Raw genomic sequence first — 47,641 nt, forward strand, 5'->3', positions numbered from 1 at the left:
GCAATATCAGGGCAGGGCGAACAGTACAGGGCGGCAGTACCTTAACGCAGCAACTCGCAAAGAACTTTTATCTTACTAGAGAACGTTCTTTGATAAGAAAAATAAACGAAGCTTTTATTGCGCTAATACTCGACTATCGCTACAGCAAAGATGAGATTCTTGAAGCCTATCTTAATGAAGTGTACTTGGGACAAGCCTACAACCAAGGTGTACACGGTATGGGGTTGGCCTCCGAATTCTACTTTGCCAAACCGGTTGATGAATTGGAGTTTGATCAAGTGGCGTTGCTGGTGGCTATGGTGAAAGGCCCATCGTTTTATAACCCAAGACGATATCCAGAACGTACGATGGAGCGCCGAGATTTGGTTTTAAGGCTCATGGCTGAAAATGGCATTATCACCACGACTGAATATCGCAGCGCATTAGATCGCCAAATTGAGATCCAGCCTCTGAAAGAGAGCATGCTGCAGTCATATCCTGGCTATTTAGAGCTTGTCAACAGAGAGCTCAAAAACTTAGTGCCAAATGAAGATGTTGTGCATGCTGGTGTTAGAATCTTCACTTATTTCGAACTGCAAAAACAAAGTGCGATGGAAGAAGCCATTACGTCAGGTTTGCCGTATTTGGAGAGGCGCTTTGGCACGTCAGGGCTTGAGGTGGCGATGTTGTCGGTTAATACTGCGAAATCGGGCGTATCAGCTCTGGTGTCGGGTAGGCAAATGCGCTTTTCTGGATTCAATCGAGTATTAGATACCAAGCGTAGTGTGGGATCGTTAGTAAAGCCTGCGATTTATCTGACCGCGCTTCAGCAGGGTTATAATTTAGGAACTCTTGTGGATGATTCGCCGCTTCAAGTGACGAATGCAGCGGGTAAAACATGGGCTCCTGAAAACTTTGATCATAAATTTAGGGGACCAGTCCCTTTGTATCGCGCATTTAGTGAAAGTTTGAACATCCCCGCGGTTAATTTGGGGTTGGACGTTGGTGTTCATAAAGTGGCCAGTACGATAACTGAGTTAGGTGTTGATGAAGATATTCCGACTTACCCTTCGATGTTATTGGGGGCCGTCGAACTCTCTAGCTTCGATGTTGCACAGATGTATACCACAATGGCTGCAAATGGTCGCTATAGTGCATTGACCAGTATTTCCGCCATCACAGATGCCACGGGCAGAATGCTATATAAACATCAACCAGAACGCGCTCAACGATTTGATCCCGCATCTGTGTACATGACCAAGTATGGGTTGAAGCGTGTAACCAAAAGTGGTACGGGTAAACGCCTCAATCAGCACTTTCCGGCCGTACAGTTAGCTGGTAAAACAGGGACAAGTAACGATTTAAGAGACAGTTGGTTTGCGGGGTTTGATCACAATACCGTCACGGTCACGTGGATAGGGCGTGATGACAATAAACCTGCAAAGCTAACTGGGGGGAGAGGCGCATTAGAACTATATATTCGCTATTTGAAACCGTTGAATCCACAAGCAATAGCAGACGACAGACCAGAGGGGATACGGTGGGCATTTGTGAATAAGCAGACCGGTCAGCAAGCCGCGCCGCACTGTGGGCCAACCATTCAGCTCCCACTTAGAGCTGAATTGTTTGACCCAAAACCGAGATGTCATTAATTAAGTTCTGAATTGACTCATGGCTGATTTTAAGTGCGCAGCCATATTACTCAGTTGATGCGCATCTTCTTGGGTTGCTTCCGCTGATCCGAGGGTGTGCTCTGCTAGTGAACTGATTTCACTCGACTCTGACAGTGCCTGCTGAGTTGCTTGTGTTTGTTGTTGGACTAGCTCTCTTATAACATGGCCTTGTTGATCTATGTCAGTCATGCTTTGTTCCGCGGCACTCAAAATGGCATTGGTCTCGGTGGCTGCTGTTACACCGCGCTCCATCTTTTCCACGCTACTCAGCATTTTTTGCTGAGTATCGTTGGACGCATTTTGAAGTGATTTGATAATGGAGTGGATTTCTTCCGTTTGCTGTTGAGTTCGCTTTGCCAATGTCCGGACTTCGTCGGCAACAACTGCAAACCCGCGTCCCTGTTCACCCGCTCGTGCCGCTTCGATGGCTGCGTTGAGTGCGAGTAAGTTGGTCTGTTCAGCGATTTCGCTGATCCCAAGGCTGACCTTGCTGATGTTTTGGCTGTCTTGAGCAAGCTTATCAAGTGCTTGTCTACTTTCTTCAAACTCTTGTTGTAGCACCGTCATGTGTTGCGCAAGTTCCGTCGTATTAATACTTCCCTGTTTTACTTGCTCAGCAGCCGTACTGGCTAATTCGGTGGCATGCTGAGCTGAACTTTCTACGGCATCCGCAGCATTTGCCATGTCTGACAACGCGGCATGAATACCGCTAATTTTAATTTGTTGCTGCTCCACATCATGTCGGGTGTCTTGGCTAATGTGGCTGAGTTTGTCAGTGGCGTTGTGTAGGTCACTAGACGTATTGTGCACATCGCCTAACAGCTCAGTAAATGCATCTAGAACACGGTTATATTGGGCAACAATGTCATTTAACTCGTCATCCCCATGAGATTGTGCTTTCGCCCTCAGATCTCCTTGTGCAGCACGCTGCGCAGACTGTGAAAACTCAGAAATTGTATCAACGACCGCAAAGTAAAAGCCGAGCATCAAATACAATGCGATCAGCAAGCTTAAAATGGACGCTGCGGCCACAATGTTTCTAATCATCTGTTCTTGTTCTAGCTTTTCTTGAAGCAGGTTTTTTAGCGTAGGCAAAGCCGCCTCTACCAATGTTCGGGTTTTTCTTTGTACATCCTGATGGGCGCTTGTGAACGCCGCTGCACTGAGTTCAATATCATCGGGCTCTAGCAGCTTGGTACGTACAGCCAGTTGATAGCTGTCCAGTGCGCGGTTTAGCGTGTCGATGTGCGTCGATAGTTGTGCCTTGACCTTACTATTTTCAAGTGTAGCGACATCAAGCTTATCAAGTAGTTGCCCTTTCACAATAGGCAGCGCTTTATTCAGGTTTGAGAGTGCAATAAAGGAATCGGGTGTAAATCGACCCCGTTCAATAATTGCATTGGCTTGCTCAGCAATATTATTAACCTGATAAACCAACTTGGGAAGAGATTCCACCAGCGAGCGGTTAAGGTAAGAGCGGCTCAGGTCGTTGTCAATGGCGAGTTTAGAGGCAATAGAAACCTGTTCTAAGGGCGTATTTGACGCTTTACTGTTCACCATTAAGCCACTGCGTTTGAGCAATTGCAGATTGTCACCTTGGCGATTATTTATAATATTCTCAAGCAGCTGAGGATATAAATTTAGGCCTTGTTGCTGCTTTTTGCTGACCTCTATTGAGTGGGTCAGAGTGGAGTTTAAAAAAAACAGGCTTAATGCCAGAGGCAAAATAAGAATACCGAAGACTAAGCTGATTTTTGTTTTGTATTTTAACTGCGCCATAAACGCAATGGCGGGGCTACAAACTGATCTGAGTCCTGTCATAATTTAATTCTTTGTTATTGAGTCACGAGATAAAGACCTTGTTAATACAAAGAATAGTTCAAAGAAATCGGATTTTTTTTGAAGTTGAAAAAAAAAGCCCAGAAAGGGCTTTTTATTTTCACTTCTTAGCATCGAAGGAAGACAAGCTGTGTGATTAAGCGGCTAGTTTGGCGAAAGCACGATCTGCAGCTTTGATTGTGTCTTCAATGTCTTGATCACTGTGCATTGTACTCACGAAGCCTGCTTCGAATGCCGAGGGGGCAAGATACACACCTTCTTCAAGCATTAAATGGAAGAAGCGTTTGAATTTCTCTAAATCACATTCAGTCGCTTGTTGGTAGCTATCTACACGTTCAGCAGATGTAAAGAAGAAGCCGAACATACCACCTGCGTAATTCGTCGTCAGTGGAATGTTATGTCTGTCTGCTGCGGCTTGAAAACCAGCGCACAGTGCTTTAGATTTCGCTTCTAACGATTCATGCAGCCCTGGTACGGATAACAGCTCGAGTGCTTTTAGCCCTGCAGCCATTGCAATTGGGTTGCCAGACAAGGTGCCCGCTTGATAAACAGGCCCGACTGGCGCAATAAAGTCCATTATTTCTTGTTTACCACCGAAAGCACCGACTGGCATACCCCCACCGATAACTTTACCCAAACAGGTTAAGTCTGGCTCGATGTTGTAGTATTGCTGAGCCCCACCAAGCGCAACCCTAAAGCCCGTCATCACTTCATCAAAAATGAGCACCGAGTTATTATCTGTACACACTGAACGCAGTCCTTCCAAGAATCCTTCAACAGGAGGGATGCAGTTCATGTTGCCAGCGACAGGCTCAACGATCACGCATGCAATTTGATCTTTGTATTGTTCAAAAATCGCTTTCACTTCATCTAAGTTATTAAAAGACACCGTCAATGTGTGTTTTGCAAAATCAGCAGGAATACCAGGTGAGTTTGGAACACCCATTGTTAATGCACCTGAACCTGCTTTGACAAGTAAAGAGTCTGCATGTCCATGGTAGCAGCCTTCAAACTTAAGAATTTTATCTCTACCCGTAAAGCCACGAGCTAAACGAATTGCACTCATAGTGGCTTCCGTACCTGAGCTCACCATGCGCACTTTTTCAATCGATGGGACCAGTTCCTTGACTTTTTCAGCCATCAGAATTTCAGTTTCGGTCGGCGCTCCATAGCTTAAGCCGTTTTCAACGGCGTCCAATACAGCTTGCTTGATTTGCGGATGATTGTGGCCAAGGATCATTGGTCCCCATGAGCCAACATAATCGATATACCGATTATCATCGGCATCATAGGTGAAGGGACCTTGTGCTTTAGTAATAAACAATGGCGTACCACCTACACCATTAAATGCTCGAACAGGGGAGTTTACACCACCTGGAATAGAGGCTTGGGCACGCTCAAATAAATCTTGGCTAATTGTCATAATGTGTCCTTTTTGATTAACTTTGGCGCTTTCTGCTAAACCAAGGTACGTTAGTCTCGTATTGTTGTACTTTGTTTTCGACACCTAATGTCAATGCGAAAAGTGCCATACGGATCAATACGCCGTTTTGTACTTGTCTAAAGATGGCCAAGTTATCATTACTATTTAAATCGTTGTCTAATTCATTTGCTTCACTGCGGCTATCACGAGGAAGTGGGTGCATCAACACAGACTCAGGTTTACAGTGTGCGTCATAGATAGCCTGGCTGATCCTAAAGCCACCACGGTACTTGTTGGCTTCTTCCTGAGAAGGAAAGCGCTCTTCTTGAATACGTGTTTGGTACACAATATCCGCCGCTAAATTGCCTTCCATTTTCGATACCAGCTCAATTTGGTGACCGGCATTTGTCACAGCATCTAATACATAATCAGGCATTTGCAGCCCATCTGGGGCAACCATGGAAAATTTAATGTTTTTATAGTGGCATAACAGCTTAGAGAGTGAGTGAACGGTACGCCCGTATTTCAAATCTCCGACTAATGCGATGTGCATGCCATCTACGCCACGACCAAATCGACCTAGCTCGCGATCAATAGTAAGTAGATCAAGTAGCGCTTGAGTCGGGTGTTCATTTGGACCGTCACCGCCATTGAGCACCGGCACATCAGAACCAGTCGCAAACTCTGCAACACTGCCCGCATCCGGGTGTCGCATTGCAACGGCATCGGCATACGCTGAGATTACACGCGCTGTGTCATACAATGACTCACCTTTTGCTAAAGCTGAGCTTTGCATACCCGTTGTTTCTCTTACCAGACCACCTAGTAGGTTGAATGCAGTACCGAAGCTGACACGTGTGCGGGTACTTGGTTCGAAAAACAGGTTGGCAAGTACAGCGCCTTCTAGCACTTGGGTACGTTTATGCTTTTTAGCATAAGGTTCCATGCGTTTGGCGACTTCAAAAATAAGTTCTATTGCTTCTCTATCTAGTTGATTGACAGAAAGGATGTTTTCACCTTGGAAACTTAACATGCGGCGATTCCTAATCACAGATTGACAACAGGAGGCAGGCTGCACTCCTAACCGAGATAACCTTGGCAACACTAGGTTACTGGAACGACATAATAGCATAGTTCCTCGCTATCTGGTGAGTATGACGGCATGGTGTCCGTCATATTTACACTAAAAAAAAGGTTTTAACACTGCGAGTAGAATAATTGGGAGTAACAAGAAAACAGGGAACTCGTTGTAGTAGCGGTAGAAACGCGTGCTACGTTTGTTTCTGTCGTGTTTGAAGTCAGCTAAGAGCTTAAAGCAGTATGCATGATAAATATATAAAATGATGACGAACACCAACTTATAATGCAGCCATAAGTTGTATTTAAACCACTCTCTACCGTACTCGACAATTGTGAGTACACCAAATACCGTCGTGAGGATAGCAAACGGCGTTACGAAGTAGAGTAGGCGTCGCTCCATAATTTTAAGCATGGCTTTACATGCTTTTTCTTCTGTCATTGTGTGGTAAATAAACAGTCGTGGTAAGTAAAAAATTCCAGCGAACCAAGCAACCATAAAAAAGATATGCAAGGCTTTGTAAATCAACAACGCACTCATAATGCCCCTTATGCTTATGTTAAAGTAAACTATTTCTCATTGTTAAAATGTGTCTTAATTTATCCCAGCGAACAACGCCCATAATTTGTAAGCTGTCTTTTTGATTGTAGACATAAACCGCACCTGAGCGTTTATCTTTAAGTAATTCAAACGCTTCAGCCAAAGTTGCCTGTGTGCTCAGGCCCTGTAAAGGCACATATTTAATCGTGGCACTGTCATCTGAGACGAGTGTTAAATCGTACTCTGCCAATTGATAACCGGTTTCCTCATCATAAACAATTAATGGGGTCTGGCTATCAACTGCGGACAGCGTTTCTTTGATCTGGGCTTTGTCATTTGAATAAAGCAATTTGAAATCTTCTTCCATTTCTTCGACGATCCCGACTTTTTGCAATGCCTCTTTTGCAGGAGATACTTGATAAGGTAATCCTTGGAAGTCAAGCTGTTGTAAGAAAATTGAGCGATTACCAAACACTTGCAATGCAGTCACATAGGCGGTTGAGATGATCAACATTGCAGGTACGACAATTTGAGGGTTGGAGGTTAATTCCATGACCGCAGTTAAGGCCGCTAATGGGGCATGTAACGTGGCTGCAAGTAATCCAGCCATACCCAATACACCGTAGGTACCAGCTACCGCAATGTCAGGGGAAATGAACTGGGCAAAAAAGGCCATTAAAGTACCCATGATAACCCCCAGACCGATGACTGGCCCTATCAACCCACCAGGTATACCAAGTCCAATAGCAAAAAGTGTTGCCAAAAGCTTTGCAATAAAGATTGTGGTTAAAAGTTGCAGGTTTTCTGGCGTTTCTACTGCAAGTTTTATGGCACTCATGCCTGAGCCCATCGCTTCTGGGACGAGGTAACCAATCAAGCCTGCGATGAGTCCGGCTAACAGTAATCGGGGGAACATACTAATTGGCTTAAATGTTTTGATAATTAACATGAGGTTTTGATTAAAGGCAAAAGCAATAGCACCCAGAGCAAATCCACAAATAATTAAATAGGGGTAATGCCAAAAGCTCAGCATTTCTATTTGAATAAGCGACAGCTCGGATACATTACCAAATACAAACTGTGTCGCTAACGCACCGGTTACGGCGGCGAGCATGATAGGTACAAAAATATGAATTTTATATTCTCTGAGCACGACTTCCATGACAAAAATGACCGCGGCGAGGGGCGTGTTGAATGAGGCTGCGATTCCCGCTGCAACGCCACATCCTGCTAATGTTCGTGCTGCATTGTGGGGCAAATGTAATCGCTCTGTTAGCACGCTGGCACCTGTTGCTCCCATATGTACGGAAGGGCCTTCTCTTCCAACGGAAAACCCACAGATGAGTGCAATCCCGCCACCAAAAAATTGGTTGACAGAATTCCAAATTGGCATGTGACCGTAATGATGTTTAATACGATTAATCACAAATGGAATACCGAGACGATAGTGCTTGAACCCTGTTAGACTGGCAAACAAGGCAATAATTAAAGCGGCGCCTACTGGCAGGAGTAGTCTTTGGTGTTGTGCCAATGTCGTAAAATCATCATGGCTATCTAAAAAAAAGGACTGGACCAGCTCTATCATGAGTCGAAATAAGATGATCAAGACAGCAGCGATTAGACCCGCGCATACGCCAAGCACACAGAGCTGTGCTGAAGTCTTTGGTTTTGCAAGACGGCGCCTTACTTGATCAAGAGTCATAATTTGTCGCTGAGTTAGGAAATATACTTGTATTTTATCAAAAGATAATCGCTAAGTCCCTGACATAAGTCTAGTTGTAGAGTCAAAATATCTCGTATGCGGCATTTCCAGTTGTCCCAATGCGTGTTGAGCCATCCGTTGTCAGATACTTGATTAAAATAGTCGGGTATTAGATAATTCCGCTAATTATTGTACAAGGGTCGAATGCACATGTCAGAAGAGTTACCTATTAAATTTAGCGATGCGGCGGCTGCGCGCGTAAAAGAGCTGATCTCTGAAGAAGAAAATCCAGATCTGAAGCTTCGCGTATATGTAACTGGTGGAGGATGCTCCGGTTTCCAATACGGCTTTACGTTTGATGAAAAAGTAAATCCGGGTGATTTGGAAATTGAGAAAAATGGTGTGGTCATGGTGGTTGACCCAATGAGTATTCAATACTTAGTAGATGGAATTGTTGACTATACAGAGGGTCTCGAAGGCGCACGCTTTTTTGTGAATAACCCAAATGCAACAACAACGTGTGGCTGCGGCGCAAGCTTCAGCGTATAGTTAGACTCAACATAATCTTGAAAAGCCATGCATCAGCATGGCTTTTTTATGCCGGGTTAGTAACGTGGATCATCAGCACGAAAAAGCCTAGGACAAATGCCGAGAAGGCGAGAATATAAACAAATCCGCGTTTCCCCTGCTTAATAGGCACACCATTTACCTTTAAAAAGTAATACCATCCAAAACAAAGAATGAGTGGCAGTAAAAATAAGATTCGAATCATTTTTGCACCCTTATTTTAAAATTAAATTTAAGGTTAGCTCTAAATAACTAATTTTAAAAGAAAAATAAATTATTTCAAATACTGGTACAAGATATAAAATTTTTGTTAAAGTGTACCCTGTACCTTACATGAAAAAAATGAATATAATTTTTCAAAAATTTATTAGGTTTTAGCGCTAAGATAGTCTATACCTAATTGGGTACACAGGAACAAGGCCTGTTGGCAAAACAGGAAATACGCAAGATCCATAGGGTCTGTAGCGAGTACTTTTTCTTATATACGAAGTGCAGCTGAGTGAGACGGGCAAATTTCACGAGGCTGCTTAAGATAAATCATCAAGTAGGAGATGTTTATTTATGATGGGTAAAACGGTTTCTTCAGAAGAAAACGGAAAGTTAACAAAATGGTTGAAATCAAAGCGTCATGAGAAGGGTCATACAATGCGTAGCCTTGCTCAAGTTTTAGGCACGCCGCATTCTTTTATTGGTAAAATTGAAAATCAAGAGCGTCGTTTAGATGTGATCGAGTTCTTGCGCTATTGTGAGGCACTGGAAGTAGACCCATACGAAGGCCTTTCACTAATTAATAAAGAAGAGCTATAAATCCAAGTGGATTGAAAAGCAAGGTGCAAGGAAATGCACCTTAATTTTGCTGATGATAGGATGCTTCTATTTTATAAAGTTTGTGCCTAATACAGTAGAGGAAGAGCAGAGAAGGCAAAACCATTAGCGCAGTGATCACAAAGAAAACAGCCCAATCCCCATCTAACCAATCATCTATCACCACACCACTGTAACTTGATAATAACGTGCGGCTTAAACTACCCAATGAAGCGAGTAAAGCATAGTGTGTTGCACTGAAAGTTCTGTCACACAACATTGAGATAAAAGCAACTAAAGCAACTAGCGACCAAGCTTGAGTGAAGCCATCGATGACAATTGCAAGTGCATACAAATGCTCTTTGGGGCCCGCAATGGCAATCCATGAAAACATCAAATTAGATGCCGCCATAGCAAGTCCACTGATAAACAAGCCTTTGACAATCCCATACTTGTGGTTGAATATACTGCCCAAAAACGCAAAAACAATGGTGATCAGTCCTGTTCCAAGCTTTGAGTACTGCGCAATTTGGGTGTTGCTAAAACCTATTTCTTTGTAAAACACGATAGACATACGTGCTAAGAATGCTTCACCGATTTTGAACAAAAATATGAAAGTGAGCAGTGCAAGAGCCGTACTGACCCCATTTTTTTTGAAAAAACTCATAAAAGGGGCGACGATAGTCACGCCTAGCCAGGCAAGTAGTTTATTGAACTTAGAATGCCCGATAGCAGATAGCTTTTCCTCGTAGTCTTTTTGTATCTGTGCTTGTGCAGTATCCCGATGTGATTCTGGTTCTTTGGCAAAAAGGGTGACAGCAACAAGTAAACACATAATCCCTGAAAGCACCAAGTAAACATCTGGCCATTCAACATGGGGTAAATCGGCGGCGAAAAATGGAATAGCGCCTAATAGTGCATAACCCGTCCACCACCCTGAAGTGGCCATCGCTGCAGCTGCTGTGGATTTCTCACTTTCGGCTTGTGGCAGTATATCAATACGATAGCCATCAATTGCAATGTCGTGGGTGGCAGCAAACAATGCAATCAAAAAACACAATAACGCAGCATGAAATAACTGGTTTTGTAGGTCAACAAATGCCAGTCCAATTGCACTGAGTGTGATAACGATTTGTCCGAGTAGAATCCAACTGCGTCTTTGCCCCAACTTTGAACCTAAAAAAGGCAACGTTAAGCGATCAACCAGTGGCGACCACAAAAAGTTGATAGTATAAGCACTGAATACAATGCCAAATAAGCCGATCAGACTCCGGCTTAATCCTTCATCTTTAAGCCAAGCTGACATGACTGAGCCGATAAGAACCCAAGGGAACCCTTGGCTCATGCCAAAGGCAAATACAGTCACTAAACGCCTATCTTTGTAATAGCTGAGATATCTAGCAATGCTGGTGATGGTCGCCATAACCCTAGTTAAAACTCTTCAGCAGGCAAAATATCGATGCTGTAGATGAGCACCGTTGTTTTTGGAATAAAGCTGTAACCCAACTTCTTATTGTAGCCCGTCTCAACTTGCATGATTTTATCAAGGGTTTCATAACCATCGGTGACATTACCAAAGACTGCAAAACCCCAGCCTCGACCCGGATTCAAGTGGTCGTTGTCATCCATGTTAAAAAAGAACTGCCTTGTGCCCGAATGCGGTTTGTTGTCCTGATAAGCCATGGCGACCGAGTACATATCGTTTTTCATGCCATTTCCACTTTCATTAAAAATAGGCTTTCTTTCAAACATGCCATCATAGTCTTTATCGTAACCCCCCCCTTGGATAACAAAGTCTTTTTCGTTAGCTTCGTCACGTTCTACACGATGAAAAACAGACCCTTTATAGTCATCGTTGACCACATAGGTCAAAAAGTTATTTACTGTGATGGGGGCGCGTGAGCGATCGAGTTCCACAGTAATTTTGCCAAGTGAAGTATTGATCTGGACTTTTGGAAACAGGTTGTCTTTTTGTACAAATCGCCCTTCTTTATTTCCTGCAAAGGCGAGTGTACTGGTCAGTAAGGTGATTATAAGTATCGCACTGCGTATCATCTTGGTCCCTTATTACATTACTGTGAGATGAATTGAGTAAGCTCTTGGTCTTTAACCATATGCGTTACTAACTGTTGCGCCAACACGTTCAATTGGCCTTCTACTTTGGCCTGATCATGCTTCAGTGAGCCGGTTAATTTCCTGGTACCCGTAAAAGATTTTACAAATGTACTTTTGCCTTTGCTGACAGTAACCACAAATTCAGCTTGCGCATTGCTCTCATGTTTCGTGTAAGTTTCTGATACAAGTGCTAAAAACTGCTTTACTTGAACCGTAATTTTTACATCTGCACTAGTTACAATGTCTGCGCCATTTGCCTTAAAAGCACCATTGATTAACTTTGAGATGGTGACGGGTAAGTTTGCATCAGGTAGATACACTGCAGGTTCTTTATCGAGCACTTTAACAGTAAACTTGGAGGTTCTGAGGTCTTCTACTTCGATAGACACGGGTTGATTAATGGTCGTGACTTGTCCTGCTGAGTAACTCGGATTAAGGATCACCGCTTTTGGTGAGCTGGCACATCCTGACAAAAGAGATACGATGCCTACGGCAGCCAGTGATTTAATGAGATTGGCCATAGATTAGCTCCTTTTAATTACACTTAACACGGTAAATTTTTTATTATTGCCAAGTACCTTACAGTTCCCAAACAGACGCTGCAACTTGTCTTGGTAATCTAAATGACGATTGCCGATAATTCTTAACTCCCCACCATTTCGCAAGGTGTATTTAGCTTGTAAAAACATCTGCCATGCAATGTGATCGGTGATTGCTTGAGCCTGATGAAATGGGGGGTTGCAAAGTACTAAATCAGCACTATTGGGTTCAAAATCAGAGAGGCAGTCATTGTGCACAAATTGGCAGTCAGCCAAACGTGTAGGTAAATTGTGGCTCACATTGTGTTTTGCTGTAGCAACTGCCATTGCAGATTCATCGACAAAAGTGACCTTGCTATTTGGCATTCGATTCAAAGTTTGCAGCCCAATCACACCATTTCCGCAGCCTAGATCAATAATATTCATCGATTTTTTACCAGCAGGAAGATAGTTCAAGAAAAACCTAGCGCCAATATCAAGGGAATCTCGTGAAAAAACATTGGCATGGTTAAAGAGCGTGAAGTCTGTATTTTCAAGCGGCCAAGATACAGGGAACTTACTGTCGACTGGCTTAGCTGTGGTTTTGGAGAAAATTAAACGGGACTTTTTCACCGCAAGGCTGGTCTTTGGCTCGGATAAAAAATGATTGAACGATTTTAGTGTTGAGGTGTGTATTTCTTTTGCTTTACCGGCAGCGATAACAGGAATATCTGCAGGTAAATGACTGAGCAAAGAGAGTTGATACTGTAAAAATCCCGCATTTTTTGGAATCTTTATAAGAACCAAGTCAATGTCTGTCGGCAAAGTTTCCAAACTGTCTAAAAAGGTAATGTGTTCAGTTGGTAATTGATTTTCAGATAAGTTGTGCTGACACGCTGCTTTACTTACAAAGGAATCATTCGCAAAAAATAGGGTTGGCAAAGTCTGGTCTTTACCCAAAACAACGCTTGAAGCACAGCACAGCGCACCAAAACTATCATTGAGTATTAGTATTTTGTGTGCAGTTGGGTGCGCAGATACGATATGATCAAGGAGGTATTCGTCTGCGGCGTCCCATGCTTGTAGACTGCGATTTTTTTGTTCAAGAGGAAATCGATGTAATATAAACGGGTGGTTTGCAAGTACCGCTTCGGTTGTCATAGTTTTATATTTTTCACTAAATTGTGGGTGCATAATAACATGTCAAAGCTGAACAAAGAATGTTTGCCCAAAGGCTTTCACTATTTTCCTCAAGGCATTTCATTTGATAAAAGCTTAGCGTTATATACGCATTTATGCGCTCAACTGCCTTGGCAGCAACCTGAAATACGGGTATACGGGAAATTACATCGAATCCCTCGCCTACAATGTTTTGTTGCTGAGCGAAGTGTCAATTACGGTTATTCTGGTAAACGGCTTGAAAGTTGTGATTGGTTGCCAGTATTAAGTGCAATTCGAGCACGCTTACAGCAGCAGTATGGTCAGCCTTTCAATGCGTTGTTACTAAATTGGTATCGGGATGGGCAGGATACCATGGGGTGGCATAGCGATGATGAGCAAGAGTTGGGTGAGGAGCCCATGATTGTATCCGTTTCTTTGGGTGCTTCAAGGGTCTTTAAAATCCGCAATAAAGTGACACGGGAGACCTATTCAATCCTACTAGAAACGGGCAGCTTTTTGGTGATGTCTGGGCGTAGTCAGCATGACTTTGAACACAGTTTGCCTAAGCAAGCCAAAGTATCTCAAGGTCGAATAAACCTGACATTTAGAACGGTTGGTTAATTCGGTCTATCCGCGTATAGTATAAAGCAATTTCCAAGACCAACCTGAAAAGGGCACTATATAGATGTCTATGCAGCAACAAATCCATGCAAAGCTTGCCGATGCGATTGTATGTACGCACCTCGATGTTATTAATGAAAGTCATATGCACAGTCGTGGCAGTGACTCGCATTTCAAAGTAATCGTAGTAAGTGAGGAGTTTTCTGGATTACGATTACTACCACGACACAGACGAATTAACGACGTCTTAAAATCAGAGTTGGCAAATGATATCCATGCATTAGCAATTCATGCATACACCCCCGAGGAGTTTGATGAGTCAGAGCACTCCGTGCCGGCATCCCCTCAGTGCTTGGGCGGTTCAAAATTTGATAAATAGCTGATCAGACCTGTATTTAGACGATCAGACATTACACTATAGGCAATTTCTGGCACCCTCTTTGACAAGTTTCATGACTTAATGTGGTAAAGGTGTGCCTAAATCACTTGAAACATATTCAAAATTTAGTAGGAAACAAAATGGTAATTAAGCCGAAGATCCGTGGTTTTATCTGTACCAATGCTCACCCAGCTGGTTGTGCTGCACATGTTGAAGAGCAAATTTCATACGTGAAGCAGCAAGGTGAGTTACAAAATGGACCGAAAAATGTACTGGTTATCGGTGCGTCAACTGGCTACGGTTTAGCATCACGCATCACTGCTGCATTTGGTTCTGGTGCGAAAACGCTGGGTATTTTCTTTGAGAAAGAAGGTACTGAAAAGAAAACTGCTTCAGCGGGTTGGTACAATACTGCAGCATTCCAAAATGCCGCTGACAGAGCAGGTTTATGGTCTAAGAATATCAATGGCGATGCGTTTTCAAATGAACTAAAAGAAAAAGCCGTTGAGACGATTAAAGCAGAGATGGGTAAAGTTGACCTAGTTATCTATAGCTTGGCTTCTCCACGCCGCACAGATCCAAAGACCGGTGAAACACATAGCTCAGTTCTTAAGCCTATTGGCGAAGCAATCACAACTAAAAACTTGAATACGTCAAAGCGTATTATTGATGAAGTGAGCGTTGAAGCTGCCAATGAAGACGAAATTGCTAACACCGTTAAAGTAATGGGCGGTGAAGATTGGGAGTTGTGGCTAGCAGCATTGAAAGAAGCGGATGTCTTAGCTGACAACTTCAAAACAACAGCATACACCTACATTGGCAAAGAGTTAACATGGCCAATTTACGGTCATGCAACGATTGGCAAGGCAAAAGAAGACTTAGATCGTGCTGCTGACGCGATTAAAGTATCAACGGCGGCATTAAATGGTGAAGCCTATGTGTCTTCTTTGAACGCGGTTGTGACACAAGCGAGTTCTGCAATTCCGATTATGCCGCTATACATCTCTGCTCTATTTAAAGTGACAAAAGAAGATGGCACTTATGAAGGCACGATTGAGCAAATTCATGGCTTGTTTAATGAAAACCTGTATGGTGAAACACCGCGTTTTGATGACGGTGGTCACCTATTCCAAAACTATAAAGAATTGGAAGCGGGCGTTCAGGCACGTATTCAACACATTTGGGACACGGTAGCGACCGATACCATAGATTCGTTAACTGATTACGAAGGTTATCACAACGAGTTCTTAAAATTATTTGGTTTTGGCGTAGATGGCGTTGATTATGATGCCGATGTAAATACTGTTGTTGAAATCAACGGGTTAGTATAATTTTTATACTTTAGGCGGAGCGTGTTTGCTTCGCCTTTCCACATTTCTTTTCTTAATCCAATCACTTCACTTTCTCATTCAATACCACTTTGGTCTATATTGATTTAATTGCAATTAGCTGAACTGAGCTAAAACCATTGTTAAGTCGTATTAATTTGATAATTCTACTCGCATAGTCAGGGCGATTAATGTTAAAATTGCGGGAATATGTGAGGACTATATATCACGGCGCTTATTTTTGGTTGATTTGGCTTTTGTCAAGTCATAAACATGATGGGCGAGTTCTTTGATACCAAAAACTAGATGAGATGGCTGCCGTGGTAAGTAAAGATTTTTCAATTTCTTTCCGTTAATGTAATGCAAGTGCGTATGATCAACATAAAAAAAGGTCTGGACTTACCCATAGAGGGCGCACCACAGCAAGCTATTCATGATGGCGCTGCCATCAAACGTGTAGCTGTGCTTGGTGAAGAGTTTATTGGTATGCGTCCAACCATGCATGTCCGCGTGGATGACCAAGTCAAAAAAGGCCAAGTTCTTTTTGAAGACAAAAAGAACCCAGGTGTCAAGTTTACTGCGCCAGCCTCTGGTGTAGTTAAAGAAATCAACCGTGGTGCTAAGCGTGTGCTTCAATCTGTCGTGATTGAGGTCCAAGGCAATGAGCAAATCACTTTTGACAAGTTCTCGGCTGCTGATTTAAGCAACCTAGACCGCGAAAAAGTGAAAGAAGTGCTTATTGAATCTGGTCAATGGCCAGCGCTACGAGCACGTCCATTTAGCCGAGTAGCAGTGCCTAGTGCAGCTCCGAGCTCAATCTTCGTGACAGCCATCGATACTAACCCATTAGCAGCAGATCCAGCAGTGATCATTGCCGAAAACGTTGAAGCGTTTGAAGCCGGTCTTGCCGTTGTGTCTCGTCTAACTGATGGTAAAGTTTTCGTGTGTAAGCAGTCAGGTAGTAAAGTACCTAGCTCTTCATTGTCGCAAGTTGAAGTTCATGAGTTCGCAGGTGTGCACCCAGCTGGCTTAGTGGGCACTCACATCCACAACTTAGATGCAGTTGGTGCAGACAAGCAAGTTTGGCACTTAGGTTACCAGGACGTTATTGCGTTTGGTAAACTGTTCCTTACTGGCGAAATCTACACTGATCGAGTCGTTTCTTTAGCAGGTCCTCGCGTAAAGAATCCTCGTTTGGTTAAGACTCAAATTGGTGCGTCGCTAACAGATTTAGTATCAGGTGAAGTTGAAGACGGTGATAACCGAGTCATTTCTGGCTCTGTGTTAGCTGGTAAAACAGCAACCGGCGCTCATGCTTTCCTTGGTCGTTATCACGTACAGGTTTCAGTGCTTCTTGAAGGTCGTGAGAAAGAGCTATTTGGTTGGATTGCACCAGGTAGCAATAAATTCTCAGTAACACGTACATTCATTTCACACTTAGCACCTAGCCGTTTGTTCAAGATGACAACGTCTACTGGTGGTTCTAAGCGTGCAATGGTGCCAATCGGCAACTATGAGCGTGTTATGCCTTTGGACATCCTACCAACGCTATTACTTCGTGATCTTATCGCAGGCGATTTAGACAGTGCTATCTCACTAGGTGCACTTGAGCTTGATGAAGAAGATTTAGCATTGTGTACCTTCGTATGTCCGGGCAAGTATGATTATGGTTTAATCCTGCGTGATTGCCTGACTACTATTGAGAAGGAAGGTTAAAAATGGCCTTAAAGAAATTTTTAGAAGACATTGAACCTCACTTTGAACCAGGTGGAAAGCATGAGAAGTGGTATGCGCTTTATGAAGCTATCGCAACCGTTTTCTACACGCCTGGTTATGTAAACAAAGGCGGCACGCACGTGCGTGACAACATCGACCTAAAACGTATCATGATTTTGGTATGGATGGCGACGTTCCCGGCTATGTTCTTTGGTATGTTCAACATCGGTCACCAAGCAGCAATTGCAATTGGTAACGGTTTTGACATCGCAAACACTTGGCAGGCTGGTATTTTCCAAGCGCTAGGTGGCGAGCTGACAGCGACTTCCGGCTGGGCCGCAAAAATGTTTTATGGTGCGTGTTTCTTCCTGCCTATTTACGGAACAGTGTTTATCGTAGGTGGTTTTTGGGAAGTGCTGTTCGCATCAGTGCGTAAGCATGAAGTAAACGAAGGTTTCTTCGTAACTTCAGTTTTATTTGCATTGATCCTGCCTGCAACAATTCCATTATGGCAAGTTGCACTAGGTATCACATTTGGTGTTGTAGTTGCTAAAGAAGTATTCGGTGGTACTGGCCGTAACTTCCTTAACCCTGCACTAGCTGGTCGTGCGTTCCTTTTCTTCGCATACCCAGGTGATATCTCAGGTGACACAGTATGGACAGCAGTAGATTCATTCTCTGGTGCAACATACCTTGGTCAAGCTGCTATTGGTTCATTAGATTACAACAACATGCAGTTGTGGTGGGATGCTTTCTACGGCTTTATCCAAGGTTCAGTAGGTGAAACGTCGACGCTAGCACTTGCAATTGGTGGTTTGTTCTTGATGTATGTTCGGATCGCGTCATGGCGCATCGTACTGGGTACATTCCTAGGTATGGTTGTTATGTCAACGCTATTGAACATGATTGGTTCTGACACGAACGCGACATTTGCTATGCCTTGGCATTGGCACTTAGTACTTGGTGGTTTTGCATTTGGTATGTTCTTTATGGCGACTGACCCAGTTTCTGCGTCTTTCACAGATAAAGGTAAATGGGCATACGGTGCACTAATTGGTGTTATGGTTGTACTTATCCGTGTTGTTAACCCTGCATACCCAGAAGGTATGATGTTAGCAATTCTATTCGCTAACCTATTCGCACCACTATTCGACCACTTTGTAGTGCAGTCTAATGTGAAGAGGAGATTGGCACGTGTCTAGTAACAATGAAACTATCGGCAAAACGTTAGGCGTTGTTGTTGGTTTATGTTTAGTGTGTGCGATCGTCGTATCTTTTGCGGCAGTACAGTTACGCCCTCTACAGCAAGCTAACAAGATTGAAGACGTTCAACGTAACATTCTAGCTGCGGCTGGTTTTAAAGACGTTGAAAACGTTGCACAAAAGTACAGTGAAATTATTGACGCACGCGTTGTTGATATGAAGTCTGGTGAGTTTGTTGACACTGACCCTAACTCTTTTGATTTCACAATGACTAAGTTCGATGCTGAGCGTAGCTTTGCACTTCCTAAAGAAGATGATTTAGCGGGCGTACTACGTATGACGCACGAATCTCCAGTATACCTAGCTAAGAATAGTAATGGACAAGTTGAATCTGTGATTCTACCTGTGCAAGGTTACGGTCTTTGGGGCATCATGTACGGTTTTATCGCACTTGAGCTAGATACGAAAACGGTTAAAGCAATCAATTTCTATCAGCACGGTGAAACAGCTGGTCTTGGTGGTGAAATCCAGAACCCTAAGTGGACAGCTACTTGGGAAGGCAAGCAACTACCTATTGATATCGTAAAAGGCACTGCTGGTGACGATATTCATAAAGTTGACGGCCTATCTGGTGCGACATTAACGTCAAACGGTGTTGATAACACATTCAAGTTCTGGACAAGCGACAAAGCGTTTGGTCCATTCCTAGCGAAAGTACGTGAAGGGGCATTGAACTAATGGCTAATGCAAAAGAAATGAAGGAAGTCTTGTTTGGACCAGTCTTCGCAAACAACCCGATTGCTCTGCAAGTACTGGGTATTTGTTCTGCGCTAGCGGTTACTTCAAGCCTTAAAAATGCACTTATCATGTCACTGGCTTTGACTGTGGTAACTGCGTTCTCAAGTTTATTTATCTCGTTGATCCGTAACCACATTCCGTCAAGTGTACGTATCATCGTTCAGATGACAATTATCGCATCTTTGGTAATTGTTGTTGACCAAACACTTCAAGCATTCGTATATGCAACAGCCAAAGAACTAACGGTTTTCGTTGGTCTGATCATTACGAACTGTATCGTAATGGGCCGTGCAGAAGCATATGCAATGAAGTCGCCACCGCTTATGTCTTTCCTAGACGGCATTGGTAATGGCCTTGGTTACTCAGTGGTTCTACTTACAATCGGTTTTGTTCGTGAACTATTTGGTGCTGGTGCACTATTTGGTGTTGAAATCCTTCCGCTTGTCGCTGACGGTGGTTGGTACCAGCCAATGGGTCTATTAATTATGCCATTCAGTTCATTCTTCTTAGTTGGTTTCTTCATTTGGGTACTTCGTACTTATAAGAAAGACCAAGTAGAAGCGAAGGCATAAGGGGAGAAAGATGGAACATTATCTTAGCTTATTTGTAAAAGCGGTTTTCATTGAAAACTTAGCGCTATCTTTCTTCTTAGGTATGTGTACATTCCTTGCGGTATCTAAGAAAGTAACAACCTCGTTTGGTCTTGGTGTTGCTGTAATTTTTGTATTAGGTGTAGCTGTACCGGTAAACAACATTGTTTATCACGCGGTACTGGCACCGGGTGCACTTGAATGGCTTGGTTTCCCTGAGGCTGACTTAAGCTTCTTGAAATTCTTGACTTTCATTGGTGTCATCGCAGCACTTGTACAGATCCTAGAAATGACTTTGGACAAGTTTTTCCCTGCGCTATATAACGCGCTTGGTATTTTCTTGCCACTAATCACAGTAAACTGTGCGATTTTCGGTGCGGTAGCATTCATGGTTGAGCGTAACTATAACCTAGGCGAATCAGTTGTTTTCGGCATCGGTTCTGGTGTGGGTTGGGCGCTTGCAATCGTATTGCTAGCAGGTCTTCGTGAGAAAATGAAGTACGCTGATATCCCTGATGGTCTTCGTGGTTTAGGTATTACCTTTATCACGGTAGGTCTAATGGGCTTTGGCTTCTTGTCTTTCTCTGGTATTTCACTTTAATTAGCGAGGAAACTATACGATGGAAACTATTGTATTAGGTGTAAGTATGTTCATCGCTATCGTTGTGATCTTGGTGCTAGTCATCATCGCAGCGAAATCGAAGCTTGTACCAAGCGGTGACATCACAATCGGCATCAATGGCGATGCAGACAAAGCAATTACATCAGCACCAGGTGGTAAGCTATTAGGCTCACTAGCTGATGCCGGTATCTTCATTTCATCAGCATGTGGTGGTGGTGGTTCTTGTGGCCAGTGTCGCGTACATGTTCATTCGGGTGGCGGCGATATCCTTCCAACTGAGCTTGACCACATCACGAAAGGTGAAGCACGTGAAGGTTGTCGTTTAGCATGTCAGGTTGCAGTGAAAACTGACATGGAAATCGAAGTAGAAGATTCTATCTTCGGCGTTAAGAAGTGGGAATGTACAGTTATCTCTAACGATAACAAAGCGACATTCATCAAAGAGCTTAAGCTTGGTATCCCTGAAGGTGAGGTTGTACCTTTCCGTGCAGGTGGTTACATCCAGATTGAAGCGCCAGCTCACCACGTTAAATACGCTGACTTTGATATTCCTGACGAATATCGTGGCGATTGGGAGCGTTTTGGCTTCTTCAATCTTGAGTCTAAAGTTGACGACGAGACGATCCGTGCATACTCAATGGCTAACTACCCAGAAGAGTTCGGTATCATCATGTTGAACGTGCGTATTGCGACTCCGCCGCCAAATAACCTAAGCCTACCTTGTGGTAAGATGTCATCGTACATCTGGTCACTAAAAGAAGGTGATAAAGTCACTATCTCTGGTCCATTCGGTGAATTCTTCGCGAAAGAAACAGATGCGGAAATGGTATTCGTTGGTGGTGGTGCGGGTATGGCACCAATGCGTTCACACATCTTCGATCAGCTTAAGCGTCTTAACTCAGACCGTAAGATGTCTTTCTGGTACGGTGCGCGTTCTAAGCGTGAGATGTTCTACGTAGAAGACTTCGATGGCCTAGCTGCTGATAACGATAACTTTGAGTGGCACGTAGCACTTTCTGATCCTCAGCCAGAGGATAACTGGGAAGGCTATACAGGCTTCATCCACAACGTATTACTAGAAAACTATCTTAAGGACCACGAAGCGCCTGAAGATTGTGAGTTCTACATGTGTGGTCCACCGATGATGAACGCGGCTGTTATCAACATGCTGAAAGATCTAGGTGTTGAAGACGAAAACATCCTACTTGATGACTTCGGTGGTTAATTAGGAATTTAGATATGATGATAAATCGTATTTAATAAGACTAAACCCCTAGGGTATGCCCTAGGGGTTTTTTTATATGCTTTAAGGATTAAAAAGTACATGCAAAAGCTCAGCTACTTATTCTCTGTTATTTTTTTGATGTTTTTCTTGTCCGCGTGCGGACAACAGCAAACTCAACAAAAGCCGGTTGAAATAAACGGCAAGACCATGGGCACTACCTATAACATTAAGGTATTTCCTGGCCCCGTTAGCCTCGAAGCACAGCGTTTTAAACAAGAAGTGGATGAGGCACTTATTGCTGTAAATCAATCGATGTCTACGTATATTCCAGATTCAGAAATCAACCGTTTTAATCGCCTTGAAGCGAATACAGTGATGCCTATCAGTACGGACTTTAGAAAAGTAGCGGCGGAATCTATCCGATTAGGTCAATCAACACAAACTTTGGATGTGACCATGGGGCCGCTCATTGATCTATGGGGCTTTGGTCCCGATAAAAGACCGACGAAAAGACCTTCACAATCAGAAATTGAAGCCATGCAGACGAATATTGGTGTAGATAAATTAGCGCTTACAGATGAAGGGCTTGCGAAATCTCTGCCACACCTTGAATTATCCTTTTCAGCGACAGCAAAGGGTTATGGAATTGATAAAGTTGCAGAACTGATTGAGAAAAAAGGCTTATCTAATTATATGGTAGAAATTGGTGGTGAACTGCGTATTTCAGGTAATAAGCCTGATGGTTCTCCGTGGCGAATCGCTATTGAAAAACCGGATGCACCTGCAGGGCAACGTCAAATTCACCGTGTTGTGGCGCCAGGCAATAATGCCATTGCCACCTCCGGAGATTATCGTATTTTTTACGAAATGGACGGTGAAATATTCACGCATTTGATTGACCCAGTTACAGGCAAACCGGTTAAACATGACTTAGTGTCGGTTACTGTACTTCATCCGTCTGCAATGACAGCGGATGGGTTAGCGACTGCACTGACGGTAATGGGAACTGAACGTGCCAAGGTGTATGCAGAGCAGCATAATTTGCCTGTTTATCTCATTAGTAAAACGCCTGAAGGTCTCAAGACCTATTCTAGCCCAGCTTTCGAGCCCTACTTGAATTAAGGCTGCTGACTGAAAATATCATTGCTTTTTGTGTGGTAAATTCATTCAACTTTGGCGGGATTAGATATATAATATTGAGAATATACCGTCAGTTGCTTAGGAGTCGCCTAAGCTGGTTCGTTAATTGAGGGGCTTTGCCTATGTCACTTTTTCTTCTTTCTTTTGGATTACTTGTTTTAATTGCTGCGGCAATGGCTGTTGGTGTGATAGTACAGAAAAAATCAATGGCAAGTAGCTGTGGTGGATTGGGTTCCATGGGAATAGATAAGATATGTGACTGTGACGATCCCTGTGACAAGCGTAAAAAGCGCCTAGCAAAAGAACAGTCTTGGCGAGAAAACCAAATTTTATAATTTAGGTAAAATAAAAACGCAGGCTTGCCTGCGTTTTTTTGTGTGCGAAATTTAATGCTGCAAACAATTTATCTTATTCGTCATACGGAAACAGTCAAAAGTGGTCACCTCATTGGTGCAGCTGACGTGCCGCTTTGTGCTGAAAGTCAGGTCCGGTTACTCGGTCAATTTGCCAAATGTGATAACATTCGACACATTATTTCATCTCCGCGCCAAAGGTGTTGTCACGCAGCAAAGTACTTTAGCGAAACCCGTCAAATCCCTTATACTACAGAGGCAAAGATCCAAGAAATGGACTTTGGTGATTGGGATGGTCAGTCATATGATTGGCTATGGAACAATACCGCCAACCCAAGCATTGGTGACTTTTGGCAAGACCCTTGGACACATACGCCTCCCAATGGTGAATCTATGGTTCACTTCGAAAGTCGAGTTGCTTCCTGGTGGCGTGACTTATTGGCATCGCCGAGTGATGAGGATATCTTAGTGGTTACGCATGGTGGCGTGATCCGAAAGCTACTGGGATTAGTCCTCGCACTGCCCGATAAAAGCGTTTCCCACATGAATGGTTTTGATGTAAATTACGGCGCCATCGTGCGTTTGTCGGTTTTTTATGATGACGAAGGCCGTGCATGGCCCAAAGTTGTGTTTTAGCCATCTAGACTTCATAATACACATAATCATTTCAGTGAAGCTTGGGAATGGGGTGAAAATCCTCAGCTGTCCCCGCAACTGTATTCGGACTGCTTGCATGAAGTACCGAGAGCCAGATACCAAGGCTGAAATAAAAACTTAAGCGGGCGCACTTAAGTGACATCACAATATTGTATTGGTAACCACTGCCTATTTTGTGATCTATGCTGCCCGAAACAAGAGGATGTATGGTCGCGGCACAAGTTTCAATAAATAACCTCAGTTTGGTTATTCACAATAAACGTATTTTATCTGATATCAGTTTCTTCGTCTCACCTGGCCAATTTATTGGGCTGATCGGTCCCAATGGTGCTGGAAAGTCCTCGCTGCTACGATGTTTATACCGCTATCAAGCGCCAGTATCGGGCTCTATACAGATCGATGATATGGAGATTCGTCAATTTACTAGACAAACATATGCAAAAAAAGTCGCCGCGGTACTACAAGAGATCCCCAGCCAATTTAATCTCGCCGTATTTGATGTCGTTGCGATGGGGTTAACACCACATAAAAGCTTGTTTTCAAGCGTGTCTCTAAGAGACCGTCAAGCAATTCAAGAAGCGCTACAAAAAGTCGGGTTGACGCACAAACTACAGCAATCTTATGAATCTTTATCGGGTGGTGAAAAACAGCGTGTCATGATTGCAAGGGCCATCGTGCAACAGCCCAGTTTATTGTTAATGGATGAGCCAACAAGCCATTTGGATGTGAAATATCAAATCGAGATTATGGCTCTGGCTAAATCTCTGGGCATGACCGTGATTGCGTCTTTTCATGATTTGAATCTGGCATCGGCTTTATGTGATGCTATTTTAGTGTTGGATGAGGGTCAGTTGATCGCAAATGGTACGCCCCAAGATGTCATGACCAGCACCATGTTGTTCAACGTTTTCGGTGTACATGCTGAGGTGATCTTACAAGCTTCTGCTGAGGGTGTATTAACGCCACATATTCGTTACCAATACCAGCCCAGTGATGAAGACGTAAGTACCTCAACAATAAGGGGGCGAGCGTGCGAGTAGCTGCCAGTAGCATTTTACTTTTAGCCTGCTTTATTAGCTTCATAAGTGCTTTAAGTATTGGCGCCATTCATGTTGATTTCTATGATGTTTGGTTGGCGTTGTGGTCTTATGACGACGCTCAGCTAAACCAAAAAATTATCATTGAGTTGAGATTACCGCGCACGGCTTTGGCGTTTTTAGCGGGGGCAGGTCTGGCGACCGCAGGTTTGATATTACAAACTGTGACACGTAACCCGCTGGCTGACCCTTACCTTTTTGGCATATCATCTGGCGCGTCTTTCGGCGTCGTATTGCTGCTTACCCTTTTCGGCATTCAAAGTGGGCTGGCTATGTCCGGTGCAGCTTTATTAGGCAGTATATGCGCTATGAGTTTGTTATTGCTAATTGCATACCATAAAGGGACCGCGCAGATAGAAAATATGCTTTTAGCAGGAGTTGCGTTGTCATTTTTATTCAACGCATTTACAAGTTTACTGCTGTACTGGAGCGACCCCCAAGCGATTGCGGCGATTATTTTTTGGAGTTTAGGCAGTTTCAGTCGAGCTGATTGGGCGTGGATGTGGTTACCGTCCATCGTCGTTATTTTAGGTTTGTTAAGTGTCATTTCTTTTCGGCGCCACCTTAACGCGTTGCTGCTTGGAGATGAGAGTGCGGTAACGCTCGGGGTCAATGTGCATAGGCTGAGACTCGGTATGCTTTTGGTAAGTTCCTTGCTCACGGCTGTGTTGGTGGCAGCGTGCGGTGGGGTTGGGTTTGTGGGGCTAATGATCCCGCATATTGTGCGCTTTTTTATCTCCCAAGCCAGTGTACTGGGTATGTTAGTGACAGCATTAAGTGGTGGCTTGTTGATGTTGTGGGTTGACGTCCTTGCACGCAGTTTAATTGACAATCAAGAGCTGCCAATTGGTGTCATTACAGCTGCCATCGGGAGTGTATTTTTCCTGTCTTTGCTGATGTTTAAAAAACGTTCGACAAGCATTTAATAAGGTACTTTGATGATTGAACCTTTGGATTTAACACATAGTTCAAGTATACAGCATAGATTGGACTTTAAGACTAAACCGCTCGGTTCATTGGGTAAGCTTGAAACATTAGCGAAACAGCTTGTTTTAATTTTATCACAGGGGATGCCTGACACGACGTTCAAGGCTGCGAAATTCGTTATCAATAGCCCGACTATCTGTGTTTTTGCAGGTGATCATGGGGTCGCCAGAGAAGGGATCTCGATTGCACCAAGTGCAGTAACAGGCCAAATGGTGGCAAACTTTGCACAAGGCGGAGCGGCTATATGTGTACTGGCTCGGCAGCTGGGCTGGCATCTTAATATTGTCGACTGCGGGATACTGAGGGCACCTCACAATAGCGCCATAATTGACTGTCGACTGGGTGATTCAACGGCCGCATTTCATCAACAAGCAGCGATGACATATGAGCAGTTGGATAGAGGGCTTTCTAATGCTGCTGCACTTGTCCAAAGAGAGATAAAGCAAGGGTGTAATCTATTTGCTTTTGGCGAAATGGGCATCGGCAATACCACATCCGCGGCAGCTATTTTCTCCGCCTTATGTGGTGTTTCCCCCGAATCGGCAGTTGGCAAAGGAACGGGGGTAAGTGATGAGGTTGTGAAGAAAAAGCAACGGATAATTGCACAGGCGTTACATTTACACCAGATGTCAAATGATAACCCCCGACATATTTTGCAATGCGTTGGCGGGTTTGAAATCGTTCATATGGTTGGTGCAATGCTCGCTGTCGCGAGTGCAAAAAAAGTCATTGTCGTAGATGGTTTCATCGCGACCGCAGCCGCTATGTTGGCTGCTGCGATTGAACCGAATTGTAAAGACTACATGATATTTGCACATTGCTCGAATGAGCAAGGACATCAAAAGATGCTGGATTGGCTGGCTGTCGAGCCTTTATTGAATTTAGATATGCGACTGGGGGAAGGGAGTGGCGCTGCGCTGGCGCTTCCAATTATTCAGTGCGCGCTTGCCATTTATAATGATATGGCGAGTTTTGAAGAGGCGGACGTTACTCAGGTGATCACATAACATGTCTCAATTTGCCTTGTTCAAGCTCGCGGTCATTTTCCTAACTCGTGTGCCTGTGGCATTAAGCGGTAAGGTCAGCGATGAAGATATTAATCTATCTAGCCGTTACTTCGCTTTGGTCGGTCTTGGTATTGGCTTGTGTATGGCCTGTGCTTTGTGGTTACTGTCCCTATGTTTGCCAATGAGTGTTGCTATTCTCTTCACATTGGGTCTCGGGTTGCTCATTACGGGGGCATTCCATGAAGATGGCTTCGTCGATGTTTGGGATGGCTTTGGGGGCGGTTGGTGTAAGCAGCAAAAGCTCGATATCATGAAAGACAGCAGAATAGGCACCTATGGAGCGGTCGCACTCATCATTTTAATGCTGAGTAAATATCAATTGCTGTTGGAACTCAGTGAAGGGGTAGCCAAATTATTGTTTGCTGTTGTGATGGCGCAGACACTGAGCCGTATGACTGCAACGAGCCTCATTGGCAAGTTGCCCTATGTCCAATTGGACGCGCAAAGCAAAGTAAAGCCCGTAGCAAAAGTTTTGCAGCCAACCAGCAGGGCGATCTTGTACGCTTCAGGAGTCATTGTGTTGCTTGTTGGGGTGAGCTTGTTTGAATTCTCTGTTTGGCATTCATTGGCGCTGCTTGGGACGCTGTGGTTGACACGATGGGTATGTCAGCAATGGTTTTCCCGCCAGTTAGGAGGTTACACGGGGGATTGTCTCGGTGCTGCACAACAAATTTGCGAAATAGTGGTTTATGTATTTTGTGTTGTGAGCTTGCAATGACAGGACGAATAGAGCTCATTATCGGTGGTGCGCGATCTGGAAAAAGCGCGTTAGCAGAACGTCGGGCTGAGCACTGGCTAGGTGAAGGCACTGCCAAAGAGTTGATTTATATTGCCACTGCGCAAGGTAAAGATGATGAAATGGCGGCGCGCATTGCACACCATAAAGTGACTCGCTCAAATGATTGGCAAGTCATTGAAATGCCATGGAGGATTGCTGAAATAATTGCGCAGCTTGCACTACATCAGTGTGCACTCATAGAGTGCCTTACATTGTGGTTAACTTATGGCTTATGTGAAGTCAGTGAAGCGGAATTCTATCACAACAAGCGTGAGGTACTTGATGCGCTATCAGTCACACAAGGTAACGTCATCTTGGTCAGCAATGAAGTTGGACATGGCATTGTACCGATGGGCGAGCTGAGTCGTCGTTTTGTTGATGAATCCGGTCGATTAAATCAGGATATCGCCGCTATTGCGAATCGTGTTGATTTTGTTATGGCGGGCATACCACTTAATTTAAAAAGCGAAATAAAATGAAAACATTGATGGTGCAAGGCACCACCTCTGATGCAGGTAAAAGCACACTGGTGGCTGGTTTATGTCGCGTTGCTGCACGAAAGGGGATCCGGGTTGCACCATTTAAACCGCAGAATATGGCGCTTAATAGTGCGGTGACCCCTTGCGGTGGAGAAATAGGTCGGGCTCAAGCGCTTCAAGCTATGGCCGCAAAAGTTTCATTGAGTGTCGATTTCAATCCAATTTTATTAAAGCCAAATAGTGACACGGGTGCACAAGTTATTGTACATGGCAAGGCGCTCACTAATATGGAAGCTGGCAAATACCATGATTATAAAGCAGTGGCGATGGGTGCCGTGATTGAATCTCATGGGCGCCTAGCACAGCATTTTGAGTACTGTTTGGTGGAAGGGGCTGGCAGTCCTGCAGAAATAAATTTGCGTGCGAATGATATCGCAAATATGGGTTTTGCTTGTCAAGTTGCTTGCCCTGTAATCATTATTGCTGATATTGACAAGGGAGGGGTTTTCGCACATTTGGTTGGGACTTTGGCGCTGTTAAGTGAAGAAGAGCAGGATTTAGTTCAAGGCTTTGTGATTAACCGGTTTCGAGGCGACATCAGTTTGTTACAGTCTGGTTTGGAGTGGCTTGAAGAGTATACGGGGAAACCTGTGCTGGGAGTTTTGCCTTACCTTCATGATTTAGCGTTGGATGCAGAAGATGCCATCACCATTGCGAACCGCACCGAAGATGCAAGTTTAAGTGTCGCGGTACTATTATTACCGCACATCAGCAATCATACTGATTTTGACAGCCTTAGGCTTAATCCAAAGGTAGACTTAAAATACGTTCGCCACGGAGAAAAAATAGGCAATGTTGATCTGATTATTGTGCCCGGTAGTAAGAATGTCATACATGACCTGACCTTCTTGGTCGCACAAGGGTGGGATAAAGACATAACTCGGCATCTTAGATACCAAGGGAAGATGCTGGGTATTTGCGGTGGCTTACAAATGCTAGGGAAAGACATTATTGATCCCTTACATATTGAATCTTCGACTGGCCATATTGCCGGGTTGAGTTTAGCTGAATTTAGTACTGAGCTCAGTGACACAAAGCAGCTTACTAATGTTTCGGGCGAATGCTTATTGAATGAAGAGCGCGTCGTCATCAATGGGTATGAAATACATTGTGGCGTGACAACGGGGCCTGCGTTGGAGCGGCCTTTCCTCGAGTTTATCGGTCACCCTTCGGGCACTGTACATGATGGGTTTATTTCAGACGATAATTTAATTGCAGGAACATACTTACACGGTTTATTTGATAACCCAACTACGTGTTCAGCGATTTTAAAGTGGGCCAGTAATGGCAAGTTTGACCATGACGGGTTTGATTTAGAAGCTCACAGAGAAGCACAACTGGAAAAACTCGCAGATGTGTGTGAGCAACATCTGGATATAGACAAAATTTTTGCACTTGACGTTTAGAGGAGTGAAGCATGACTGAAAAAAATCAAGAAAAGCACAAGGCGAGGCAGCAGAAAGTTAAAGAGAATGTTGACCAAAAAGTGGCGCAGGCTAATATCGAACAAGGTATTTTACAAGTCATCACGGGCAATGGAAAAGGGAAGTCCACGTCAGGTTTTGGCACCGTTGCACGTTGTGTTGGTCATGGTATGCAGGCGGCAGTTGTCCAATTTATCAAAGGAAATTGGGAATGCGGTGAGCGAAATTTACTTGAAAAAGCTGGCGTCCCTTTTGCTGTCATGAAAACAGGGTTTACATGGGAAACACAAAACAGGGAAACAGATACTCAAGCTGCACAGGCAACTTGGCTGCAAGCGAAAGAATGGCTGAAGGACGACAGCATTGACCTGATTCTACTCGATGAACTGACATATATGGTGAGCTACGACTATCTCGAATTAGATGACGTGATAGAAACCCTCTCAAATAGACCAAAAATGCAGTCAGTTATTATAACAGGTAGAGGTGCACATCGCAGGCTAACCGAGCTTGCGGACACCGTCAGTGAGGTAAAAAATATCAAGCATGCATTTGATGCAGGGGTCAAAGCGCAGAAAGGGTTTGATTTTTAATGTTATCCAAGCTTTTCATGGTGTGGATATTATTATTCGCCAGTACAATCGTGCAGGCGACACAAAATAACACACCGCAGCGTATTATTGCGTTAGCCCCTCATATTGTCGAAAACCTCTATGCCATCGGTGCTGGTGAGCGTATTGTTGGGACGGTAGAGTATGCCGATTATCCAGCAGCCGCGAAACAGATACCACGTGTAGGGGGTTATCACGGCCTTCAATTCGAAAAAGTACTGGCGCTGCGCCCTGATTTGGTCATCGTGTGGAAAAATGGGAGTAAAGAAACGGACATTGAAAAGCTAACAACCCTTGGGATCCCCGTCGCGTACAGTGAGTCCAAAGATATTACGCAAGTACCACACGAGTTGCTTAAATTGGGTGAGTTGACAGGCCTTGAATCGCGAGCAAAAGCACTGGCTGATGAGTTTATGAAAGATTACAATAAACTCACTGAACGCTATCAAAATCAGCCTCAGCTAGATGTATTTTATCAATTATGGCCTTCGCCATTAATGACAATTAATGGCAAAACATGGATCCATCAGACCCTGACAACATGTGGGGTCAGAAATGTATTCGCCGATGCCGCCACTGAGTATCCACAAATTAGCCTAGAAAACGTAATAGCTAAACATCCGCAAGTAATAATCATTCCGAATGAACGGGCAACCAAGCAACCGGAAAAAGTTGATTGGCAGCTATGGACAGAAATCCCCGCAGTGAAGCACCAAAAGTATATTGAAGTGGACGCCGATCTTTTACACCGATTTAGCACTAGAATGCTAACAGGGGTCAGTGACATGTGTGATAAACTGCATGCCGTTAGAACTTATTATGGAAATCGACAATGACAACATGGCGAGATTTATTAGGCGCTGAAAAACAACAGGCTTACTTTCAAGATACGATGAGCTACGTTGCCCAGCGCCGTGCGCAAGGTATTACGGTTTACCCACCAGAAGAAAAAGTATTTGAAGCGTTTAAAGCCACAGAGTTGGCACAAGTCAAAGTCGTGATCTTGGGTCAAGACCCATACCATGGTCCAGACCAAGCACATGGCTTATGTTTTTCAGTTCTACCTGGTGTGAAACCCCCTCCATCTTTAGCCAATATGTATAAGGAGTTAGCTCAAGATATCCCTGAGTTTGAAATACCGAATCATGGCTATCTTTTGCCTTGGGCAGAGCAAGGAGTATTGCTGTTAAATACGGTATTAACCGTTGAACAAGGTCAAGCGCATTCGCATAAGCATTTGGGTTGGGAGCACTTTACTGATGTGGTGATCGATAAGATCAATACGCATTGTGAAGGTGTCATCTTTTTACTTTGGGGCTCACATGCGCAGAAAAAAGGTAAAGCAATAGACGCATCCCGCCATCATGTATTGAAGGCGCCACATCCCTCTCCGCTATCGGCACATCGTGGATTCTTCGGCTGTAAGCATTTTTCTCAAGCCAACGCGTTACTGCAATCAATGGGTAAAAACCCAATTAATTGGCAGATTTAAACGGAAGATTACTGATATGCGTATCAAACAACATATCAGTAACGGATTGCAGATAAACAAAAAGGCTCTATCAAGAGCCTTTTTGTTATATAAAATCGAGTTCGTCTAGGTCGACACTGTCTGCAAATATATCCAGTTCTTCTAGTTCCTTACGAAGGCGTTGTCTGTCTTTTAGCGCTTCAATTTCACGCCATTTTCTTTTTTTCCCCTTCGAAGAGGCTCTTTTCTTTGGTTCAGGACTTTCTACTACTTCAATCATATCGTCTAGGCTATCCATGAATATCTCCTATTGATGTACTAACCTCAAAACATGTGCTTTAGCATTACCCCAACTTGCATGAAAAACACACTTCGAGTAATGCTGGTATATCACAGACAGTAGAAAAATAAAACACTAATATGTATTTAAAGTGAAAACAAAGTGACACTTTGATGACATAGCGATTGGTTTGGTAGATTGTATGATGTAACTTACTGAGATGAATTTAGCGCATTAAAGTCGCTTAAAAAAATGAAATTACAGATATACTATATTGATTTATAAGTGTTTCTGTAAAAGGAAAGTGCAGATATGCGCGATGTTTAGTTCACGGGAATGGGATCTAAAAAGTCAGAGGGGAGTCTTAAAATGGGTTTTGTAAATGAGTATGAAAATTTAGCTTCGGTTTTCGTCAAAACATAAACATAACACAGAGCCGAAGCTGAAATCGCTGCGGCTCTGTGTGGGTCAAAGTCTGCTAAAGTGACTTTACTTCTGACTCTAAAATTTCCTGAGCATGGGCGAAAGCACGGATACCTTCCGCGAGTTTTTCTGTTGCCATGGCATCTTGGTTGTGTAACCAGCGGAATTCACTTTCCGTAAGTGGTGCTGGTTTTGGCGCAACTTCGTAGCTGTTTTCTAATAAATACTCATCGTTAGCTGGCAAATCTCCAAGCTCTTCAAGTAGTGCTGGGCTAATTGTGAGTTTGTCACAGCCTGTTAAGGCAACGATCTCGCCAGTGTTACGGAAGCTTGCGCCCATAACCACGGTTTTGTAACCGTGCTGTTTATAGAAGTCAAAAATCGTGCGAACAGATTGTACACCAGGATCATCTAGCGGATCTGTTGGTTTATCAACACCGTTGGCAACGTGCCAGTCTAGGATACGGCCCACAAATGGCGAGATTAAAAATACATTCGCATCAGCACAAGCGCGTGCTTGTGCTTGGCTGAATAGCAGTGTTAAATTACACTTAACGCCCTGCTTTTCCAGCTCTTCAGCAGCCTTGATACCTTCCCATGTAGAAGCAATCTTAATTAAAATTTTGTCTTTACTTACACCTTGTTCAGCGTAAAGTGCCAGGAGTTGTTGTGCTTTGGCAATGGTTGCTTGTGTATCGAAAGATAAACGTGCATCAACTTCCGTTGAAATGTAACCTGGTACAATATTAGCAATTTCTTTACCGATTAGTACCGCAAAATAATCACATGCCAACTCAACTTGCTTTTGTTCGTCCTGTTCCTGTGATTTCGCGTAATCTAAAGCCTGTTTTAGAAAAGGCTGATAGGCAGGCGTTTGAGCTGCTTTTAATAATAATGACGGGTTAGTCGTCGCGTCTTCCGGTTGATGTTTGCGGATCGCTTCGATGTCGCCAGTGTCGGCAACAATCGATGAATGCTGTTTTAGCCTATCTAATGCTGAAGTCATGCTGTCCTCATTCCTAATTTTGCAGCTATAAATAAATTACACACCTTATGTTGCAATACCGTGATCAGCTTTTATAGGTCAAATGTCCGCTTTGTCGTCAGACAATCGGATCAGTCCTAGCCAAATTTGGTTGTTGTTATACTAAGGCGAGTCATGTTTTCCACAGATATGATGTTGTTGTTACCTTGCGGCTTATCTGAACACGAGCGGTAGAAGATTTTACGCTTGCGATTCACTGTGGATAGTGTTGAAATTGACATTAATAAATATCTAAGTCAATAGGCTATCAATGATCACGGTTATTTCACCAGCAAAAAATCTCGATTACGACTCAAGTGCACCAACAGAGCGTCATACCCTTCCAGAGTTATTGACGCATTCCGAGGCATTAATTTCAGTCTGTAGAGACCTAAGTCCTCAGGAAATTGGCAGTTTGATGAAAATCAGCGACAAATTGGCTGGATTAAATGCCGCGCGATTTGCTGAGTGGTCTCAGCCTTTTACTTCAGACAATGCGAAGCAAGCAGTGTTTGCATTTAATGGAGACGTTTACGCAGGGTTAGACGCTGCAACTTTATCTGATGAAGCCATTGACTACGCGCAGCAGCATTTACGTATTTTGTCGGGTCTATATGGCGTGCTAAAACCTCTGGACTTAATGCAAGCATACCGGCTAGAAATGGGCACTAAGTTAGCGAATGCGAGAGGTAAAAACTTGTATGAATTTTGGGGCAGTGTGATTGCTGAAAAGCTCAATGAAACACTGGCGGATGTCGGCGCCACATCGCTTGTTAATTTAGCATCTAACGAATACTTTAAAGCGGTTGATAAAAAAGCATTGAAAGGTGAAATTATTACACCTGTATTCAAAGACTGTAAAAATGGGCAGTATAAAGTAATCAGTTTTTACGCGAAAAAAGCCAGAGGTATGATGGCGCGTTACATTGCAGAAAATAAAGTACAGGACTTGGCATCACTCAAAGCGTTTGATGTCGCTGGCTACTACTTTAGTGAAGAGGCAACGCAAAAAGCCAATGAGCCTGTCTTCTTGCGCGAAGAGCAGTCGTGAAAATTTGCTACATAGCAGTACTCACTTTGCTTTCAGGATGTAGCCATTTTTCCTTCGGCACGCTAAATGGCGAGGTATCTTGTCAGCAAACCCAACAAAACTGTACGGGTATGTGCCGTGAGGACCACCCCGCTGGCGATCCTCTTATCCGGCAGTGCTTAATGCGCTGCCAAGATGAATTGACAATGTGTACAGTCAAGCCAAATTCCAAATCTTACTAAATAAGCACTACCGCGCTAATTTGCCGTCTCTCAAGGACAGATGAATTGAATAAAAATGTATTTTTGTTGTCCTGTTGTCAGGGCTTAATGACCACCGGCAATATCCTGCTGGTGACTATCAGTGCACTGGTAGGACAGATGCTCAGTCCCACGACTACACTGACCACTTTACCTATTGCCATGCAAATGCTTGGCTTATTGCTCACGACGGTACCTGCATCACTAGTGATGGCAAAAACCGGTCGTAAATTGGGCTTTAGTCTCGGGAACGTAATTGGCACGTTAGGTGCTGTAATTGGTTTTTTTGCACTGTCACACAGCCATTTTTATCTGTTTTGTGTGGCGACTTTTATGATTGGTGTGGGCATTGGTTTTGCAACGCTTTACCGTTTTGCCGCTATCGAGGCAAGTGATAAGCCCGCACAAGCTATTTCGATGATTATGGCAAGTGGTGTGATTGCCGCTGTACTGGGACCAAATTTAGCGGTTTGGGTCAATCATCATTTTCCGGCGATAAACTTTGCGAACTCATTTTTGGCACTGACATGCGCCTACATGATTGCGTTGTGCTTGTTACAGTTGGTGACGTTTAACGAAGTATCGTCGAAGCACAGTGAGACCGCCCCTCGAGCGATAAAGCAGATCATTTCACAGCCGCAGTTTATTGTTGCCGCATTGATTGGCATGATTAGTTATTCAGTAATGAACCTATTAATGACCGCGACGCCACTGGCAATGCATCGCCATGGCTTTGATCTAGCCGAATCTGCACTCGTTATCGAGTGGCATGTACTGGGCATGTTTTTACCTTCGTTTATCACTGGTAAATTGGTCGAGCGCTATAGTGCGGTGAATATAACCATAGTCGGCTGCTTATTTATGTTAGCGTGTGTGGTGACCAATTTGCTGGGGGTTGGTCATTGGTATTTCATGATAGCGCTATTTTTGTTGGGCGTTGGGTGGAACTTTATGTTCATTAGTGCGACGGCTTTAGTGAGCCAGACGTATGAACCACATGAGCGAGCGAAAACGCAGGCTGCGAATGAGTTTTTTGTATTTAGTACCGTGGTTGTCTCGTCGCTTTTTGCCGGTTGGCTGGAAAGTGAGATAGGTTGGCAGAGACTGAATGTATGGTCTGTGCCAATCGTTTGTATCGCGCTTGGCGCCGCTGTATGGTTTAAGTACAGCTCACCCCCTGAGCCAAGTGTAAGTAGGCCTTAACGATTTCGTCTCTGAAGTGCAGATCTTGGTCTTTCTGTTCGCGACGATAGGTTTGACAGCACGTTATTGGATCCGCGCTGGTGTGTGTCAATAGAGGATGATTGACACTGCCATAAGTGTGAAGCCAGCGCCGTTTAACGTGGTTAGGTGAGGGAGGGAGTGAACTTAAGATACGCTCGCTGAGTATGAATTGAGATGTTCGTGCCAGCGATATCATGTCATCGTTAGCCGCCGCTAGCCAGCAGGCGCCTTTTTCGTTGATACACAGCAAGGGTAAAAACGGCGCTAGCGCAGGGTAAATATCATTTCTATAGATGGTCACTTGCCAGTACTCTGTTGCAATGCGACAAAATTGCTCAAAACTCGTAATGGTATGAAAGCCACTACTGGCTAGTTTCACGATTTCGACTCGAGGCTTATTCGGATTGACGGTATCGTTCGCAGCATCAATATACCACTCTCCCCAAAGCAAAGCATTTTGAAAGTATTCATCTCTGAGGGATCCCCATACGGGCTTGAGCACATGGTTGCTATTGGTGCTCAGCTTTAATGGCGTGAGGGGAGGCGCCAGTGTTTTTTCAGACAGTTGCTGTTGCAGTACTTGATATATCGCATTTCTGATTTCTTTACAGCGGCCGAGTGGGTATGGTTTATCCGCAAACACTGGGTATTCGACGGCGAGTTTTGCATCAATGTGTAATCGTAGTTCGGCGAGGTATACTTCTAACTGTTGCCGTTGTGTTTCGTCCACGTATGCACCTAGGCTGCGATTCGATATATCAATAGCATAGAGGTTATGAACAACCAAGTGAAGTGTGATTTAGAGGCGTACTAAAAATAGCCCCGCGAGCGCGGGGCTATTTACTTATTTTTTCTTTTTAGACTTCGCTTTTGCCGCTTTCTTTTTCGCTTTAATTTTGGCTGTGTCTTTTTTCTTTTTCGGTGGTTTTGCTTCTTTGTGTTTCGGTGCAAGGCCTTCGAGTGTTCTTCGTTTTAGCTTCTGATCTGTATAGCGCTCAACTTTACCCAATATTTCAGCATCGTGGGCTTCAACCAATGAAATGGCTGTGCCTTTTTTACCTGCACGGCCAGTACGACCAATACGGTGAACATAAATGTCCGCGGTGCGGGGCATGTCGAAATTAATAACATGGGTGATATCGGCAACATCGATTCCGCGCGCTGCAACATCGGTTGCAACCAGAATATTTGTGCGGCCACTATGGAAGCTTGCCATTGCAGCCATACGCTTGTCTTGTGGCATTTCGCCACGTAGCCATGTGGTTTTGATTTCATTGGCATACAGCTCGCCAATGAGTTGCTCCAAACGTTCACGTGTTTTAACGAACACGATGGCTTTTTCGACTTCTTCACTTTGTAATAGGTGTGTTAGCAGCGCAAGTTTATGCTTGTAATCATCAGCTAGGTGAACCCATTGATGAATTTTACCTTTCTCTTTACGAGAAGGCTCCGCTTCTAACAAGGCAGGGTCGTTTAATATGCGCTCTGCAAATAGTTCGACGCTGTCACCCTCAAGTGTTGCAGAAAATAAGAACCCTTGACGTCTGTTTTTAGCTTCATCACAAATGCGCAGCATTTCTTTTTTGAAACCCATATCGAGCATACGGTCTGCTTCGTCAAGTACGAGCAATTCGACATTGTCGGCATGGAAATTTTCGGTTTCTAGGTATTCCATCAAACGCCCTGGTGTGGCGATTAGAATGTCATTGTTCTTTTCAAATATTTCTTTGTGGCTACCGTAATTGATCCCCCCCGTTACCACACCAATGCGCAAGTGTGTGTTTTCGGCCAGTGCCTGACATTGCTCATGGACTTGGTAAGCGAGTTCACGGGTTGGTGTCATTATCAATACACGTGCAAAGCCCGGATCCTTTCTTGGGAAATCAAGTAGGTACTGAATTGCGGGGATCAAAAAAGCGGCTGTTTTTCCCGTGCCAGTAGGTGCCGAGGCGAGAATGTCTCTGCCCAATAGCGCTTCTGGGATAGAGAGTTGTTGAATGCTGGTAGCGGTTGTATAACCAATTTTTTTTATGGCAGAAAGTAACTTACCATCAAGATCGAATTCAGAAAATTGCATAATGCATCACAAATAAAGGACAATAGCGGAATTATACGTGTGCTTGACGTTTTCTAAAAGGTACAATATGACAAGCTTTGCATTTAAACAGTTTAAAATTGATCAAAAGCGCGCTGCAATGAAGGTTTCAACTGATGGAATAATGTTTGGCGCATGGGTCTCATTGGAGAATGCACGAAGTTTATTGGATATTGGTACAGGCACTGGGATACTCAGCCTGATGGCTAAGCAGCGGATGCCGGAACTAAATGTTGTTGCAATCGAAATTGACGATCACGCCGTACTCGATGCAAAAGACAATATTACTGCCTCGCCATGGCCTGAAATTGAATTGGTACAACAGGCTGTACAACAATTTGACACAACGCAGCAATTTGACTTGGTGATCAGCAACCCGCCCTATTTTCAAGCAAGCCTCAAAGGGGGCAATGTGCGTCGCAATGTGGCACGCCATACCGATAGTTTAAGTTTTGAAGAATTAATAGATGCATTTTTACGGGTCGCTCACTCCAGTGCTCGTTTAGCAATTATTTTACCCACTGAAGCAGGAAACACATTTATATCACTCGCGAAGCAAAAAAAGCTCTATTTAGCGAGACTATGTGAAGTCAAAACAACGCCGACCAAAGGTGTTTCTCGAGTGATGTTTGAAATGTCCACGGGAGCGTGTAACACCCTCAAAGAAACTTTGTGCATCTATGACGAACAGGGCAAGTATTCACAAGCGTATACGTCGTTATGCAAAGCATTTTACCTGAAAATGTAATATTCAAACGTGTTAGTCTAGGGTAATTAAGTTGGTGGCAAAGGAGTCCCATATGGCCAATTTAGACCAAATAAAACAAATACTGCGGTTTTTGAGTGAGATCGAACTGCCTTATCAGATGACGGAACTTAGGAGCCCCACTTTTTTACCTGGGCTAAGGCATAATCAAGGCATGTTGGAAATAGATGTCGGAAAAGTCCAGTATCCTGGTGACATACTACACGAAGCTGGGCACTACGCAGTCTGTGACCCCGCAGAGCGTCAGTTTTTGGACGGCAACATATATAAAACGGGCTTACAGCACCAGCGTGCGAAACAACAAATGATGGGAGAAGAGATGGCGGCGACAGCGTGGTCTGTTGCAGCCGCAATTCACCTTGGGTTTCCGCTTACGGTCGTATTTCACGAAGCGGGCTTTAGAGGCGCGAGTGACAGTTTAATAAAGGCGTTTGAAAGTGGTGGAGGGATAGGTCACCCACTCTTAGGGGCGTATCAAATGACATGTCCAAAAAACGGGTTTCCTTCGATGTCTGTTTGGGTAAGAACTCAGACTTGGCGGTGAAGGCGTCAGATGCTTTTAATCAATAGAGGGGGAGTGCGGGCGACAGTACCCGCTGGTGCCGCAATTTAGAGCGTGTTGGCATATTCTGTCATCACTTGTTCAATCCAAGTTGCGATGCGTTCGTCGCTTTTGTCATATTGGCTGTCTTCATCGAGCGCTAGACCAACAAACTGGCTGCCATCTTCGGTGAGCGCTTTCGATGCTTCAAATTCATACTCGTCTGAGTTTGGCCAAAATCCAATAAAACTGACCCCTTGCGGCGCAATTTTGTCATGTAGCATACCAAGTGCATCTTGAAACCATTGTCCGTAGCCTTGCTGGTCTCCCATACCAAATAGCGCGATGGTTTTCCCTTTTAAGTCGACATTATCGATGTCATCCCAATGTGACTCCCAATCTTCTTGAAGTTCACCAAAGTCCCAAGTAGAAATGCCGAAAATTACAAAATCGAATTGCTCTGCGTTTTTGAGCGGTTCGTCCTTTATATTGTGTAGTGAGAGGGTGTCCTTGCCAACAATTTCTTGAATCTTTTCAGCGGCCATTTCTGTATAACAGGTTGTAGAACCATAAAATAACCCGATTTGCATTGTATTCTTCACTTAAATGGCTGTTATTATATGGGGGCAGTCTACCTTAAGGTTTAATTAATTGATACAGGCAGCCCGTGAACGAACAAGAAACATTATCAAATACAGAAGATGATCCAATAGAAGCATTTTTAGATATGCTTTTCCTTGAACAAGGCCTTAGCGACAATACCATTTCGGCATATCGAAATGATTTAGAAAAATTTTCACATTTCGTCGCCAGTCATGTAGGTGATAAGCATTTATTTGAGGTTGTAGCTGCTGATATTGAAGCGTATTTAGCATATCGTGTTGATCAGGGATTAAAATCTCGCAGTACTGCTCGTTCGGTGAGCGCACTAAAAAGATTTTATTTGTATTGGGTTAACCACAAAAAATTGGCTGAAAGCCCAATGACGAATATTGCACAGCCGAAAACAATTCAGTCTTTGCCCAAAACATTAACTGAACAAGAAGTAGAAGCGTTACTCGGTGCGCCCGATGTTGAAGATGCAATGGGCCTGCGAGATAAAGCCATGCTTGAACTTCTTTATGCAACAGGCCTGCGCGTAACTGAGTTGGTAGGGTTACGCATGGAGCAAATTAATTTGCGTCAAGCTGTGGTCCTAGTGCGTGGTAAAGGGGGTAAAGAAAGGTTGGTCCCTATGGGGGAAGAGTCATTGCGCTGGGTTGAACAATTTCTCAAAATTGGTCGGCCACAAATGGTCAAACATGCCAATGATTTTGTCTTTGTTTCAAAGCGTGGCATTGGTATGACTCGGCAAACTTTTTGGCATAGAATCAAACTCTATGCTATGTTGGCTGACGTTAAGTCACCGTTATCGCCACATACACTTCGTCATGCATTTGCAACACACTTGCTGAATCATGGAGCGGACCTAAGAGTTGTACAAATGATGTTGGGTCATAGTGACTTGTCAACGACACAAATTTATACACATGTTGCGAGTGAGCGATTAAAATCGCTGCATCAACAACATCACCCAAGGGCCTAACGGAATTTATTTGAAGTTTTCCGGTCTTATTGGTTAGTTAAGAACGAATTTACGAGAACAATGATGAAAAAGTTATTTTTAGCAGCCGCATTGGCGGTAGGCGCTTCGGCTTATGCAACGGAAGCGACAACACCTGAAAGCACACTTGCTATCAACCCAATTCAACAGTCGTTGGCAAACTTAGGCCTGTCTGTGAATGATATTACAGATAGTCCAATCCCCGGGTTGAAGACGGTGATCACAGATCGCGGCGTTTTCTACTCTAGCCCTGATGGTCGTTATTTAATGCAAGGTGCGCTTATCGATGTACCGAATAGAAAAAATCTGACTGAAGATGCACTGAGCGGTGTACGTAAAGAAGGATTAAAAGATTATCAAGACTCAATGATTGTCTATAAAGCAGAAAACGAAAAGCACCAGGTAACGATTTTCACAGATATCACATGTGGTTATTGCCGCAAGCTTCACCGAGAGCTAGATGAGTATCTACAAGCCGGCATTACGGTGAAATATTTGGCGTTCCCACGCGGTGGAATACAAAGCCAAGGTTATGAAGACCTGATGAATGTTTGGTGTGCGAAAGATTCAGCGACGGCTTTGACTGAAGCTAAAGCGGGTAACCCTGTTGCGGATGTAAAAGGGTGTAGCGCGCCAGTTGCTGAGCATTATCAGCTAGGCCAAAAATTTGGTATCTCAGGCACACCTGCGATCATCTTAGATGATGGCAGCATTATTCCAGGCTATCAGCCAGCAGCAGAGCTTGCTGGCGTATTAGAAAGAAATGCAAAGTCTTAAGCATTGGGTATAATAGTGCCATCGCGAAAAAGGCCGTAAGGCCTTTTTTTGTGCCTGTTAGGTTGCCTCATGGGCAGGGCACTTGCCAATGAGTAACTAGAACATCCACTTTCAATTATTTAGATAAACGTATGCAAACAAAAATCCAACCAAGAGCGCGTATTGACGACAGTCACCTTCCTGACAACCTCCATCCTGTCATTAAACAACTCTATGCGACTCGAGGTGTATTAAATGCAAAGGAATTAAACAACAGCGCTGCAACTTTATTGGATTTTAGGTTGTTCAAGGACATTGCAAAGGCATGCGATATTTTACATACGGCACTGAATGCACAACAACGGATTTTGATTGTTGGTGACTTTGATGCTGATGGGGCAACGAGCACAGCCGTTTTGATGGAAGGTTTGCCACAGTTTGGGTTTACTTCAGTAGATTACTTGGTACCCGATCGGTTTAGTTTAGGCTATGGGTTGAGCCCTGCATTAGCGGAGCAAATTGTACAATTGTCACCTGATCTGGTTATTACTGTCGACAATGGTATTTCTTGTATCTCGGGCATTGATATTGTGAAGCAAGCGGGCATCAACGTGATTGTGACCGATCACCATTTGCAGGGCGAACAATTGCCCAATGCCGATGCCATTATTAACCCCAATCAGCATGATTGCCAATTTCCATCTAAATCGATTGCCGGTGTAGGGGTCGCCTTTTATTTACTTGTCGCTTTGCGTCACCACTTACGAGAGGCTACTTACTTTGAACAATCCGGGTGCCCAGAACCCAATTTGGCATCTTTATTAGACATTGTTGCATTAGGCACAGTTGCAGATGTGGTCGCGTTAGATGCAAATAATCGCACTTTGGTATTTCAAGGGTTAGCACGGATCAAAAGTGGCCGCACTCGCCCTGGCATACGTGCGTTAATTGAAGTTTCGAATCGCAATATTAATCGATTGACTGCCAGCGATTTCGGGTTTTCTCTCGCGCCGAGATTAAATGCAGCAGGGCGACTTGATGATATGAGTCTAGGCATAGCCTGCTTGCTTGCAAACGATGAATACCAAGCCAAGCGAATTGCCAATGAATTGGATGCGTTAAATCATGAGCGTCGAGAAATAGAGCAGGGGATGCAACAGGAAGCACACGCAGTATTAGAGCGCTTGAATAATAAAACACAGGAAGTACCAGACGCGGTATGCTTGTATCAAGATGACTGGCATCAAGGCGTAATTGGGATTTTAGCCGGTCGTTTGAAAGAGAAATATCACCGGCCTGCGGTTATTTTTGCTCAAGGGGAAGATGGCCAGCTAAAAGGCTCATGTCGCTCAATTGATGGGGTTCACATGCGTGACCTATTGGAGCACATTAATACAGAGAATCCAGGATTAATTCTTAAGTTTGGTGGCCACGCAATGGCTGCGGGTTTGAGCATTCTTGAAGCTGATTTTAGCCAATTTAAGCGAGCATTTGAGACAAAGGTGGCAGGTCTACTCAGTGAAGAGTTGAAGCAATGTGTTTTGCTCACTGATGGGGCCTTACCACCAGAATGTTTTAATATGGAGTTTGCTAATTTGCTCCAAAGTGCAGGGCCGTGGGGGCAGCAGTTTCCCGAACCTGTTTTCAGTGAACGTTTTGAATTGGTGCAGCAGCGTTTAGTCGGAGAAAAGCACCTTAAATTGGTGCTTAAGCATATGACCGGCAAGTTAGTGGATGCAATCGCATTCAATGTGGACTTACGGGTATGGCCAAACGCCAGCGCTCAATATGCCGAGGTTGTGTATCAACTAGATATTAATGAGTTTCGTGGTAAATTTTCATTGCAGCTGATTGTTCGTGAAATTCAGGCGCTGACAGTTGGTTAGCGTAACCTACACGAAAAACAAAGCGAGTTTTTGTGAAGTTAGACATCGGATTGCTAAATAAACCCCTAAATTTATCACTTTGGGGGCTAATATATGGTTGCAATTTTTGTTAGTATTAGCCGTTTAGACCGCCTGTATTACACACCGACAGTGAGTAGCGAAGCAGGCGAACAGCCAAAGATGTAAATTGGAGTAATGCAGATGTTTGAAGTGAATCCTGTGATTAATCAAATCAAGGAAATTCGCGAACGTACTGAGCTTCTTAGGGGGTATCTTTGACTATGCTCTAAAACAAGAGCGTTTAGAGGAAGTCAATGCCGAACTTGAAGATCCAGCAGTATGGAATGAGCCAGAAAAAGCCCAAGCATTGGGCCGTGAAAAATCGAATCTAGAAGCGATTGTTGAAACCATTGATAATCTTGTTGGTGGTGCAGACGATGCCGAAGGCTTAGTAGAGCTAGCGGTGGAAGCGGAAGATGAAGATACTTTCGTAGAAGCACAACAAGAAGTCGAAGGCTTAGTTGGACAGCTGGAAAAGCTAGAGTTTCGCCGTATGTTCTCGGGTGAACAAGATGCGAACGATGCGTATATCGATTTACAATCTGGTTCTGGCGGAACAGAAGCGCAAGACTGGTGTAACATGCTATTGCGTATGTATCTGCGCTGGGCTGAAGCAAAAGGCTTCAAAGTTGAAATCGTTGAAGCGACAGACGGTGACGTTGCCGGCATTAAAGGCGCAACTGTCCGAGTTTCTGGGGAATACGCTTACGGTTGGTTACGCACAGAAACTGGCGTACACCGTTTAGTTCGTAAGAGTCCATTCGATTCAACAGGTCGCCGTCATACCTCATTTGCCTCTGCATTTATTTATCCTGAAATTGACGAGAATATTGAAATTGACATTAACCCAGCGGATTTACGCATTGACGTATATCGTGCATCGGGTGCGGGTGGTCAGCACGTAAACCGTACAGAATCTGCAGTACGTATCACCCACTTACCAACGAATACTGTAGTGCAGTGTCAGAATGACCGTTCACAGCACAAAAACAAAGCGCAAGCAATGAAGCAATTAAAAGCTAAGTTGTTTGAACTTGAAATGAAAAAACAAAACGCCGAGAAGCAGTCTCAAGAAGATGCGAAATCTGATATCGGTTGGGGTAGTCAAATTCGTTCATACGTATTAGATGACTCACGTATCAAAGATTTAAGAACTGGCGTTGAAAACCGCAATACGCAAGCGGTACTTGACGGTGATTTAGATAAATTTATCGAAGCTAGCCTGAAATCAGGCCTTTAATCAACAAGCTAAACTAAGAGCTAAAAAATGACAGATCAAATCCAAGACGAAAACAAACTCATTGCTGAGCGTCGCGCAAAATTGGACTCAATTCGTGAGAATTGTGATGCCAATGGCCATCCGAACACCTTCCGCCGTGAAGATTATACGGCTGATCTACAGGCTAAGTTTGGTGATAAATCGAAAGAAGAGCTTGTTGAATTAGATCATCAGGTGTCTGTTGCCGGTCGTATTCTTGCGAAACGTGGTCCTTTCCTAGTACTTCAGGATATGAAAGGTCGTATTCAGGCATATGCTTCTAAAGATGTGCAAAAGGCACTGAAAGAAAAATATGGTCAGCTAGATATTGGTGACATTATTGGTGTATCTGGTCCACTTCATAAATCAGGTAAAGGTGATTTATATGTCGATATGGTTCAGTACGAGCTATTGACGAAATCTCTTCGTCCATTACCAGAAAAATTCCATGGTCTAACCGATCAAGAAGCGAAATACCGCCAGCGTTATGTTGATTTAATTACCAACATGGATACCCGAGAGACGTTCCGTATCCGTTCAAAGGTGATTGAGGGTATTCGTCGTTTCTTAGCTGAGCGTGACTTCATGGAAGTTGAAACGCCAATGCTTCAGGTTATCCCAGGTGGTGCAACGGCGCGTCCATTTGTGACTCACCACAATGCACTAGACATCGACATGTACCTACGTATTGCACCAGAGCTTTATCTAAAGCGTCTCGTGGTAGGTGGTTTTGACCGCGTATTTGAGATCAATCGTAACTTCCGTAACGAAGGTCTTTCAACGCGTCATAACCCAGAATTCACGATGATCGAGTTCTACCAAGCATACGCTGATTACAAAGACTTAATGAACTTAACTGAAGATATGTTACGTACTGTCGCACAAGATGTACTTGGCACAACTACGGTGATTAATACAGTTAAAGACGCTGAAGGTGAAGTTGTTGAGACTATCGAGTATGACTTTGGTAAGCAGTTCGAGCGTCTATCAATGGCTGATGCGATCATCAAATATGGTCCTGACGCTGAAGAAATCGCGCACATCTTTAAAGATCCTGAAAACCACTTCGATGAGCTAGTGGCTTACGCGAAAAAAGTGCATGTTAAAATCCCTGAGAAGTGCGTATGGGGTGCGGGCAAGTTCTTGTGTGAAATTTTTGAAGAAACTGCTGAGCATAAACTAATTCAGCCCACTTTCATAACCGAGTACCCGTGGGAAGTGTCTCCACTTGCTCGTCGTAATGACGAAAACCCGTTCATCACAGACCGTTTCGAATTTTTCGTTGGTGGTCGTGAACTTGCGAATGGTTTCTCGGAGCTAAATGATGCACAAGACCAAGCTGAGCGTTTTGCGCGTCAGGTTGAAGAAAAAGATGCCGGTGATGATGAAGCAATGCACTTTGATGCAGACTACATTCAAGCTCTTGAGTATGGTTTGCCACCAACAGCTGGTGAAGGTATTGGTATCGATCGCCTTGTGATGTTATTCACAGATTCACCCACGATCAAAGATGTTATTTTATTCCCGCACATGCGCCCGCAAGCGGATTAAATAATGATTGAAGAGAAAAGCGCCTTTGGCGCTTTTCTTTTATCTATGTGAGAGATCTCTCAAAAATAATTTTAATTTTCTCAATAAACTCTGCGTTTTTATTCTAAAACAGCGTGTTATCATTTCTGTTTCCGTAATAAATACTAAAATCTTCTAACGGCATGGTTTGCAATATCATCTCTCGTTTCTATACTGACGGGGCATTTAGGATGAATCATTACAATAAAACATCAGAAAACATATAATTATGCCGGAATTAGATGAAAAACAAATAAAACATGAGGCGGCAAGGAGGGAGTATTGTCGTCAATGTATCGCTGACTTTCAGAAGCTTGGATACTTGGACTCGTATTTAGAAGAAGTCTTTGATCGTAAACAACGCTTATTAAGCCAGTTTTCTGCTCAGCCAACCCCCAGAAATGACTAGCTTTAAAACAAAATGATAGAAAAAAAGGCAGGGTGTTCAATCTGTCACCATATAGTCATGTTTTACAAGAAAAGTGTTTGACTTATTTTTTCTGTTCTATATTATACGCCCCACAAAGACGGAGAGGTGGCCGAGTGGCTGAAGGCGCTCCCCTGCTAAGGGAGTATAGGGTTTGTAGCCCTATCGAGGGTTCGAATCCCTCCTTCTCCGCCATTACTTATGGTTTCTTTGTACGGACGCGTAGCTCAGCTGGATAGAGTACCTGGCTACGAACCAGGCGGTCGGAGGTTCGAATCCTCCCGCGTCCGCCACTTTACTCAAGTGGTTAAATAGTGAGTCCACTCCTCAAGTGTTAAAATACCGAGAAATAACGGACGCGTAGCTCAGCTGGATAGAGTACCTGGCTACGAACCAGGCGGTCGGAGGTTCGAATCCTCCCGCGTCCGCCACTT

49 protein-coding genes, 3 tRNA genes and 1 riboswitch (1 of these 53 only partly in view) are annotated in these 47,641 nt (G+C 43.9%); of the genes, 37 read left to right on the forward strand and 15 right to left on the reverse strand.

Translation table 11 applies throughout. The features are described from left to right. Nucleotides 1-1,631, forward strand: partial view of a penicillin-binding protein 1B gene (gene mrcB / locus L1286_RS16360; RefSeq protein ID WP_235408115.1) — the 3' portion only. The gene continues 700 nt to the left of window position 1, outside the view; the window shows 1,631 of its 2,331 coding nt (coding positions 701-2,331); its start codon lies beyond the left edge, outside the window; its stop codon occupies nucleotides 1,629-1,631. On the opposite strand, the gene L1286_RS16365 is transcribed toward mrcB, so the two are convergent. The 5 genes from L1286_RS16365 to L1286_RS16385 all read right to left on the reverse strand — a co-directional run bounded on the left by L1286_RS16365 (nucleotide 1,632) and on the right by L1286_RS16385 (nucleotide 8,234). Then, on the reverse strand, nucleotides 1,632-3,473 hold the full coding sequence (locus L1286_RS16365) for a methyl-accepting chemotaxis protein (protein WP_235408116.1): 1,842 nt from the start codon (nucleotides 3,471-3,473) through the stop codon (nucleotides 1,632-1,634). It abuts the gene before it with no gap. A 154-nt stretch (nucleotides 3,474-3,627) separates the two neighbouring features. Continuing rightward, nucleotides 3,628-4,914, reverse strand: a complete 1,287-nt coding sequence (hemL, locus tag L1286_RS16370; RefSeq protein WP_235408117.1) for a glutamate-1-semialdehyde 2,1-aminomutase — start codon at nucleotides 4,912-4,914, stop codon at nucleotides 3,628-3,630. A 16-nt stretch (nucleotides 4,915-4,930) separates the two neighbouring features. Then, nucleotides 4,931-5,947: an aspartate carbamoyltransferase gene (locus tag L1286_RS16375; RefSeq protein ID WP_235408118.1), complete on the reverse strand. Its 1,017-nt coding sequence runs from the start codon at nucleotides 5,945-5,947 to the stop codon at nucleotides 4,931-4,933. Between the two features lie 150 nt (nucleotides 5,948-6,097). Then, entirely contained in the window at nucleotides 6,098-6,532 is a 435-nt protein-coding gene (locus L1286_RS16380) for a CopD family protein (protein WP_235408119.1), read from the reverse strand. A gap of 19 nt (nucleotides 6,533-6,551) precedes the next feature. Next, nucleotides 6,552-8,234 carry a chloride channel protein gene (locus L1286_RS16385; RefSeq protein WP_235408120.1) on the reverse strand — a complete coding sequence of 561 codons (1,683 nt, stop codon included), beginning with the start codon at nucleotides 8,232-8,234 and terminating at the stop codon, nucleotides 6,552-6,554. Between the two features lie 210 nt (nucleotides 8,235-8,444). On the opposite strand from L1286_RS16385, the gene erpA reads away from it, so the two are divergent. Then, a complete protein-coding gene (gene erpA, locus L1286_RS16390) occupies nucleotides 8,445-8,783 on the forward strand; it encodes an iron-sulfur cluster insertion protein ErpA (protein WP_063373153.1) in 339 nt (112 codons plus the stop codon). Between the two features lie 46 nt (nucleotides 8,784-8,829). Here erpA and L1286_RS16395 read toward each other — a convergent pair whose 3' ends face one another. Further along, nucleotides 8,830-9,006 carry a hypothetical protein gene (locus tag L1286_RS16395; protein ID WP_235408121.1) on the reverse strand — a complete coding sequence of 59 codons (177 nt, stop codon included), beginning with the start codon at nucleotides 9,004-9,006 and terminating at the stop codon, nucleotides 8,830-8,832. A gap of 356 nt (nucleotides 9,007-9,362) precedes the next feature. Between L1286_RS16395 and L1286_RS16400 the strand changes: the two genes are divergently transcribed. Further along, nucleotides 9,363-9,608, forward strand: coding sequence for a helix-turn-helix domain-containing protein (locus L1286_RS16400; RefSeq protein ID WP_023399554.1), 246 nt, complete (start codon nucleotides 9,363-9,365; stop codon nucleotides 9,606-9,608). A gap of 40 nt (nucleotides 9,609-9,648) precedes the next feature. On the opposite strand, the gene L1286_RS16405 is transcribed toward L1286_RS16400, so the two are convergent. From L1286_RS16405 to L1286_RS16420, 4 genes are read right to left on the reverse strand one after another with little or no spacing between them, the layout of a single operon-like run. Further along, a complete protein-coding gene (locus L1286_RS16405) occupies nucleotides 9,649-11,028 on the reverse strand; it encodes an AmpG family muropeptide MFS transporter (RefSeq protein ID WP_235408122.1) in 1,380 nt (459 codons plus the stop codon). Between the two features lie 8 nt (nucleotides 11,029-11,036). Then, nucleotides 11,037-11,660, reverse strand: coding sequence for a peptidylprolyl isomerase (locus L1286_RS16410; RefSeq protein WP_235408123.1), 624 nt, complete (start codon nucleotides 11,658-11,660; stop codon nucleotides 11,037-11,039). Nucleotides 11,661-11,677: 17 nt separating this feature from the next. After that, entirely contained in the window at nucleotides 11,678-12,241 is a 564-nt protein-coding gene (locus L1286_RS16415) for a YajG family lipoprotein (protein ID WP_235408124.1), read from the reverse strand. Between the two features lie 3 nt (nucleotides 12,242-12,244). Further along, on the reverse strand, nucleotides 12,245-13,399 hold the full coding sequence (locus L1286_RS16420) for a methyltransferase (RefSeq protein WP_235408125.1): 1,155 nt from the start codon (nucleotides 13,397-13,399) through the stop codon (nucleotides 12,245-12,247). A 39-nt stretch (nucleotides 13,400-13,438) separates the two neighbouring features. Between L1286_RS16420 and L1286_RS16425 the strand changes: the two genes are divergently transcribed. The 21 genes from L1286_RS16425 to ung all read left to right on the forward strand — a co-directional run bounded on the left by L1286_RS16425 (nucleotide 13,439) and on the right by ung (nucleotide 32,026). Then, nucleotides 13,439-14,020, forward strand: coding sequence for an alpha-ketoglutarate-dependent dioxygenase AlkB family protein (locus L1286_RS16425; protein ID WP_235408126.1), 582 nt, complete (start codon nucleotides 13,439-13,441; stop codon nucleotides 14,018-14,020). 64 nt (nucleotides 14,021-14,084) lie between these two features. After that, nucleotides 14,085-14,399 carry a BolA family protein gene (locus L1286_RS16430; protein ID WP_235408127.1) on the forward strand — a complete coding sequence of 105 codons (315 nt, stop codon included), beginning with the start codon at nucleotides 14,085-14,087 and terminating at the stop codon, nucleotides 14,397-14,399. Nucleotides 14,400-14,539: 140 nt separating this feature from the next. Then, nucleotides 14,540-15,730 carry an enoyl-ACP reductase FabV gene (gene fabV, locus L1286_RS16435; RefSeq protein WP_235408128.1) on the forward strand — a complete coding sequence of 397 codons (1,191 nt, stop codon included), beginning with the start codon at nucleotides 14,540-14,542 and terminating at the stop codon, nucleotides 15,728-15,730. Nucleotides 15,731-16,099: 369 nt separating this feature from the next. Beyond that, complete coding sequence (locus L1286_RS16440) at nucleotides 16,100-17,443, forward strand: Na(+)-translocating NADH-quinone reductase subunit A (protein WP_235408129.1); 1,344 nt, start codon at nucleotides 16,100-16,102, stop codon at nucleotides 17,441-17,443. A gap of 2 nt (nucleotides 17,444-17,445) precedes the next feature. Next, nucleotides 17,446-18,645, forward strand: a complete 1,200-nt coding sequence (locus L1286_RS16445; protein ID WP_063359356.1) for an NADH:ubiquinone reductase (Na(+)-transporting) subunit B — start codon at nucleotides 17,446-17,448, stop codon at nucleotides 18,643-18,645. After that, nucleotides 18,638-19,384 (forward strand): Na(+)-translocating NADH-quinone reductase subunit C, encoded by a 747-nt coding sequence (locus L1286_RS16450; protein WP_235408130.1) that lies wholly within the window; start codon nucleotides 18,638-18,640, stop codon nucleotides 19,382-19,384. Before L1286_RS16445 ends, L1286_RS16450 begins: the two co-directional genes overlap by 8 nt. After that, nucleotides 19,384-20,016 (forward strand): NADH:ubiquinone reductase (Na(+)-transporting) subunit D, encoded by a 633-nt coding sequence (locus L1286_RS16455; protein ID WP_235408131.1) that lies wholly within the window; start codon nucleotides 19,384-19,386, stop codon nucleotides 20,014-20,016. Before L1286_RS16450 ends, L1286_RS16455 begins: the two co-directional genes overlap by 1 nt. Before the next feature lie 10 nt (nucleotides 20,017-20,026). Next, complete coding sequence (gene nqrE, locus L1286_RS16460; RefSeq protein ID WP_063359353.1) at nucleotides 20,027-20,635, forward strand: NADH:ubiquinone reductase (Na(+)-transporting) subunit E; 609 nt, start codon at nucleotides 20,027-20,029, stop codon at nucleotides 20,633-20,635. Nucleotides 20,636-20,654: 19 nt separating this feature from the next. Continuing rightward, nucleotides 20,655-21,881: an NADH:ubiquinone reductase (Na(+)-transporting) subunit F gene (gene nqrF / locus L1286_RS16465; RefSeq protein WP_063359352.1), complete on the forward strand. Its 1,227-nt coding sequence runs from the start codon at nucleotides 20,655-20,657 to the stop codon at nucleotides 21,879-21,881. 99 nt (nucleotides 21,882-21,980) lie between these two features. Next, nucleotides 21,981-23,003: an FAD:protein FMN transferase gene (locus L1286_RS16470; protein WP_235408132.1), complete on the forward strand. Its 1,023-nt coding sequence runs from the start codon at nucleotides 21,981-21,983 to the stop codon at nucleotides 23,001-23,003. Nucleotides 23,004-23,143: 140 nt separating this feature from the next. Further along, the gene (nqrM, locus tag L1286_RS16475) at nucleotides 23,144-23,356 is read left to right on the forward strand and encodes a (Na+)-NQR maturation NqrM (protein WP_235408133.1); all 213 of its coding nucleotides are present in this window, start codon (nucleotides 23,144-23,146) and stop codon (nucleotides 23,354-23,356) included. 54 nt (nucleotides 23,357-23,410) lie between these two features. Further along, on the forward strand, nucleotides 23,411-24,010 hold the full coding sequence (cobC, locus tag L1286_RS16480) for an alpha-ribazole phosphatase family protein (protein WP_235408134.1): 600 nt from the start codon (nucleotides 23,411-23,413) through the stop codon (nucleotides 24,008-24,010). Between the two features lie 15 nt (nucleotides 24,011-24,025). Continuing rightward, nucleotides 24,026-24,154, forward strand: a riboswitch (cobalamin riboswitch). An 83-nt stretch (nucleotides 24,155-24,237) separates the two neighbouring features. Next, a complete protein-coding gene (locus L1286_RS16485) occupies nucleotides 24,238-25,071 on the forward strand; it encodes an ABC transporter ATP-binding protein (protein WP_235408135.1) in 834 nt (277 codons plus the stop codon). Next, a complete protein-coding gene (locus tag L1286_RS16490) occupies nucleotides 25,062-26,054 on the forward strand; it encodes a FecCD family ABC transporter permease (protein ID WP_235408136.1) in 993 nt (330 codons plus the stop codon). The genes L1286_RS16485 and L1286_RS16490 overlap by 10 nt, the downstream gene beginning before the upstream one ends. A 12-nt stretch (nucleotides 26,055-26,066) precedes the next feature. Then, nucleotides 26,067-27,122 carry a nicotinate-nucleotide--dimethylbenzimidazole phosphoribosyltransferase gene (cobT, locus tag L1286_RS16495; protein ID WP_235408137.1) on the forward strand — a complete coding sequence of 352 codons (1,056 nt, stop codon included), beginning with the start codon at nucleotides 26,067-26,069 and terminating at the stop codon, nucleotides 27,120-27,122. 1 nt (nucleotide 27,123) lies between these two features. Continuing rightward, a complete protein-coding gene (locus L1286_RS16500) occupies nucleotides 27,124-27,900 on the forward strand; it encodes an adenosylcobinamide-GDP ribazoletransferase (RefSeq protein ID WP_235408138.1) in 777 nt (258 codons plus the stop codon). Beyond that, nucleotides 27,897-28,439, forward strand: coding sequence for a bifunctional adenosylcobinamide kinase/adenosylcobinamide-phosphate guanylyltransferase (gene cobU, locus L1286_RS16505; RefSeq protein ID WP_235408139.1), 543 nt, complete (start codon nucleotides 27,897-27,899; stop codon nucleotides 28,437-28,439). Before L1286_RS16500 ends, cobU begins: the two co-directional genes overlap by 4 nt. Then, on the forward strand, nucleotides 28,436-29,905 hold the full coding sequence (locus L1286_RS16510; RefSeq protein ID WP_235408140.1) for a cobyric acid synthase: 1,470 nt from the start codon (nucleotides 28,436-28,438) through the stop codon (nucleotides 29,903-29,905). The genes cobU and L1286_RS16510 overlap by 4 nt, the downstream gene beginning before the upstream one ends. 11 nt (nucleotides 29,906-29,916) lie before the next feature. After that, nucleotides 29,917-30,516 carry a cob(I)yrinic acid a,c-diamide adenosyltransferase gene (gene cobO / locus L1286_RS16515; RefSeq protein ID WP_235408141.1) on the forward strand — a complete coding sequence of 200 codons (600 nt, stop codon included), beginning with the start codon at nucleotides 29,917-29,919 and terminating at the stop codon, nucleotides 30,514-30,516. Beyond that, nucleotides 30,516-31,370 (forward strand): cobalamin-binding protein, encoded by an 855-nt coding sequence (locus tag L1286_RS16520; protein WP_235408142.1) that lies wholly within the window; start codon nucleotides 30,516-30,518, stop codon nucleotides 31,368-31,370. Before cobO ends, L1286_RS16520 begins: the two co-directional genes overlap by 1 nt. After that, entirely contained in the window at nucleotides 31,367-32,026 is a 660-nt protein-coding gene (gene ung / locus L1286_RS16525; protein ID WP_235408143.1) for a uracil-DNA glycosylase, read from the forward strand. Before L1286_RS16520 ends, ung begins: the two co-directional genes overlap by 4 nt. Before the next feature lie 85 nt (nucleotides 32,027-32,111). Here the strand turns inward: ung and L1286_RS16530 are convergent, their stop codons facing one another. Both L1286_RS16530 and tal read right to left on the reverse strand, forming a co-directional pair. After that, entirely contained in the window at nucleotides 32,112-32,303 is a 192-nt protein-coding gene (locus L1286_RS16530) for a DUF3545 family protein (RefSeq protein WP_039611677.1), read from the reverse strand. A 460-nt stretch (nucleotides 32,304-32,763) separates the two neighbouring features. Beyond that, nucleotides 32,764-33,714 carry a transaldolase gene (gene tal / locus L1286_RS16535; protein ID WP_235408144.1) on the reverse strand — a complete coding sequence of 317 codons (951 nt, stop codon included), beginning with the start codon at nucleotides 33,712-33,714 and terminating at the stop codon, nucleotides 32,764-32,766. Between the two features lie 289 nt (nucleotides 33,715-34,003). On the opposite strand from tal, the gene yaaA reads away from it, so the two are divergent. Further along, on the forward strand, nucleotides 34,004-34,783 hold the full coding sequence (gene yaaA, locus L1286_RS16540) for a peroxide stress protein YaaA (protein WP_235408145.1): 780 nt from the start codon (nucleotides 34,004-34,006) through the stop codon (nucleotides 34,781-34,783). A 266-nt stretch (nucleotides 34,784-35,049) separates the two neighbouring features. After that, nucleotides 35,050-36,225 (forward strand): MFS transporter, encoded by a 1,176-nt coding sequence (locus L1286_RS16545; protein WP_235408146.1) that lies wholly within the window; start codon nucleotides 35,050-35,052, stop codon nucleotides 36,223-36,225. Here the strand turns inward: L1286_RS16545 and L1286_RS16550 are convergent. Beyond that, nucleotides 36,182-36,976 carry a hypothetical protein gene (locus L1286_RS16550; protein ID WP_235408147.1) on the reverse strand — a complete coding sequence of 265 codons (795 nt, stop codon included), beginning with the start codon at nucleotides 36,974-36,976 and terminating at the stop codon, nucleotides 36,182-36,184. The genes L1286_RS16545 and L1286_RS16550 overlap by 44 nt on opposite strands. 114 nt (nucleotides 36,977-37,090) lie before the next feature. Then, the gene (gene srmB / locus L1286_RS16555) at nucleotides 37,091-38,323 is read right to left on the reverse strand and encodes an ATP-dependent RNA helicase SrmB (RefSeq protein ID WP_235408148.1); all 1,233 of its coding nucleotides are present in this window, start codon (nucleotides 38,321-38,323) and stop codon (nucleotides 37,091-37,093) included. Nucleotides 38,324-38,390: 67 nt separating this feature from the next. Here srmB and L1286_RS16560 point away from each other — a divergent pair, with 67 nt between their 5' ends. Together L1286_RS16560 and L1286_RS16565 are read left to right on the forward strand one after the other, a co-directional pair. Continuing rightward, entirely contained in the window at nucleotides 38,391-39,089 is a 699-nt protein-coding gene (locus L1286_RS16560) for a tRNA1(Val) (adenine(37)-N6)-methyltransferase (RefSeq protein WP_235408149.1), read from the forward strand. 52 nt (nucleotides 39,090-39,141) lie between these two features. Beyond that, a complete protein-coding gene (locus tag L1286_RS16565; RefSeq protein WP_235408150.1) occupies nucleotides 39,142-39,651 on the forward strand; it encodes a hypothetical protein in 510 nt (169 codons plus the stop codon). Between the two features lie 65 nt (nucleotides 39,652-39,716). Here L1286_RS16565 and fldB read toward each other — a convergent pair whose 3' ends face one another. After that, nucleotides 39,717-40,238 carry a flavodoxin FldB gene (fldB, locus tag L1286_RS16570; RefSeq protein WP_235408151.1) on the reverse strand — a complete coding sequence of 174 codons (522 nt, stop codon included), beginning with the start codon at nucleotides 40,236-40,238 and terminating at the stop codon, nucleotides 39,717-39,719. Between the two features lie 77 nt (nucleotides 40,239-40,315). Between fldB and xerD the strand changes: the two genes are divergently transcribed. The 9 genes from xerD (at nucleotide 40,316) to L1286_RS16615 (ending at nucleotide 47,638) form a co-directional block, all read left to right on the forward strand. Next, the gene (xerD, locus tag L1286_RS16575) at nucleotides 40,316-41,233 is read left to right on the forward strand and encodes a site-specific tyrosine recombinase XerD (protein ID WP_328284237.1); all 918 of its coding nucleotides are present in this window, start codon (nucleotides 40,316-40,318) and stop codon (nucleotides 41,231-41,233) included. A gap of 63 nt (nucleotides 41,234-41,296) precedes the next feature. After that, entirely contained in the window at nucleotides 41,297-42,028 is a 732-nt protein-coding gene (gene dsbC, locus L1286_RS16580) for a bifunctional protein-disulfide isomerase/oxidoreductase DsbC (RefSeq protein ID WP_235408164.1), read from the forward strand. Between the two features lie 131 nt (nucleotides 42,029-42,159). After that, nucleotides 42,160-43,893, forward strand: coding sequence for a single-stranded-DNA-specific exonuclease RecJ (recJ, locus tag L1286_RS16585; RefSeq protein ID WP_235408152.1), 1,734 nt, complete (start codon nucleotides 42,160-42,162; stop codon nucleotides 43,891-43,893). A 201-nt stretch (nucleotides 43,894-44,094) separates the two neighbouring features. Beyond that, a protein-coding gene (prfB, locus tag L1286_RS16590) for a peptide chain release factor 2 (RefSeq protein WP_235408153.1) occupies nucleotides 44,095-45,193 on the forward strand; the annotation gives its coding sequence in 2 pieces (ribosomal slippage) (nucleotides 44,095-44,169 and nucleotides 44,171-45,193; 1,098 coding nt in all). A 27-nt stretch (nucleotides 45,194-45,220) separates the two neighbouring features. Further along, the gene (gene lysS, locus L1286_RS16595; protein WP_235408154.1) at nucleotides 45,221-46,762 is read left to right on the forward strand and encodes a lysine--tRNA ligase; all 1,542 of its coding nucleotides are present in this window, start codon (nucleotides 45,221-45,223) and stop codon (nucleotides 46,760-46,762) included. 247 nt (nucleotides 46,763-47,009) lie between these two features. Continuing rightward, a complete protein-coding gene (locus tag L1286_RS16600) occupies nucleotides 47,010-47,189 on the forward strand; it encodes a hypothetical protein (RefSeq protein ID WP_235408155.1) in 180 nt (59 codons plus the stop codon). A 120-nt stretch (nucleotides 47,190-47,309) separates the two neighbouring features. Then, nucleotides 47,310-47,402, forward strand: a tRNA-Ser gene (locus L1286_RS16605). 21 nt (nucleotides 47,403-47,423) lie between these two features. Next, nucleotides 47,424-47,500: transfer RNA gene (locus L1286_RS16610), tRNA-Arg, on the forward strand. 61 nt (nucleotides 47,501-47,561) lie between these two features. Next, a tRNA-Arg gene (locus tag L1286_RS16615) sits at nucleotides 47,562-47,638 on the forward strand. The last annotated feature ends 3 nt before the right edge of the window (nucleotides 47,639-47,641 follow it).

Origin of the sequence: Pseudoalteromonas sp. SMS1, assembly GCF_021530565.1 — a bacterium.
In the GTDB taxonomy this organism is placed as follows: domain Bacteria; phylum Pseudomonadota; class Gammaproteobacteria; order Enterobacterales; family Alteromonadaceae; genus Pseudoalteromonas.

Coding starts and splice junctions, on each gene's coding strand:
- L1286_RS16365 (WP_235408116.1), bottom strand. CDS start 3,473: ATGACAGGACTCAGATCAGTTTGTAGCCCCGCCATTGCGTTTATGGCG.
- hemL (WP_235408117.1), bottom strand. CDS start 4,914: ATGACAATTAGCCAAGATTTATTTGAGCGTGCCCAAGCCTCTATTCCA.
- L1286_RS16375 (WP_235408118.1), bottom strand. CDS start 5,947: ATGTTAAGTTTCCAAGGTGAAAACATCCTTTCTGTCAATCAACTAGAT.
- L1286_RS16380 (WP_235408119.1), bottom strand. CDS start 6,532: ATGAGTGCGTTGTTGATTTACAAAGCCTTGCATATCTTTTTTATGGTT.
- L1286_RS16385 (WP_235408120.1), bottom strand. CDS start 8,234: ATGACTCTTGATCAAGTAAGGCGCCGTCTTGCAAAACCAAAGACTTCA.
- erpA (WP_063373153.1), top strand. CDS start 8,445: ATGTCAGAAGAGTTACCTATTAAATTTAGCGATGCGGCGGCTGCGCGC.
- L1286_RS16395 (WP_235408121.1), bottom strand. CDS start 9,006: ATGATTCGAATCTTATTTTTACTGCCACTCATTCTTTGTTTTGGATGG.
- L1286_RS16400 (WP_023399554.1), top strand. CDS start 9,363: ATGATGGGTAAAACGGTTTCTTCAGAAGAAAACGGAAAGTTAACAAAA.
- L1286_RS16405 (WP_235408122.1), bottom strand. CDS start 11,028: ATGGCGACCATCACCAGCATTGCTAGATATCTCAGCTATTACAAAGAT.
- L1286_RS16410 (WP_235408123.1), bottom strand. CDS start 11,660: ATGATACGCAGTGCGATACTTATAATCACCTTACTGACCAGTACACTC.
- L1286_RS16415 (WP_235408124.1), bottom strand. CDS start 12,241: ATGGCCAATCTCATTAAATCACTGGCTGCCGTAGGCATCGTATCTCTT.
- L1286_RS16420 (WP_235408125.1), bottom strand. CDS start 13,399: ATGACAACCGAAGCGGTACTTGCAAACCACCCGTTTATATTACATCGA.
- L1286_RS16425 (WP_235408126.1), top strand. CDS start 13,439: ATGTCAAAGCTGAACAAAGAATGTTTGCCCAAAGGCTTTCACTATTTT.
- L1286_RS16430 (WP_235408127.1), top strand. CDS start 14,085: ATGTCTATGCAGCAACAAATCCATGCAAAGCTTGCCGATGCGATTGTA.
- fabV (WP_235408128.1), top strand. CDS start 14,540: ATGGTAATTAAGCCGAAGATCCGTGGTTTTATCTGTACCAATGCTCAC.
- L1286_RS16440 (WP_235408129.1), top strand. CDS start 16,100: ATGATCAACATAAAAAAAGGTCTGGACTTACCCATAGAGGGCGCACCA.
- L1286_RS16445 (WP_063359356.1), top strand. CDS start 17,446: ATGGCCTTAAAGAAATTTTTAGAAGACATTGAACCTCACTTTGAACCA.
- L1286_RS16455 (WP_235408131.1), top strand. CDS start 19,384: ATGGCTAATGCAAAAGAAATGAAGGAAGTCTTGTTTGGACCAGTCTTC.
- nqrE (WP_063359353.1), top strand. CDS start 20,027: ATGGAACATTATCTTAGCTTATTTGTAAAAGCGGTTTTCATTGAAAAC.
- nqrF (WP_063359352.1), top strand. CDS start 20,655: ATGGAAACTATTGTATTAGGTGTAAGTATGTTCATCGCTATCGTTGTG.
- L1286_RS16470 (WP_235408132.1), top strand. CDS start 21,981: ATGCAAAAGCTCAGCTACTTATTCTCTGTTATTTTTTTGATGTTTTTC.
- nqrM (WP_235408133.1), top strand. CDS start 23,144: ATGTCACTTTTTCTTCTTTCTTTTGGATTACTTGTTTTAATTGCTGCG.
- cobC (WP_235408134.1), top strand. CDS start 23,411: ATGCTGCAAACAATTTATCTTATTCGTCATACGGAAACAGTCAAAAGT.
- L1286_RS16485 (WP_235408135.1), top strand. CDS start 24,238: ATGGTCGCGGCACAAGTTTCAATAAATAACCTCAGTTTGGTTATTCAC.
- cobT (WP_235408137.1), top strand. CDS start 26,067: ATGATTGAACCTTTGGATTTAACACATAGTTCAAGTATACAGCATAGA.
- L1286_RS16500 (WP_235408138.1), top strand. CDS start 27,124: ATGTCTCAATTTGCCTTGTTCAAGCTCGCGGTCATTTTCCTAACTCGT.
- cobU (WP_235408139.1), top strand. CDS start 27,897: ATGACAGGACGAATAGAGCTCATTATCGGTGGTGCGCGATCTGGAAAA.
- L1286_RS16510 (WP_235408140.1), top strand. CDS start 28,436: ATGAAAACATTGATGGTGCAAGGCACCACCTCTGATGCAGGTAAAAGC.
- cobO (WP_235408141.1), top strand. CDS start 29,917: ATGACTGAAAAAAATCAAGAAAAGCACAAGGCGAGGCAGCAGAAAGTT.
- L1286_RS16520 (WP_235408142.1), top strand. CDS start 30,516: ATGTTATCCAAGCTTTTCATGGTGTGGATATTATTATTCGCCAGTACA.
- ung (WP_235408143.1), top strand. CDS start 31,367: ATGACAACATGGCGAGATTTATTAGGCGCTGAAAAACAACAGGCTTAC.
- L1286_RS16530 (WP_039611677.1), bottom strand. CDS start 32,303: ATGGATAGCCTAGACGATATGATTGAAGTAGTAGAAAGTCCTGAACCA.
- tal (WP_235408144.1), bottom strand. CDS start 33,714: ATGACTTCAGCATTAGATAGGCTAAAACAGCATTCATCGATTGTTGCC.
- yaaA (WP_235408145.1), top strand. CDS start 34,004: ATGATCACGGTTATTTCACCAGCAAAAAATCTCGATTACGACTCAAGT.
- srmB (WP_235408148.1), bottom strand. CDS start 38,323: ATGCAATTTTCTGAATTCGATCTTGATGGTAAGTTACTTTCTGCCATA.
- L1286_RS16560 (WP_235408149.1), top strand. CDS start 38,391: ATGACAAGCTTTGCATTTAAACAGTTTAAAATTGATCAAAAGCGCGCT.
- L1286_RS16565 (WP_235408150.1), top strand. CDS start 39,142: ATGGCCAATTTAGACCAAATAAAACAAATACTGCGGTTTTTGAGTGAG.
- fldB (WP_235408151.1), bottom strand. CDS start 40,238: ATGCAAATCGGGTTATTTTATGGTTCTACAACCTGTTATACAGAAATG.
- dsbC (WP_235408164.1), top strand. CDS start 41,297: ATGAAAAAGTTATTTTTAGCAGCCGCATTGGCGGTAGGCGCTTCGGCT.
- recJ (WP_235408152.1), top strand. CDS start 42,160: ATGCAAACAAAAATCCAACCAAGAGCGCGTATTGACGACAGTCACCTT.
- lysS (WP_235408154.1), top strand. CDS start 45,221: ATGACAGATCAAATCCAAGACGAAAACAAACTCATTGCTGAGCGTCGC.
- L1286_RS16600 (WP_235408155.1), top strand. CDS start 47,010: ATGCCGGAATTAGATGAAAAACAAATAAAACATGAGGCGGCAAGGAGG.